This is a genomic window from Nostoc sp., from assembly GCF_036917275.1.
Taxonomy (GTDB): Bacteria; Cyanobacteriota; Cyanobacteriia; order Cyanobacteriales; family Nostocaceae; genus Nostoc.
On record NZ_JBALDF010000074.1, the window covers coordinates 1 to 41,419 of the forward strand.

29 protein-coding genes and 1 tRNA gene are annotated in these 41,419 nt (G+C 41.8%); 16 read left to right on the forward strand and 14 right to left on the reverse strand.

All coding sequences use genetic code 11. The features are described from left to right. From V7K35_RS28910 to V7K35_RS28920, 3 genes are all read left to right on the forward strand, one after another. On the forward strand, positions 1–185 hold a 185-nt coding region (locus V7K35_RS28910; protein ID WP_335083839.1), incomplete at its 5' end, for a hypothetical protein. A 281-nt stretch (positions 186–466) separates the two neighbouring features. Then, the gene (locus V7K35_RS28915; RefSeq protein WP_335083841.1) at positions 467–2,194 is read left to right on the forward strand and encodes a S8 family serine peptidase; all 1,728 of its coding nucleotides are present in this window, start codon (positions 467–469) and stop codon (positions 2,192–2,194) included. Between the two features lie 114 nt (positions 2,195–2,308). Further along, positions 2,309–2,608, forward strand: coding sequence for a hypothetical protein (locus V7K35_RS28920; protein WP_335083843.1), 300 nt, complete (start codon positions 2,309–2,311; stop codon positions 2,606–2,608). Positions 2,609–2,654: 46 nt separating this feature from the next. Here V7K35_RS28920 and V7K35_RS28925 read toward each other — a convergent pair whose 3' ends face one another. Beyond that, positions 2,655–3,023, reverse strand: a complete 369-nt coding sequence (locus V7K35_RS28925) for a CU044_2847 family protein (protein ID WP_335083845.1) — start codon at positions 3,021–3,023, stop codon at positions 2,655–2,657. Positions 3,024–3,168: 145 nt separating this feature from the next. Here V7K35_RS28925 and V7K35_RS28930 point away from each other — a divergent pair, with 145 nt between their 5' ends. The 5 genes from V7K35_RS28930 (at position 3,169) to V7K35_RS28950 (ending at position 10,765) form a co-directional block, all read left to right on the forward strand. Next, the gene (locus V7K35_RS28930) at positions 3,169–6,618 is read left to right on the forward strand and encodes an nSTAND1 domain-containing NTPase (protein WP_335083847.1); all 3,450 of its coding nucleotides are present in this window, start codon (positions 3,169–3,171) and stop codon (positions 6,616–6,618) included. Between the two features lie 361 nt (positions 6,619–6,979). Beyond that, on the forward strand, positions 6,980–7,156 hold the full coding sequence (locus tag V7K35_RS28935) for a hypothetical protein (protein WP_335083849.1): 177 nt from the start codon (positions 6,980–6,982) through the stop codon (positions 7,154–7,156). Between the two features lie 488 nt (positions 7,157–7,644). Next, positions 7,645–8,934 (forward strand): glucose-1-phosphate adenylyltransferase, encoded by a 1,290-nt coding sequence (locus V7K35_RS28940; RefSeq protein WP_335083851.1) that lies wholly within the window; start codon positions 7,645–7,647, stop codon positions 8,932–8,934. A 169-nt stretch (positions 8,935–9,103) separates the two neighbouring features. Continuing rightward, complete coding sequence (locus tag V7K35_RS28945; protein WP_335083853.1) at positions 9,104–9,577, forward strand: AAA family ATPase; 474 nt, start codon at positions 9,104–9,106, stop codon at positions 9,575–9,577. Between the two features lie 177 nt (positions 9,578–9,754). Further along, positions 9,755–10,765 carry a DnaJ C-terminal domain-containing protein gene (locus tag V7K35_RS28950; RefSeq protein WP_335083855.1) on the forward strand — a complete coding sequence of 337 codons (1,011 nt, stop codon included), beginning with the start codon at positions 9,755–9,757 and terminating at the stop codon, positions 10,763–10,765. 76 nt (positions 10,766–10,841) lie between these two features. On the opposite strand, the gene V7K35_RS28955 is transcribed toward V7K35_RS28950, so the two are convergent. From V7K35_RS28955 to V7K35_RS28965, 3 genes are all read right to left on the reverse strand, one after another. Continuing rightward, the gene (locus V7K35_RS28955; RefSeq protein WP_335083857.1) at positions 10,842–11,495 is read right to left on the reverse strand and encodes a glutathione S-transferase family protein; all 654 of its coding nucleotides are present in this window, start codon (positions 11,493–11,495) and stop codon (positions 10,842–10,844) included. A 57-nt stretch (positions 11,496–11,552) separates the two neighbouring features. After that, on the reverse strand, positions 11,553–12,089 hold the full coding sequence (locus V7K35_RS28960) for a peroxiredoxin family protein (RefSeq protein ID WP_335083858.1): 537 nt from the start codon (positions 12,087–12,089) through the stop codon (positions 11,553–11,555). A 158-nt stretch (positions 12,090–12,247) separates the two neighbouring features. Beyond that, positions 12,248–12,859: a peroxiredoxin gene (locus V7K35_RS28965; protein ID WP_335083860.1), complete on the reverse strand. Its 612-nt coding sequence runs from the start codon at positions 12,857–12,859 to the stop codon at positions 12,248–12,250. A 131-nt stretch (positions 12,860–12,990) separates the two neighbouring features. Between V7K35_RS28965 and V7K35_RS28970 the strand changes: the two genes are divergently transcribed. Further along, entirely contained in the window at positions 12,991–15,288 is a 2,298-nt protein-coding gene (locus V7K35_RS28970) for an amylo-alpha-1,6-glucosidase (protein ID WP_335083862.1), read from the forward strand. A 98-nt stretch (positions 15,289–15,386) separates the two neighbouring features. Beyond that, entirely contained in the window at positions 15,387–16,364 is a 978-nt protein-coding gene (locus tag V7K35_RS28975; RefSeq protein ID WP_335083864.1) for a DUF4351 domain-containing protein, read from the forward strand. Between the two features lie 76 nt (positions 16,365–16,440). Here the strand turns inward: V7K35_RS28975 and V7K35_RS28980 are convergent. From V7K35_RS28980 to V7K35_RS29005, 6 genes are all read right to left on the reverse strand, one after another. Continuing rightward, positions 16,441–16,514 (reverse strand) — tRNA-Met (locus tag V7K35_RS28980). A gap of 166 nt (positions 16,515–16,680) precedes the next feature. Beyond that, positions 16,681–18,966 (reverse strand): peptidoglycan DD-metalloendopeptidase family protein, encoded by a 2,286-nt coding sequence (locus V7K35_RS28985; RefSeq protein WP_335083866.1) that lies wholly within the window; start codon positions 18,964–18,966, stop codon positions 16,681–16,683. A 794-nt stretch (positions 18,967–19,760) separates the two neighbouring features. Further along, complete coding sequence (locus V7K35_RS28990) at positions 19,761–20,222, reverse strand: tRNA (cytidine(34)-2'-O)-methyltransferase (protein ID WP_335083868.1); 462 nt, start codon at positions 20,220–20,222, stop codon at positions 19,761–19,763. A gap of 335 nt (positions 20,223–20,557) precedes the next feature. After that, on the reverse strand, positions 20,558–21,697 hold the full coding sequence (gene gshA, locus V7K35_RS28995) for a glutamate--cysteine ligase (protein ID WP_335083870.1): 1,140 nt from the start codon (positions 21,695–21,697) through the stop codon (positions 20,558–20,560). Positions 21,698–22,258: 561 nt separating this feature from the next. Then, positions 22,259–24,091: a hypothetical protein gene (locus tag V7K35_RS29000; protein ID WP_335083872.1), complete on the reverse strand. Its 1,833-nt coding sequence runs from the start codon at positions 24,089–24,091 to the stop codon at positions 22,259–22,261. A gap of 131 nt (positions 24,092–24,222) precedes the next feature. Next, a complete protein-coding gene (locus V7K35_RS29005; protein WP_335083874.1) occupies positions 24,223–24,882 on the reverse strand; it encodes an HAD hydrolase-like protein in 660 nt (219 codons plus the stop codon). Between the two features lie 338 nt (positions 24,883–25,220). Here V7K35_RS29005 and V7K35_RS29010 point away from each other — a divergent pair, with 338 nt between their 5' ends. After that, on the forward strand, positions 25,221–25,418 hold the full coding sequence (locus V7K35_RS29010; RefSeq protein WP_335083876.1) for a hypothetical protein: 198 nt from the start codon (positions 25,221–25,223) through the stop codon (positions 25,416–25,418). Here the strand turns inward: V7K35_RS29010 and V7K35_RS29015 are convergent. Together V7K35_RS29015 and V7K35_RS29020 are read right to left on the reverse strand one after the other, a co-directional pair. Then, positions 25,362–29,861, reverse strand: a complete 4,500-nt coding sequence (locus tag V7K35_RS29015; protein WP_335083878.1) for a translation initiation factor IF-2 N-terminal domain-containing protein — start codon at positions 29,859–29,861, stop codon at positions 25,362–25,364. The genes V7K35_RS29010 and V7K35_RS29015 overlap by 57 nt on opposite strands. Positions 29,862–29,982: 121 nt before the next feature. Next, positions 29,983–30,900, reverse strand: a complete 918-nt coding sequence (locus V7K35_RS29020) for a histone deacetylase family protein (RefSeq protein WP_335083879.1) — start codon at positions 30,898–30,900, stop codon at positions 29,983–29,985. Positions 30,901–31,011: 111 nt separating this feature from the next. Here V7K35_RS29020 and V7K35_RS29025 point away from each other — a divergent pair, with 111 nt between their 5' ends. After that, complete coding sequence (locus V7K35_RS29025; RefSeq protein ID WP_335083881.1) at positions 31,012–32,037, forward strand: mechanosensitive ion channel family protein; 1,026 nt, start codon at positions 31,012–31,014, stop codon at positions 32,035–32,037. Positions 32,038–32,174: 137 nt separating this feature from the next. Here the strand turns inward: V7K35_RS29025 and V7K35_RS29030 are convergent, their stop codons facing one another. Next, positions 32,175–32,954: an MBL fold metallo-hydrolase gene (locus V7K35_RS29030; protein ID WP_335083883.1), complete on the reverse strand. Its 780-nt coding sequence runs from the start codon at positions 32,952–32,954 to the stop codon at positions 32,175–32,177. Positions 32,955–33,107: 153 nt separating this feature from the next. Here V7K35_RS29030 and V7K35_RS29035 point away from each other — a divergent pair, with 153 nt between their 5' ends. Beyond that, the gene (locus tag V7K35_RS29035) at positions 33,108–34,001 is read left to right on the forward strand and encodes an alpha/beta fold hydrolase (protein ID WP_335083885.1); all 894 of its coding nucleotides are present in this window, start codon (positions 33,108–33,110) and stop codon (positions 33,999–34,001) included. A gap of 200 nt (positions 34,002–34,201) precedes the next feature. Then, positions 34,202–35,260 (forward strand): serine/threonine protein kinase, encoded by a 1,059-nt coding sequence (locus tag V7K35_RS29040; protein WP_335083887.1) that lies wholly within the window; start codon positions 34,202–34,204, stop codon positions 35,258–35,260. 91 nt (positions 35,261–35,351) lie between these two features. Here the strand turns inward: V7K35_RS29040 and V7K35_RS29045 are convergent, their stop codons facing one another. Next, the gene (locus V7K35_RS29045) at positions 35,352–35,687 is read right to left on the reverse strand and encodes a hypothetical protein (protein WP_335083889.1); all 336 of its coding nucleotides are present in this window, start codon (positions 35,685–35,687) and stop codon (positions 35,352–35,354) included. Between the two features lie 108 nt (positions 35,688–35,795). Between V7K35_RS29045 and V7K35_RS29050 the strand changes: the two genes are divergently transcribed. Together V7K35_RS29050 and V7K35_RS29055 are read left to right on the forward strand one after the other, a co-directional pair. Next, entirely contained in the window at positions 35,796–37,436 is a 1,641-nt protein-coding gene (locus V7K35_RS29050; RefSeq protein ID WP_335083891.1) for an AAA-like domain-containing protein, read from the forward strand. Between the two features lie 873 nt (positions 37,437–38,309). After that, positions 38,310–41,419 (forward strand): AAA-like domain-containing protein (locus tag V7K35_RS29055; protein WP_335083892.1); only part of this gene is annotated, 3,110 nt, incomplete at its 3' end.

The following is a 41,419-nucleotide window of genomic DNA, read 5'->3' on the forward strand; positions in this document are numbered from 1 at the left end:
AGAGGTTGTTTGAAAAGTGGTTAGCTGTGATTAAAATCACCCCCCTTAATCCCACGCCACTTGCTACAACGGAGGGAACCTCCCTTCGGGTTCAGCAGTTCCTCATGGGGGAAACCCCCAAGACTGGACTGCCTCACCGCAACGCAGTGGCTCCCCGATGTATTGGGGGGAGACCGGAAATCTAGTTCCCTCACGCCACATGCTTCAAGTCGGGCATTGCCCGCCCAACGCAGTGGCTCCCCAATCTTCGGGGAGGGTTAGGGTGGGGTAAAAAATATTTGATACATCAATCATGACTTTTCAAACATCCTCTAAGCTTATTTGATGTTATCTATGAAAAAAATAGATAACTATAGTCGCATCAAATAATCAAGACTAAAAAACTACATAATCTGCATTAATGCTAGAGCGACTTATCAGGGTAGACTACTTTACTTTCACCCAATAAATTAAATTGGAGGTAAAAATGAGACACGAAAAACTTTCTCCAGGACTACTTTTGGCATTTCAAGATTATCAAAATGAAGGAGATAAAGCTTTAGTTACACACAAGCGATCACTTGGGATAACTGCCCATAAAAGCCCGGTCAAGCCAACTAAGAGTGTCGTTTTTATTTACTGCGACCCTAATGCAGACTTGAGTTATTTATCACAATATAATATTGAAGTCAATCAAAACTCTGGGAGTGTGCGGACAGCTTTCTTACCAATAGAGAGTTTAGATGTCTTATCTGAAGAAGATGTCATTCAGCGGATTAAGCCATCACGCAAACTTCATTTGAGGATGGACACTGCACTAGTAAAAGTCAAACTACCGGAGTTTAAAAACCATACCGGACTGACTGGTAAAGGAGTAATCATCGGCATTATAGACAGTGGCATTGATCCGAAACACCCCGCCTTTGCTGGGCGAATTTTACAAATTTGGGATCAAACATTACCAGGCCCAGGAGTCACAGAGGGCGGCTATGGGGCTGAATTGACGGGAGCGCAACTGACAATTTCTCAGGATACTGGCGGTCATGGAACTCACGTTGCTGGAATTGCCGCTGGTGCCGATACTACCTATGGCGGTGTAGCACCAGAGACGGAATTAGTTGTCGTCAGATCAGATTTACAAGATGCCCACATTGCTGATGGCGTCCGTTACATTTTCCGAGTTGCTAGAGAGTTGGGACGCCCAGCAGTGGTGAATCTCAGCTTGGGTGGACACGCTGATCCCCATGATGGTAGCGACTCCTTATCCAAAGTCATTGACGCCGAAACTGGCCCTGGAAGAATTGTTTGCTGTGCTGCGGGTAACGAAGGGGACGCCAATATTCATGGACAAGCGACAATACCCAGTGGGCGCACTCGTGGTATGCGCTTTAATGTTCCTTTGAATCAAATAGGCATAGTTTGGTTAAACGCTTGGTATTCCAAAGATAGCGAATTGGAAGTGTCAGTGCGGAGTCCTAACGGTTTTGTCACCCCCTTCCAAAAAATAATTATTGACGGCAATCCTGCACAAGATTACCAATTACCAGATGCACGGGTGCAATTAGCGACACCAGGGCCAGATCAAGCCAACGGCGATCATAATTTCTTTGTGCAAATACGTGGTAATGGCCCCTCGCCAGTAATGGGAGGTGTTTGGCAGCTGCGAGTCCGCAACACTTCTTCAACTGACACACATTTAAATGTGTGGACATTAGATGACACTTCGTCAGTGTTTTTCACAGGTAAAAGTGTGAAGGATGCGATGAAAATTGGTTCGCCAGGAGCCGCTAGCAGTGCAGTTACAGTTGCTGCCTATACTACTAAAGCCACGTACACAGATATTGATAACCAAGTGCGAGAAATGGGGTTAGAATTGAACACTATTTCGGAATTCAGTAGTGAAGGACCTCTACGGAATGATGGACACAAGCCCGATGTAGCAGCACCAGGAGCAATGATTGTTTCCACACTTTCCGCCGATGCAAATTTTGACCGCTCATCGATGATTAATTCCAAGTTTGTGGTTCAGGCTGGTACGAGTATGGCGACACCGTTGGTTAGTGGATTAGTGGCACTGCTGTTGCAGCGAGATCCTAAACTTGATCCGGCTGCTGTGAAAGACTTACTACGCAAAAATAGTGCCATTCCCGGAAAACCCGCAGGCACATTTGATCACAAATGGGGTTATGGAGTGATTAATGCTTTAAATCTGTAATTAGACTGAAAAAGGTGGATATTATTTCTGTACAAGGGTAGGCGATAAAAACCTATAACTTTGATAAGTTAAGGTAGGGAATTATTGCCTACCCTTTTTACCAAGGAATTGTTGATGAATTATCAGAAACTAGATGCCGCTCTTGCTACAGGGCTGAATGATGTTCAAGACCCAGAAGAAACTAGTTTGGAGGTTTTCATCCATACTGAACCAATTTTAGACTCTGCTGCAACTGCTGTTTTAGAAAGTTTAGGCGTCAGTGGTATTACCAGTGGCAAAGATATTTTTACGGCAACACTGTCACAAAATGCCATTTCCCAATTGTCAGAGCAACCTTGGGTGAGGTATTTGAAGCGATCGCAGCAATTACGTTTGGTTAATAGGAGAATAAATATAGGGAAGTTGGGTGTTTAATGGGCATTGCCTAACCCTAGACTGCACGGATAATTTTTTACAGTTACTATGAATCAGGTTTTTGTTTTTCTGGAAACTTACACTTCACCTCAATTTGCAGATTACTTTCAGCTGAACCTTCGGTAATGTAAGGAATGCCGGCTTTGCCACCCAACTTAATGCCAAATGTAAGTTTTACCTCCTCAATTTCAGCAGTATTAAAGTCTTTAAAAGCACTCAGAGCATAGATAGTATAAGAGCGAATCATTTGGCGAGCTTGTTGCATCCGAGCGATCGCATCAGTTCGCACATCCTTGTATTCTATGCCATCCTCGTCCTCCTCAATTTCCTGAGTTATTTCGGTGGCTGTGACGTTAATCTCAATCTGCTCAATCTCTCCATCTGCTTGAAAAAATAGTTGCTGTACTTCTGACATAAGCTACCTTGATTAAGTTTTGTAACGTATCTGAATAAATTTCAGCTTGCTTGCAGAAAACTAACAGATGGTATTGTTTCTAATAACACAGCCATTATTGTGTCTGTCAAGATTATTCCGCATTTACCAACCCAAGGTGTGTTAAATGGCACGATATGCGCTTGTTATTGGCATCGCCGAGTATGTCAGCCCTTCATTAGCGCGTTTGTCGAAGACTACAAATGATGCTGAAGCGATCGCGCAACTCCTAGAGCAATATGGTGATTTCCAGTCTGTACAAAGACTACCACAGCGCTGGAATAAAGATAAAAACGGCTATGAAATGGGAGCGCAAAAAGTTACTGGCGCTCAACTTGGGCAAGATTTGAGAACATTCCTCCTAGAGCAAGCAGCTAATAATGAAGCGCTGATTTATTTTAGCGGACACGGTTTTACTATTTCCGACAATTTAGGACAACAAAAGGGATATTTAGCAAGTTCCGATTGTCAGATTGAATTTAAAGAAAACGAAAATGCTGAACAAAAATATGGCATTCCCCTCGATAGTCTTAACGACTTAATTCGAGATTCGCAATTGAGTAGTTTAGTGATGCTCCTCGATTGCTGTCATAGCGGCTATTTCTTAGAAAGACAATTAATAGAAAGAACTCTTAACGCTTTCAGTACACAAAAAGATTATTACTTAATTACAGCTTGTCGTGGCTTTGAACGCGCCGGAGTTATTAAAAGTGAAGAATATAGCATTTTCACAGGTGCAGTTGTTAAGGGATTGGCGGCAGAAAATGCAAGTAGTAGTAGGCGAATAAGTGGTGATCGCTTGTTTGATTTTGTCAGTAATGAACTTAAAGGTTCAGTACAGGAGCCGATTCGCATGGGTTGGGGACGTTCGATTACTTTAGTGACTTATCCCCAATTAGATATTCCTACAGGCGAAAAAATTGCTTTCAATCAGGAAAATCCTTATCGGGGACTTTATGCTTTTGAATCAGAACAAGCGCAATATTTTTGTGGAAGAGAAGAAGCAGTTCGCACCCTAATTTCGCGTCTAGTAGAGAGTCGATTTTTGGCTGTAATTGGCTATTCAGGTAGTGGTAAATCTTCCTTAGTAAAAGCAGGTTTGTTACCGCAACTGAAAGGCGATCGCCTCCCTGGAAGCAGTGAATGGGCGATCGCATCTTTTACACCAAGAGAGCATCCTTTAGGTAAACTCGTTGATATTTTAGCTCGACAACAGCAGCAAAATAAACCGCATCTATTATTTATCGATCAGTTTGAAGAAATATTTACCCTGTGTCAAGACGATGAGGAACGCAAAACTTTTATCCGGTTAATAGCACAGGAAGTAAAAAAGGCTGAGGTAGAAACGCGGATAATTTTGACAATTCGCGGTGATTTCTTAAATCGTTGTGCTGATTATCGAGAAATTATAACTCTCATTAATAATATTCCTCCTACATCATTCATCATTACACCGATGTCTTTTGCTGAGTTAGAAGAAGCAATAGAAAAACCAGCCAAATTACATGGGGTAACATTTGAGCGTGGTTTAGTTTCACAAATTTCCGCCGATGTAGTCAACCGTCCTGGTGTATTACCCATACTGCAATATGCGCTTAAGGAATTGTGGCGAGTTTGCATTGAAGAACCGGAATCGCCAGAACCGCTTTTAACTCGTAAAGGCTATGAGGAAATTGGCGGGGTTAAAGGAGCTTTAGATAAACGAGCCACAATTTTGTATGAAAGTTTAACAACTATAGATCAAGCCTTTGCGCGTCGCTTGTTTATGGAATTGGTGCAGTTAGGTGAAGCTGGAGAAGTGACGCGGCGGCGTGCTAGCTGGGAGAGATTAGAAGCAATTTCAGATTCTCCACAACAATTGCAAAGGGTTGTAGGATTGCTGGCGGGTTCTCAACAACGTTTAATTATCACTGATGAAAATACGATTGAAGTTGCTCATGAAGCACTTTTATCTGAGTGGAAATTATTAAATACTTGGATTGCTGAAAATCTGGAGAATATTCGTCTAAGTCGCTCTTTAGAGGAAGATTGCCAGGAATGGGTACAAAGATTTAATAAATCGGATGATGCACTGTTAACAGGTGCAAACTTGGCTGTAATTTCTGAGTGGGTGAATAAGACTCAGCCAAGACTTACGCTATTAGAATCAGAATTTTTGCATAAGAGTTTGGAGAGACGCGATCGCCAAAATCAGGCAGAATTAGAGCAAGCAAAAAAACTCCAACGAGAAGCAGAAGCCAAAGCCAAAGCTGAATCACAAAGAACTAGATTTGCGATCGCTTCTGCAATACTTGTAGCTGTATGTGGGGGATTAGGAGCGTTTACATGGCAACTTAACACAAAGAGTAGCCTGAAGGATAAGATCGCTTCTGGAGCATTAATTGCATCGCCTGAGCTACTTTTGCAAACAGGGAATCAGCTTGATGCGATGATAGCAAGTGTACAAACACTCAAGCAATTTCAAGATTTAGATATAGACGATACTGATGCACTCAAGCGACTTAAATTAGTAATTGACGGGGTGCAGGAACACAATCGTTTAGAGGGACATACAAATTCTGTTACTAGTGTAAGTGTCAGTCAGAAAGATCCACTTATTGTTTCTGGAAGTAAAGATAAAACTGTGAGACTTTGGAAACTAGACGGTACTCCAGTTAAAATCCCTGCACCCATGAAACATGAGGGTGATGTTTATAGTGTTAATTTCAGTCCTAATGGTCAGTACATCGCCTCTGCTAGTGCTGATAGTACAGTGAAGATTTGGAAGAAAGACGGCACTTGGATTCAAACTCTCCCAGGAGATGGAAAGCGTGTAGTTTTCGTAAGTTTCAGCCCTGATAATAAAACAATTATCTCTACTTGTGAACGTGGAGATGTAAGGCTATGGGAAATAGATGATACTTCATCAAAAATTTTTATCAAAGCGCCCCATATTCTGATCAAAGGAAATGGTAAATACACAATCTGGAGTGCAGAATTCAGCCCTGATGGTAAGATGATTGCTACTGCCTCTGATGATGGGAAAATTCAAATATGGAAAAAAGACTATACTCTTATTACTACTTTTGAAGGACATACTGCATCAGTAAGATATGCCGCTTTTGGTATTGATAATAAAACTATTATTTCTGCTAGTGAGGATAATACTATCAGAATTTGGAAATGGACAAACGATCCTAAAGACCATCACACTATTTTTATTACAAAGAATGCTAACACTCCTTACAGAGTTAAATTTAGTCCAAACAATCAAATAATTGCTGCTACTAGTATTGATGGAACAATCCAACTATGGAAAGTTGATAAAGGGACTCAATTACCTTCTCTAGGAAGACACAGGGATAAAATAACTGATTTGAGCTTTAGTCTTGATAGTAAAAAGATTGTCACTGCCAGCCGTGACAAAACTATTAGGATATGGAGTTTAGATTCTCACTATGAAACTAACTCAGAGACAAATACTACTGGTTTGTTGAGCAAAGGATGTAAATGTTTATCGGATTATTTAAGTAGTAATGATAATGCTGGCAATAAATATCACGATATTCGTGAAAAATGCCAAAATTTAAAAAATTAACGATAGTTAATCAGGACAAAATAATAATAACTGCTAATCCTGTCGGAAATGCACTAGATATAGCAATCCAGAATCATTCGTGAGAAAATACTGAAAAGAATACAAGTATTATTTGCGACTATAAAGCAATACGGTTCACTTAAGGCTAAAAGTCTGTTACCAAAGTCAATTTTTTAACGAACCGCTAAGGCGCAGAGTACGCAGAGAGAAGAAAGAGATGCTTAACTGAACTGTATTGCTTTATGAATATGGTGTTTTCTCACGAATGACTTAGGATTGCTATAGCTGAGAGTTGAATATTCAGGAATCTAGTGAATATAAAGTGTAGAATTTTATAGAATATGAATTAAAAGCACAGTTTGTGACAAAGAAAAACTTAAAAACTAACAACAACAAACAAACCTCTGAAAAGAGTCAATCTAGCAAGAATCCATCTCCAAGCGATGCTCCTGATAATGGAAATCCTGATAATGGTGATCCTGCTTGCAATAACTGTGGTCTTATTGACGACAGAAAGAATAGTGAACCACAGAAATGAGCCTTAGAGGATGTTTGAAAAGTATTATTGGTAACATGAAATCCTCCCAAACCTAACCCTCCTAACCCCCCTAACCCTCCAACACTAACGATGGAATGGGGGTTTTCAAGCCTTTATCTCTGTGGTGGAGAGGAATGGAAGAGGAGTTTTTAGTATACTTTGTGATTTTCCAAACAACCTCTAAAATATGAAAGTGAAATCAATGCAAATTTTGAGTACAGCAAGTTCAATGAATCTATGGCTTTTGTGTCATTGAACTCTATCTCAAGTCAAGACTTGATAATTTTTTGAAGCAGCGTAGCTTCTGCTCCCCCATTTCTCATAACAATTAATACAAATGTTCTATTTATCTCCTTATCAGCCGCACTATCCATCACCAACAGCATTCTGTAAAATTCATCCCTGAGAATATTTGCTCCCCCCTTACCTGTGGTGGCAGACAGTCCTAAACTTAAGATGAGAGTTGAAAGGCAGTCAGGAGAAATTTGGTGAAGAAAGTATTATCAATCATTCTTGGTGGTGGCGCGGGTACTCGGCTTTACCCGCTAACCAAACTCCGCGCTAAACCAGCAGTACCAGTGGCGGGGAAGTACCGCTTAATCGATATCCCTGTAAGTAACTGCATAAATTCCGAAATATTCAAAATCTACGTCCTGACACAATTCAACTCAGCTTCCCTGAATCGTCACATCGCCCGTACCTATAACTTTACTGGCTTCAACGAAGGGTTTGTAGAAGTGCTAGCCGCACAACAAACACCAGAAAACCCAAACTGGTTCCAAGGTACAGCCGATGCTGTACGTCAGTATCTGTGGTTAATGGAAGAATGGGATGTAGAAGAATATCTAATTCTCTCAGGCGATCACCTCTACCGCATGGATTATCGCCAGTTTATCGAGCGTCATAGAGAAACGGGGGCTGATATCACTCTCTCAGTCATCCCCATCGATGAGCGTCGCGCCTCAGATTTTGGCTTGATGAAAATTGACGATTCTGGTAGGGTAATTGATTTTAGCGAAAAACCCAAAGGTGAAGCGTTACGCCAAATGCAAGTTGATACAAGTGTACTGGGATTATCAAAAGAGCAAGCCCAGCAACAGCCCTACATCGCTTCAATGGGGATTTATGTCTTTAAAAAAGAGGTATTGTTTAAGTTGTTGAGAGAAGGTATAGAAAGGACTGATTTCGGTAAAGAAATTATTCCTGATGCCTCTAAAGATTACAATGTTCAAGCTTACCTTTTTGATGATTACTGGGAAGATATTGGAACAATCGAAGCATTTTACCATGCCAATTTAGCCCTAACTCAGCAGCCTCAGCCACCTTTTAGTTTCTACGATGAAAAGGCACCAATTTATACCCGTGCCCGCTACTTACCTCCAAGTAAACTTTTAGATTGCCAGGTAACAGAATCAATTATCGGCGAAGGTTGTATTTTGAAAAATTGCCGCATTCAACATTCAGTGTTGGGAGTGCGATCGCGAATTGAATCTGGCTGCCTCATCGAAGAATCTTTGCTCATGGGTGCAGATTTTTACCAAGCTTCTGTAGAACGCAAATCCAACGTAGAACAAGGTGACATTCCTGTAGGTATTGGTGCTGACTCGATTATTCGCGGCGCCATCATCGATAAAAACGCCAGTATCGGTCATGATGTGAAAATTATCAATAAAGATAAGGTGCAAGAAGCTGACCGCGAAAGTCAAGGTTTCTACATCCGCAGTGGCATCGTCGTGGTGCTGAAAAATGCTGTAATTCCTGATGGAACAATCATTTAATAGTTAGGAGTTAGGAGAGATGCGATTAATCGCGTCTTTACAAGAGTTAGGAGTTAATGACTAAAAATTCTGATTACTCCTCACTCCTCACTTTTACACTTATTTTCAGGTAAATAGACCATGCAGTAGGGGCGCAAGGCCTTGCGCCCCAGAAATGTGATTCAAATACATGAAAACTGCTGTAACTTCTCACTGCTCACTTTTATTACTGATTGGTCTTCCAGGTAGCGGTAAGTCAACTTTGGCAAAAACATTACTGGCAGAATGCCCCCAGATGTCGCTGATTTCTACGGATGCCATCCGGGGGCAACTGTTCGGTTCGCAAGCCATTCAGGGGTCGTGGCTGCTGATTTGGCAAGAAGTAGAACGGCAATTTCAGCAAGCTATTTCTACAGAAAATACAGCAATTTTCGACGCTACCAACGCCCAGCGCCGCCATCGACGTGAAGTCATTGCTTTAGCCCGTGACTTGGGGTTTACCCACATTACGGGAATTTGGGTGGATACGCCAGTTTGGCTGTGTTTGGCACGTAATAAAAGGCGATCGCGCCAGGTTCCAGAAGAAATTATTTTGCGGATGCACCGTCAACTCAGGGATGCTCCCCCAAGCCTGAAAGAAGGGTTAGACAGGCTGATCCGCTGATCAGAAAAATTGGAGTACGGAAATTGCGATCACACGGTGAGCAAGAACCACACTTGATTTTCTATATTGTTTGCTAATTTAAAATTAGATTCTTTATTGCTTGGCATTATACTCAGCAATTAAACATCTGTGATCTTAAAAAAAAACATAACAGGAATTTCTATAGGAGACTAGTAGATGGCTGCAACCGACTTCAAAGACTATTACGCAATTTTGGGAGTTAGTAAGACTGCCACTCAAGAGGAGATTAAACAAGCCTTTCGTAAACTAGCCCGCAAATATCACCCCGATGTCAACCCAAATAACAAACAGGCAGAAGCACGCTTCAAAGAAGTTAGCGAAGCCTACGAAGTCGTGTCAGATACAGATAAACGCAAAAAATACGACCAATTTGGTCAATATTGGAAACAAGCTGGTGAAGGTTTCCCATCCGGCGGTGTTGGTGCTGATATGGGTGGCTTTGACTTCAGTCAATACGGCAATTTTGATGAGTTCATCAATGAGTTGCTAGGACGCTTTGGCGGTGCTAGCCCTCGTGGTGGACGACAACAAAGTTACTCACAAAATTACTCTTACCGGACTTCCACAGGTTCGTCAACTGGTTTTAGTAGCTTTAACGATTATGGGTTTGGTGATGCAAGCACGGGTACTTCCCAGGACACAGAAGCTGTAATCAGCCTAACTTTTGCTGAAGCATTTAATGGTGTGCAAAAGCGCTTCAGTTTAGGTAACGAAACAATTGATGTTCGTATTCCATCTGGGGCTAAACCTGGTACTCGCCTGCGCGTGCGGGGTAAAGGTCAAATCAACCCGATGACTCAACAACGAGGGGATTTGTACTTAAAAGTCGAACTTCAGCCGCACTCCTTCTTCCAAATGGAAGGCGATAACTTGGTGTGCGAAGTGGCAATCACACCAGATGAAGCTACTTTAGGAGCGTCTATTGATGTACCCACTCCCGATGGTTCAGTTAATGTCAAACTACCAGCGGGAGTCCGTTCTGGTCAATCGCTGCGTTTACGTGGCAAAGGTTGGCCTCTCGCCAAGGGTGGACGCGGTGATCAGTTGGTGAGAGTGGCGATCGCTCCACCAAAAGACCTCAGCCAACAAGAGCGGGAATATTATGAAAAAATTAGGGCTATACGTACTTATAATCCCCGCAGTCATTTGCAGCAAGTCAAGCTGTAAATATTTTGGATTGTAGAGACACGAAAATTGCGGCACGAAGTCCAGCTTCGCGTCTCTAAATTAATTAGGTATGAATTTACTGGGACATTCTCGCCAGCACAATGGATTTAAACGCTTCCATTTCCTCCGGTGTAGCCTCGGTAGCTTGCCATGATGGGCGTGCTACTAAGCGATCATTCCAAGCGCTCAGTTTTGGATAGTCACTTAAGGAAATGCCTAGACTTGGCAGCACAGTTACTACAGTTCCAGCTACAACTTCGGCAAGAGTGAGGTTTTCACTACCAAAGTAAGGGCGCTCGTTTAACAAATTTTCAAAAAACTTCAGTACTGTGGCAATTTTTTGCTGTGCCTTCTCGATTTTTTCTGGATCTCCTCCAGGCAAGCCAAGAAACTGAGGTAGAAAGGTGGTAGCTGCTGGCAAAAGCTCATTCACAGTTACCAGTTGTACCATGCGGGCGATCGCTAAATCTTTAGCATCTTTAGGCAACATCGCATGCGTGGGGTATTTTGCCTCTAAATAGTCCAAGATTACTAAGGATTCCACTATATTAAACCCATCATCTACCAACACTGGAATGTGGTGGAAAGGGTTAATTGCCAAAAACTCTGGTTTAAACTGCTCCCCATCCAGTTTTATCTCTACCAATTCAAACTCAAGTCCTTTTTCCAGAAGAGTAATCCAGACGCGGCGAGAGTTGGGAGAAATAGGCGAATGATAAAGGGTTAACATGAGATAACCTCACAGCTTTACAAGTAGGGCGGACATTGCCAATCTTACACCTTATACTCAATTGAATTGTTCTAACAATGTCTCAACACTGGCGTTGTGATCCAGGAAAGAAAATAAATGCCAGTAGCGGAGTTTTCCCTCATTATCTAATACAAACTGGGCTGGTAAAGGCGCTCCCAGTGCTTGTCCTACTTGATAGGTACGAAATATGCGACAACTTGGATCACTCAGCAACGGCATTTGTAAGCCTAAATCTCTGACAACTATTTGACTCTGCCGTTCATCGGTACTAGTAATCATCAAAACTTCTATACCACGCTTTTTAAATTGCTCATAATTATCCTTCAAAGCTTTGATATGAGGAAAACAAAAAGGACAATATTGTTTTTCGGTAAATATCCGAGTAAAGGCAACTAATACTGGTTGCTTGCCTTTGTAATCAGACAATTTTACTAAAGTTCCGTTGGTAATATCTGGCAGTTGAAAATCTGGTGTTCCTACTCCCAACCTGAGTTGATGTGTTGCTGGAACTGGTAAAAAATTGCGGAAGAAGCGTTCATTCAATAAACCACTAAAATCAGTTGAAGTAAGCATAATTTTAACCTTGATTATTTAAATACTATTGTATGAAAAAACCACAGATAAATATGGAGGTTGACACTGTTTAATGTGTATCTCTATTTATCTGTGGTTTTCATTGATTTTACTCTCAACTCCAATAGGATGGATTAGAGTTTGGTAGCTAGCAAAATTTAGACAGCAGAGAAGTATACTTTGGACTTCACTGGGTCAGGAACCATTGTCTGGTCACCAGGTTGCCAACCAGCTGGGCAAACTTCGTCGGGGTGAGACTGAACATGCTGAATTGCTTGCAATGTCCGCAAGGTTTCATCAACGCTGCGACCAAAAGCTAGGTTGTTGATGGTGGCGTGCTGTATGATACCATCTTTATCGATGAGGAACAGACCACGCAAGGCAATGCCTGCTGCTGGGTCAAGCACGTTATAAGCGGCGCTAATCTCTTTCTTAATGTCGGAGACTAGAGGATAATTCAGGTCGCCGACACCACCAGACTTACGATCTGTTTGAATCCAAGCGAGGTGGGAGAATTCACTGTCAACGGAAACCCCTAGTACTTCTGTATTAATTTTATTGAATGCTTCGTAGCGATCGCTAAATGCTGTGATCTCAGTGGGACAAACAAAGGTAAAGTCTAGTGGGTAGAAAAACAATACGACATATTTACCGCGATAATCGGAAAGTTTGATTGTCTTAAATTCCTGATCTACCACAGCCGTTGCTGTGAAATCGGGAGCTTGTTGACCAACGCGGAGGCTTCCTTCGATTCCGTAAGTGAGGGACATTAACCTAATTCTCCTTTATCCGTTTAGTAGCGTTAAAATTCGGGTTAGCTAAAACTCACCCATCTACGCTCTCACAGTTTAATTACAATCTGTTACGACTATATCATACTCATAACGATTTTGAGTAGCAAATGCCTGATTTAGATACAAGAGAATGGTTGCTTACCAATGGCTTGGGAAGTTTTGCCAGCGGTACGGTTTCTGATGTCCGCACACGCACTTATCACGGTTGGCTTTTTACCGCTACAAACCCGCCTTCTGGGCGGACTCTGCTGTTTTCGCACCTAGAAGCTAGCTTAGAAGTATTCGGGGGCGTTGTGGCACTGGGGACAAATGTTTGGGGTAACAGTCAGATTGAACTGACAGGCTACGAACTGCTACGCTGTTTTGATATTAACCCAGTCCCAAAATGGATTTGGGGTCAAGATAACTGGCAGTTGATTAGACAATTGGTGATGCCCTATGGGTTAGTGGGGACTGGGGACTGGGGACAAAGGGAGATAAGCAATGCCGATGCCCAATTTGGTCATAAAATTTTGATCCAATATCGCTATGAAGGAAGTGACACAGCGATTTTACGGCTGCGACTGCTGATAGCAGAACGTGATTTTCACCACCAGCAAACTGCTAATCAAGGATTACAGTTCTCAGAATTGCTTGGGCAACAGCAAGTTTCTCTGCAAGCAAAAAATTATGGGCATTTTGGTATACCTTGGCACTTGCGTTGGACACAAGGAAATTATCAATCAGATGCAGTTTGGTATTGGAATTATGGATTGCCTGAGGAGACAAAACGGGGATTAGGCAACAAGGAAGACCTCTACAGTCCTGGTTACTTGATAGTCACACTGCAACCAGGAGATGCGGTGACTCTAGAAGCACGAGTCGGTTTTCCCGACTCAATGGCAGGTGTTCTCACGTCCGAAACCTTTGCAGAAGCCGTGGAAGCAGAGCAAGACCGGCTCTGCCAGATTTTTGGCTGGAGCGAGCTCTCTACTCTGCCCTCCCCTTTGCCCCCCATCCCTAAACCTCTGCCTCTTGTACCCTATGACGCCAGTCGCCTTAAGTCGGGAAACCCTTTCGGCAGTTCCTCTTGGGGGAAAACCCCAGACGCTCTCTACGACACACGCAAGGGACGCGGACTCGCTAACGCTGCGCTATGCGCGGCATCGTCTCCCCTTGAGAGAAAACCGGACTGCCTCACCACAGCGCTGGCTCCCCAATGCCCATTACCCCTTATCCCCAGAGGGGGCACCGAGTTCCCCAATCCCCAATCTACAATCTGGCAGCAACTACTCAAAGCAAGCGATCAGTTTATCGTCTATAGAGCCTCAATTGCAGGCCCCACAATCATTGCTGGTTATCACTGGTTTAATGACCGAGGACGCGACATATTAATCGCCTTACCTGGGTTAGCACTAGTTCCACAGCGCTTTGACCTGGCAAAAAGAGTATTGGGGACTTTTGGGTATTACTGTCGCCACGGTTTGATTCCTAATGCATTTCCTGATGCCGATGGCGAACCACTTTATAACAGTATCGATGCGGCACTGTGGTGGATTGAAACTTTAGGACTTTATTTAGAAGCTACCCAAGACTGGGAATTTTTGGCAGAGCAATTCCCCGTAGTCCAACAAATTCACAAAGCCTTTGTTGGTGGTACACGCTACAATATCCAGGTTGATGCTACTGATGGGCTAATTAGTTGGGATGCTCGTGGTGTAGCCCTCACCTGGATGGATGTGGTAATTGAGGCACACCCTCTCACTCCCCGTCATGGTAAGCCAGTGGAAATTAATGCGCTGTGGTATTCAGCTTTATGTTGGCTGAGTCAGTGGGCAGAACGCTTAAGTGAGCTTAAGTTTGGCGATCCAGTGCGTCTCACTAAACAAGCACAACGTTATACTCAGCAAGCACAACAGGTGAAAACCTCTCTGCAAAAGTTTTGGAATCCTCAGCTAGGTTATTTATACGACACTATTGAGCCAGACGATCGCCGGAATTTTCAAATTCGTCCTAATGCCGTTTTGGCACTGTCACTGCACCATTGTGGGTTTTTTGCACAGCAAGGGTGTCAAGTATTAGATTTGGCAACTGCCAGCTTGCTTACCCCCTATGGTCTTCGCAGCCTCGATCCGGGAGATCCCGAATACAAAGGGAGATATGAGGGTAACCAAGAGCAACGCGATCGCGCTTATCACCAAGGCACTGTTTGGGCTTGGCTAATTGGCCCATTTATTCGTGCTTGGCAACGTTTTTATCCGCAACAATCGCTGCCTTTTGATTGGCAACCTCTGCTAGATCACTTCCTATTTGACGCTTGTCTTGGTTCTATTTCTGAGATTTTTGATGGCGATGCACCTCATACACCCAGAGGAGCGATCGCACAAGCTTGGTCAGTTGCCGAAGTCATTCGCCACATTAAATAGTGCTGAATATAATTTTCTTAACCAAGGAACTTCTAACCTGCTGAAAATATCGGCTGCTCACATCTTATTATCAAGAACATGAATCTACCAATCAACTCATGAGCGAGGAACGAGAAAGAGCCGATAATGATTCCCCGTGGAAAGAAATCCTAGAAGGTTACTTCCCACAAGCAATGCAATTTTTCTTTCCGCAAACAGCAGCACTAATTAATTGGGAACGTCCCCACGAGTTTCTTGATAAGGAATTTCAACAAATAGCCCGCGAAGCAGAACTTGGTAGAAGATATGCAGATAAATTGGTCAAAGTCTGGCAAATTCAAGGAGAAGAAATTTGGCTGTTGATTCATGTCGAAATTCAGGCAAAATCGGAAGATAATTTTGCTCAAAGGATGTTTTCCTACAACCTGCGAATTTTTGACAAATTTGCTAAACCAGCCATTAGCCTAGCAATTTTGTGCGATGCCGACTCGACTTGGAGACCAAATCAATACAGTTATAATTATCCCGATTGTGGTCTGCATTTTAGATTTGGAACCGTCAAACTGCTCGATTATCAAAATCGATGGACAGAGTTAGAAAATAGCGATAATCCCTTTGCGACTGTGGTAATGGCACATTTGAAAACCCAACAAACTACTAAACAGTTGGGAGAAAGGAAAACGTGGAAATTTAGTTTAATTCGGCGATTGTATGAACAAGGGCTGCAAGAAAGGGATATTCGTAACCTCTATCGTTTTATCGATTGGGTTATGATTTTACCAAAGGGATTAGAAGCAGAATTTTGGCAGGAGTTTAAACAATTCGAGCAGGAGCGTATCATGAGTTACATTACCACAGGCGAACGCATTGGCTACGAGCGAGGGAAGGAGGAAGGACAACAGGAACAAGCACAAACACTTGTATTACGACAGCTACAAAAACGGGTAGGTGAGTTACCACAACAGCTTCGAGAACAGATTCAGGGTCTTTCTCTAGAACAATTGGAAGCACTGGGTGAGGCTTTGTTAGATTTTAGTGCGATCGCTGATTTGCTCAACTGGCTACAAACTCATCAAACAGTTAGTGCTGAGTCCTGAGTATTAAAACAAAGATTCAGCTTCCATGACCACCAATGTACAGAAGCTGAAACTCTTATATAGATTAATTTTAAAGTGGCTCAGGTCGGAGTTGAACCAACGACCCCAGGCTTATGAGTCCCGTGCTCTAACCAACTGAGCTACTGAGCCATATTTATCCAAATCATTAACTAATATAGCATACAAATTTGCTCAAAACTAGCCTCTTTTGGAATCTTATTACAGTTTCCATCCCTGTTGAGGTAATAGAAAGCAAAAAAGGGAGTTTACCTCCCTCAACTAACAAGGCAATGATTTAGTTAGATACAGTCAAGAATTACACGCGATTTGGTGGTAAGAAGGCTATTGGATTAACAGCACCCTTACCTGGTGGATGGATTTCAAAGTGGCTGTGTGGCCCAGTGCTGTGACCAGTGCTGCCCATGCAAGCAATTGTTTGTCCTTGATGCACCTGCTGACCTGGTTGCACCAGAATCTTACTGTTATGAGCGTACCGAGTCAGACTGCCGTCAGGATGGCGGATATCGACAACATTACCATAGCCTCCCTTGTTCCAGCCGGCTTTTTCCACTACACCATCAGCTGAGGCAGCAATCGGTGTACCAGTGGAGTTAGCAATATCAATTCCCTTGTGCGGTCTTCCCCAACGCATACCAAAGCCAGAAGTGAGAGTGCCTTTGGCAGGCCAGTTGTAAGCTAAGGTTGAAGTAGATGGAGGAGGTATCAGTTCGTCAATGGGTCTAGGCAAATATTGATCCACTGCTGCCAAAGGTGGCATCGCCTGTGGAGAAACTGTCCTTCCCCGCATCATTCCTAAGGAGTCAGAGGCATTTACTCTTCTAAGAGGCGTTGCAACTCTTGTGCCCGATGAGGTGCTAGAGGGAGTCCACTGGCTAGCAGACCCTAGATTAGGCAAGAACTCTGAGTTTACTGGTTCGGTTGGGCGTACAGCAGTACTGAATTGGGGCTTAATTGGCTGAACGCTATAGCTAGACCTAATAGGTGTAGGAACTGGAATGGGTATTGCTACACTATTCGCTCTAACTGCGGGGTTAGGTACTGTAAAATTATTGGGAGTAGAAATAGGAGTGAGCATTGCAGCATTATTCATTTCGGTAGCTACTACTGGCACAACTAAGTTACCAGACTGTTGAGCGCGATATTTCTGCTGTAACCTCTGAATTTCCCCTTGCAAGCCCCGCAAACGGTCGTTATTGTTTCCCCTTGCTACCCTATTTGTTGATGTTTTCGGCTGTTGCATTTCAGCAAAAGCTGTTGGCACTGGACCTTCACCCCCGACGCCGTAAGAATTAGCCGTGGGGGGGGCTGTCTCTAAGTCGGTCGCACTATTTGCTTGAATCTGAACAGTTACCGGTGTAGGGACGGTAATGCTACTGTTGTCGGCAATAGTTGGTGATTGTGAAGTAGGTAGATATGAGTTGGCACTACCAATGTTGACAGGGGAGGTGGCAACATGAGGAGTTTTGCTGGACTGTACAAAAGTGGGCTTGGTCGGTACAATTGCCTCAACTTGAACAGCAGGAATAATCAGTTTTTGACTAATTTGCAGTTCATTTGGATTATTGAGGTTATTTGCCTTAACAAGTTCTGGTACTGAAGTATTGTATCTACTGGCGATCGCTGCTAGTGTATCTCCAGGCTTAACTTCGTAGGCTGTTCGAGCCGATGACGCAATAACTGTTGGTGTAGCTGGTATTAGTGCAGTCGTCTGTGTCTTGTGTTTTAACCTCGATATCAACTTTGCTTTGCTCGCATCGCCAGAAATGTCCGACTGAGCTAATACAATTTTTTCAACTACAGTCGTCGGCTGCACCAAGCCCATATCAGCTTGTGATAAATTTTTGGTTTCCCCAGAGCGCAACTGTGCCAGACTGTTTCTTAAACGGTTCGATTTTTCTTGTAAGCGATTCAGTGCGAACTCTTGTTGCGCCTTAAGTTGTGCATTTATTTCACTATTAACTGCGCCAGATATTGCCACTGTTTGTGGCTGGGCAATTAGTGATGCATTTGTAATACCAACACCATTAGCACTAGAGTCAGACAGATTATTGACTGTTGGGAAACTAGTTTCGGCTAAGGTATTGTTCACTCCCTGTGCCACTTGGGGCTTCAGGTGGGTGGAATTTTTATCAGCCGCTGTTGCTTGGGAAAACGTTGCTAATGCAGGAACTTGCAAAGACATTCCATTTGCCGCGACTTGCCATTTAGCTTCAAGCCCAGGCACTTGTGATACTGCCGTTGGTTCCACGATCACAGGATTTTCCGGCACGCTCGCTGATGAGACTGCTTGGGACCCCAGCTTTGTGGAGGCGAATTTCACCTGAGTGTCAGAAACAGCAGGAATCGTTGACGTTGCCTTTTGGCTGCCTACTGGCACCGCTGCTTGGGCTTGATCGCTTTGTCGAGTCACCAAAAGGCTGGTTGCTCCCATAGAGATTGCCAAGCCAATCATGGCGGCTTTTGTCCGCACCCGGCGGTTAACTTTTGGATTCATCACATTTAGCAGTTCTACCGGGGCATCATCGCTGCTGGGGTTATTATTCAACACAGCTTTTACTCTCTTTTTCAATGCTCGTTTCAAAGACGACCTCCTATGATCACTAGCGCTTAACTGACCTCGATTTTTCAGTTGGATACTAGTCAATGATTTAGATCACAACGAACGATAGATCAAGATCACATTCACCAGAGATGCTTACGCAAGATTAACCTGCTTCTCTGATTTAGACAAGTTCACACTTGTTAGCAAAACTTAAAATTTGCTGTGTTTTCTTGTCCCAACCACTCCTCACACCCTCACACTACTTAGGACATTTTACTCTTTACCATTGTCCGCGCCTGTCTTGCGTCAATCGCGGGGACTGGACAAACTATTTGTCAAGTCCATAGTCGCTGCAGAGAATTGCTGCGACTTCTGGAAAAGTGATGCCCCCTGCTGTAGATATCTTCAAGATATTTCTACCCAATCAGTCTTCTTCAACACGAGACTTTACGTTGATTATTCCTTAAAAAACAACCGTATTAACTATCGGCTATTTTGGGGCTGCTTTATGGCGCTCTTCAATCAAAAATGGCTCAAACACCAGATATGACTGGGTTTTGGCGCTTTTGTTCCCCAGCTTAGATGTTTCAAATTGATCAAAATCTACCATTCAAATTTGGCATTATTCCAAGTTTTATATACAAATTTCTTATAACAACCTTCATGTCTTTGTAAGTATCTTCCACTACAATTTACGAAAAAAAGAGAATTTGAGTATACTTTGTTACGTTTTACTGCCGTACTCAGAAAATTTTTGCTGCCACAAATCATTCATCTAAGAGATATTCGGAGAGAGTATTAGTAAATATACTTATAGTCATGCAGGTAAACAGCTATTGTAGATAGCCTAACTGACGACGGGTTTCAAATAAGCCAATTGCCACACTTACTGACAGATTCAAGCTGCGAACTCCCGGTTGGCTCATGGGAATATACAGAGTAGCATCGCAATCTGACAGAATTGTTGGTGATAAGCCCGTAGTTTCACTACCAAATAGCAGCCAATCATCGGCTTGAAACTGAAAGCTGACATAATTAAAATTTCCACCGACAGTATAACCCAACCATCTGCCTCCACGCTCTTGATGTACGCTTTTAAAGGCTTCTAGGGATTCGTGATAGTGCAGTTTTACATAAGGCCAGTAATCTAACCCAGCTCTTTTGAGGTAGCGATCGCTAATTTCAAACCCCAAAGGACCTACCAAATGCAACTCCGTACCCGTAGCTGCACAAGTCCGAGCAATATTACCTGTATTAGGAGGGATTTGCGGGTTAACTAAAACTACCTGAGGCATTATCCGTATAATCTAAGTGTTGTATAAAATAATTTCTTGTGAATGTTAAATCTACCAAAGGGTAGAAGCTATTCATAGGTTTTATTAATAATAATCCAGCATCCTCCATCGATTAGATTTTTAAACCCAAGTATAAACCCTCCCAGAGCAATGGTCTGAGAGGATATTTGGCTAAAGTCAGGAAATATTAAGTTTTATGTAGAGAAGATAAGTGTTTCTGTCTTTTAGGGTGAGTGGTGTCTCCAAGGAAATATACCATTTGTATGAAGACAGGAGATGCGAGCATTGGCGATTAATTATTTTTCCCTCATCTCCCTCATCCTCTGCCTCCTCAATTAAGCTAATAGGGAAGAACACAATTTGTCTTCGAGTTCGATTTCGCGCTCTTGGGTGGCGACAATAGCCTGAGTGATGACGCGCTGGCTGTCAAAACCGACTGAGTGTAATTGCAACCACTGTTGAGCTTCATTGCCTTCGCGGAGGATTTTGTGTAAAGGGGAAAGGAAACAGCTAAAGCCTTGTTGTTTGGCGATCGCCCAAACATCTTGGTACATTTGGGTAATCCAATCTCTGGCTAGGATACTTCTGCCATCTTGCCAATGCCTCAGTTCAGCATCAAGACTACCAGTAGCAGCAGCAGCTTCGTTGTTAGTAGTCAGGGTGACGAGTTCTTCACCAGAGAAGGTACTTTGAGTTAGCGGATCGATGCTGGAATTTTCGATTACTTGCAACAAACGCGCTTCTAATAAGGCAGTAATAGCTAGCAAGGCAATGGGATCTGTGACTAAATCGCAAATTCGCAATTCCAGGCGATTCAAGTCATAAGGACGGCGATCGCCATTTGGTCGCACTGATGTCCATAAATGCCGCACGTTTTGCATGGTTCCTGCAACGAGTTGATTTTCCACCCACTGAATATGATCAGCGTGGCTGGCAAATAACGGCACATGGTTAGGCGTTTGCGGAAATAGGCCCCAACGGGTGGAATGATAGCCAGTAGTTTTGCCATCTAGGAAGGGAGATGAGGCGCTAAGGGCGAGAAATAGAGGTGCTTCCATCCGGATCACCCGACACGCCCGCATTAATACTTCTGGGTCGCTGATGCCTACGTTAATATGTACACTGGCGGTGACTACTTTCGTCCCGTAGGTGTTCTCAATGTAGTCATGATAGGGGTTTGCTGGATCGGAACGCAGAAAGCGATCGCCCCCACCCAAAGATAAAGTACTCCCAGGTATCAAGGTGTAATCGCCCAAGCGATTCAGGTAGTTTCGCAACTCCCGCCGGGGACGCAGCAAGGCACACAATAAATTATCGTAATTAGGGGATGGTTCGGTTATGTATTCGACGTTGCGGCTATCTGGCTCTCGCATAAATCCATCCAAAGCTGCAACAATTTTGTCGGAGAGACCTACGATTTCACCTTGAGGCGTGCCAGTGTAAATCTCAATCTCAAAGCCTTTTAATAAGACCACCTTGTTCTCCTCGGCTCTCTCTGCCTATTAATTGTATCGAAGAAGACCAATCTATGGATCTATCTTTAAGTCAATCAAAGGTTAAGAATCATTGAATTGCCAACTCATACCAAATCAGGACGACAGATTTATTACCTATCTTCCGCAAAATTATTATTGCTTAAGTATGAAAAATATCTTAATTATGATTTACGCACTGTATAAATAGACATCATGTATGTTATTGAAACTCGGTCGTTTTAGACAGTTAGCGTAGAGCAAAGACACTCCGTTCAATGTTAGCGTAGAGCAAAGACACTCCGTTCAATAGGTTTTTTATTAAAAATCGTCTGCTAATTTAGAAGAAAAATATATATCTAAAGATATATATCAGTTTTGCGTGCATACTACTGAGGTATTAATATTACATTAAAGTAGCAAATATAATACTAGCACCATGATGTTTTATCTTATGGGATTGTTATTCATACTTAGATAATAACAAGGTAGCATGAAGAGATAAATATACATAACTCGAAAGTAAAAGCTTTAAGTGTAATGCTGAGGATTTTTGCTATTGAGTTATGTATGCTGCAATATAAAATCATTGGGTGAATCCTTATCTTGAACAATATTGAGACGAATAAACTGTGCCCATACTTCATCACTAAGTAAGTTTAAAGCAGTTTTAGGATTGTTAGTAGCGATCGCGCCTACAACCTTAGGCCATCCCTGTTGTAATTGCAGGGTAAAAGCCTCTTCAATAGAAATCTGATTCAGCAACGAAAGTGCTGTTTTAAAAATTGCTGAATCAGCTTGTATATTATTCGACCTTAACCCTTGAAGTGCTACATTTAACCACATAGGTAGAAGTTCTAGCCAATTGTTTTGCTGTATCTCTTTGAGTGCAATATCCTCCATACCTAGCGCACCCCACACACATAAAGACTCTACAGCCAGTTTAGAATCACGGTTTTCTAGAGCATTTTCCCATAATTTTTGAGCGTGATTTTGGAAGCGATTAGCGAGAAATTCATAAGCTTCCTGAACTTGATGGGGAATTGTAACTTTATAAACTGACTCGCCTCGTGGTAGGTAATCGCCGCGATAAGATAGCCAGTTAGGAGATCCGCAAAGATGGATTTTTTTATCAACTATTACTTCTTTGACATGGGAATCTCCCAACCAAAAAACCTGTACCGATGGTAAACCATCAGGTGTTTTTATCGCTCGAAGTTTTTTCTCTACTTCTGGTGGTATTGGTTTATCTTCATCTTCTTGTCGCCGCGCAATTCCATGTCCAATTAAAATCCAAACTCTGCGATTAGCTAATTTCTGTAACAGAGTTAAAAATTTTTCATTTACAACGGTCTGATTCACCCAAGGAGAATAAATCAAAACCTGACTTTTAGCCGAATTTAAAACTTCTGAAAAAGCTTGGCTAATTTGTCCATCGCGTAACTGTATAGCTTCACCTCCCACTGTCGAATTATCTACTTTATTACTGGATTTTGCGGGATTTTCTAGCGCCTTTTGGCGAATATTTTCCAGCCTAGCTTCTATTTCAGTATTTTTCTGCTTGAGAATGGCTTCACGCTCAAAATTAATAGTTTCGGTTGACAATTCACATAATGCTTGCAAAGAGATTTTGCCTTCAGCGTGTAGCACTTCTAACCAATTTGATGCTGACTCTAAAATTTGCTTTCCATTTCTTATTTGGATACTCAACTTATCTTCAAGGGCATCAAAGATAACGAAAAGCGATATCTTTCTCCAAATTTTTTGAGTCGAAGCTACTACCTTACACGAAGTGACAACTTTTCCATATTCTGGCATATGAAGTGCTAAACCTGAAGCCTGAATACTTTTTTGTATTTCCTCAAGGGGTAACACGGAAATATCAGTAATTGTATTATCAATAGTTATAAAATCTGCCAAGTCAGGCAAATTTATCACTGTCTCGTTTAAGGATTCAGCTTGAAAGGTGATTTTGTCGCTTAAAGGGTCTGTAATAGCATTAAGCTGTACAGGATATGGGGGCTGTGGTACAGACCCTTTTTCATAGAATGAACGCCCTTCAGGAGTGACTGTAATTGGCGATGTTGCTGATAAAGTTTGTAATGAACGAAGAGTTGCAGTAGTAGTTTGGATAAATACAGAATCAAGCCCAAGTACAGAGGCTAATTCATTCTCTGTTGGCGGAGGTTGAAATTCAATAGCAGCGCGGATGATAAATTCTTCGAGTACGTTAAACTGGCGGGGTTCCTTGATATTTATTTCTACAGGAGTTTGACGCAAGCCATAGCGAAATTGACGCGCTGCTAAAACTGATAAACTAGGACTTTGCGCTTCAATTTCGTCTACCAAATTCTTGAGATTTTCATCAATAGGTTTAGCAGATGAGGCGAGAAACATCAATGAAAGCTCCATGTAGACGCACGATGTTTGAAATATTGGAGTACATACTCCCGACTTGTCCACCCTGCTGAGTAAATAGCGAATGACAACTCACCTTCAGCACTCACCTATTTAATTTTGGCGCATCTTCACACAGAATTGGTATAAGCGTCAATTTCGATTCCTTCCAAAAATCGCACTTGGGTGGGAGTAATTTGGCGTACTTCGTGCATTCCTGGCACAAACTGCCGCCGCCATATTTCGGCATCAAGATAATTTATCCCCAGGCTTGCTGCTGCTTTTTTATCTTCTTTACGGTCTCCAATCATCCAGCAATCATATTGAGGATCTACTTTAGATGATTCTAGAAAAGACTCAATATTAATCCGGGAATATTTTTCAATCGCTGCTCTAAGCATTCCATCCCCAGGCTTCCTAAAATTAATTTCTTTGAAGTTACCTACTAATTCATATCCCTCTTCAGGATCTAGAGAACATTTAATAGTCTTTTCTCTAGACACCATTACACATTTTCTACCCTCAAAATCTGGACAGAAGAATATTTCTTGAAGTTTAGGGAATAACTGTAAAGTAAACTGCATTTCTACAATTGTAGCTTCTAAGATTTTGTACCCGGCTGCAATTGCCACTTGATTAGATATTCCTATAATCTGCCAATTACGATCAGAAAAATGCTCTATCGCTTTATCTGCGCCAAGTATCGGTTTTTGTCCTTGGGGCCATTCAATATACTTTCCCGTTTTTCCACAGCGAATTGTTCCATTCAGGTCGAGTAATAAAATTTTCATTCTGTTTACTTTCCTGTAAAATAAAAAACTATTTTTTTCGCGCAATTAAGTAGTCCTTCAAAACAGTACTGGGAGGAAAACTATTGCGCTTTCAGGTTCAAAACAACGGACAAGAGATCATTGCAGGCTAAAGATTTTAGCCTTAGTGTTTTTACGGTATTGCAATGTTTAATACCAACTTTAGGGTAAACTGTCAAGTGCTGTTTAACAAATGAACGTTTAAAAAATTTACACTTTGAAAGAACTTGACAAACTAGCTACTATGACTTGTGCGTACTAGATAAGTCCTAGATGCAATCAATCGACCCGATACCCCATAATTTTCTCACTACCCCGTAGTGTCTCCTCTAGCTATGGGTGCGATCGCTCTTGAACAACATGCCAAGCTACGCCAAGCCACCAATTACAGCGATCGCACCAACAAAGGCAAAGACACTGATAAAATGTCTACAAAATTTTTGAGCTTGTCATCAATAGGTTTAGCTGAAAAGGCGAGAAGCATCAACAAAACCTCCATGAAGGCTTACAATATTTGAAACTTCAGAATACATACTTCCGACTTTACCTGATTGATGGGTAAACAAATTATGACAACCCACAATTATCAAAAGTTCTTGAGCGCGAGAAAATGCAACATTTACCCGTTCTGGTTTCTTAGCAAATCCCACATCTCCTTTATTATTGTTGCGAACCATACTGACAATTACAACAGGTCTTTCCATACCTTGAAATCTGTCTACTGTACCAGTCCGAATTTCTAGCGAAGGGAAAAGTTCCGCTTGCAGACGTTCATCAATTTTTCTTAATTGAGCGCCATAAAACGTAATTACAGCAATTTCTTTTTTCGGTTCACCATTAGCAACTTTAGAAGCCCAAGTACTCTCAAATTGCTGACACAGACGTTCAATTGCATCAATTTCTTGAGTATTAAAGTAAGAAGTTCCATTTCGTTGCTCTAAAAACTGATTCTCTATAGGCGTTTTTACCCAAATAAGATGCTGAAATTCTTGGATGATTTCGCCTGCTAGATGATGTGCGCGTTTTGTGTCCGGCTGCAAAATACCAGATTCTAATTTACCATCGTAAAACTGATTGATTGCTCCCATAATAAAGGGATGCATTCGATATTGTGTAGTTAGCATTTGTTTGATGCTTTCATCAGCAGATTCAAACTGACTTTTGAACAGTGATTCTTCTAAAAATTGTAGTTCGTCTCGTGTATTGCCAATTATTTGAGCAACTTCTTCTAAAGTGCTAGTATCAAGCATGGGTGGTAATTGCCGATGATCGCCTACCATGACTAATTTTTTACCTTTCAAAGCTGGGATTAGTAACTCTGGTGGAGTACACTTACTAACCTCGTCAATGATGACGACATCAAAAGATTTGAATTCTTCAGAAAAACCTCTATTTGCAGCTTGAACACAGGTGATACCAACGACGTTGGCATTATCTAGATAGATGCGCCTTAAATCGTCGCGGTCGCTTTCAGTTGGCTCCCTTAATTTTCCGATCCAATCTTGTACAAAATTTTGATATTTATTGAGATAATTCTCTTCCTTTTGAAGTTGCTCTTGCCAAAATTCAAATTTAATATTAATGCTGCGTAATAACTCTATATTAAACAAGTCAGCAGCAGAATTTTCTGGCTTAAATTTATCCGGTATTCTTTGCCATTCTTTCAACCACCAATTTCTTTCTAATATTAAATTTTTTGATGGCTGTGGTTGTAATTTTTGTTCTATTTCACGGAGGCTAATTTGCAATTTTTGAAGCTGCTGTAGAGAAGTTTCAATTTCTACTTTTAGTTTTGATAAATGCTCATGTAGAGAATTTTTAATTATCTCCAGCACAGCGAAAGGTTCTGATGATGAAATTAAGGTTTCAAGTTGACTGATGCAAGTTACCCAGTAATTCACTTGATTTGACAATTCTTGCGGTTGCTCCCAAATATTTGATTGTGTTGCAAGATATTGTTCAGTTAGAATGCGTAATTTAGCAGGTATATTTTGTTGATTAAGTTCTTGCAAAATATTAATAACTTGTCCAAGTTGCAAATTAGCATCTTGCTGCGCTTTTTCTACCTCAGCTTGAGTAACGGATATTTGCTGTTGGCTAATTTCATTTTTCTGAAGTTCTGTTAATTGTCGTTGCAGATGCTGAAGCTGTTGTTCCGTTTCCGTTTTTACTTTTAAAACGCATTGACGTGCATTTATAAGAATAGTATCTAGTAATTCTTGTGTAATTCTGGTGAGAGTAGAGTCAATATTATTCCATTCCCATGATGCACCATAGGTTTTTTGCATTCTAATTAAGAAAGCTTGGGTATTCTCAACCAGCAATTTTCGCTGTTTGGGGTTGAGTAGTTGGTAATTACTAAACTGTTGATAGGTTTCTTGCCATTGAGTGCGTAGGCAAAGCCCGCCGGAGGCATCGCTCTTTGATAGCACTATTGGAATCTGACTAAAATTTTGTTGTAAAAAATAGCTAAAGTTATGTTGTTTACCCTGTCTGTCAGTGAAACCTCCGTCTATCTCATAAGCGATCGCTTTTGCTAATAGTTCCCAGTCTGGTAAGTTAATATTGTAATTTTTGGGTAATATTGGTAATTTTAGTGTATTAGCAAACATCAACAAACCTAGCGGCAAATCTACTAAATTCTCTGTTAATGGTAAACCTGATTGATGACAATTTTTCAAAGTTTGATACAGATGAGAAGGTGCTGTAGATTTCCATTCTTTAACTGCTGAAATAATATAATCTATTTCCCGTTTGCGGTTTTCCCATATTTTAATTGTTTGCTGGATGTTTTGCAGTTTGCTAAGATATTGCTGATAATCTGGTTGTAGTTGGTTTAACGAGGCAAAATTTTGTTTAACAATCTGCACCGATGCTGCCACTTCCAACATGGCTTTAGTTGCATCTTCAGCATAAGTAAAAGCAGTTTTAAATTCAGAAATTTCTCTTGCTACAGTTTCACGCAACCAAACTGCTAAACCAAAAGCACCAATCGCCGGGCGCACGAAACCAAGTTCATCAGTATATTTTATGGCTTGACGAACATTTGCTAAAAATTCTTCTACTAAACTGTTACCTTCTGTGTAGGGCTTAAGAAGTGGCAAAAAATCTGTAATTCCTGGAGCTTCCCAGTTGATATTTTGTGCAGTATTTAGGATGTTTTCTAGTCCTGAAATTAGAGATTCGACCCCGTTATGTTGTTCTACAGTTTCGTTGTAAGATTTTTCTTGATTTTTAAAGTTTGCCTCTAATTTTAACTTATTTTTATTGAATTTAGTTTGTTGCTGATTGAATTCTTCCTCGGCTTGGAAGTAGGCTGTAAATCTTTGTGATGATACTAGTAATTGACTGAAAGTTTGGATATTTTCAAGCCGTTGAGTAAGATTGTTTTCGCAGTCATTTGCTGTATTTTCTAGCCATCTACCAATCACTTGGTCTTCTAAAAATGGCTGCCCTTCCTCCCCAACTTTTTCGGCTCTCCCCTTGCGTACAGCCCGAATCACTGGGTTATGAACTAATCTACTCAGAGCGTTATCTACTGCTAAATTAGCTTGAGATGCGATTAAGGTACGTCCACCACGAAGGGCAATTTGATAGCAAATCTCGGCAATTACAGTAGTTTTACCAGTACCTGGTGGTCCTTGAATGAGAACAAGATCCTTAGCGGCTAGTACCTTTTCTACTGCTGCTTTCTGACCAGGATTAGCAGAAGATAATAACAAATATTGTGGCTGAAGTTCGATAGTTGTTTTGATTTGTCTAGCCTGGGAAGCATCGAATAAAAAGTTGCCCAAGTAGGGATTTTGGGTGTAACCATTATTCAAATCATCTAAAGCTTTTTTCTTGCGTTGAATCTGCTGAATATCACCAACTGCTTCAAAACACAAAAATCCTGTATCTGGCAACTTATAGCGCTCTGTTGCCATGAATTCAGCTAAGTCACGTTCTAGCCTGAGACTAATAATACAACGGTTGAGGTCAACTTCCTCAACAGTCCCTAATTGACGACCGCTAATCCAATTTTTGCCGACAGGAGCAGTTTCAAAAAGTTTTAAATCTTCGTTTTTTGTGCGTCTTGCTCGTTCCCAAAAGTTTTCTACATCGAGGGAATTTTGATAAAAGCCGTCAAGTGTGGCTGAGGCTACATCAATTTCAAAACTGATTCGTTTTTTGAAGTTATAATTGTGACTTACATAACGCACACAAAATTGACGTGCTTTCGCAATTTTTTCCTCAATCTGCAAAAATGCTTTCCAAGTTTTCAGTTGATCTTCTGTAGGCACATTTTCGCCACAAACTGGTGCGGCTGCTATGCGTTTCAATGTTGCGGGTGGAATGTCGAGATGATGCTGATGATTAGCTAACAAACGTAAGCAACAAGGTACAGCATAGCTATCAGCCTGTCCCCGTGAGTGTTGTAACAACTGAGCCGATAGTATTTTTATCCCGTCGCGTCCATCTTTTTGTACAGCCGCTCTGAATCCTAAAGTTTTTCTGAGCTTCTCAAGTCTTGCGGGTAATGGAAAATCATTGGAGTCTGTTGCTATTGTTAAATCCCAAATTTCTTCTCTTGCTTCTTTCCCCGCACCTTTGCGACGCACATAAAATAGACAAGGCTTTTTACCGACACATTCCAACATTAACTCATTGGCGCGATCGCGTCGCTCTCTAAATTCAGGATATGATTTCAGGACGCTTTCACCTTCAAGATGGCGGATAAAGCTATCAATTGCTGAAGCTATAAACGTATAGCCCCAATCCTCAGAGTGTGTTTTAGTTTTTGAGGATTTTGCTGTTAGTTTATTTACTGCTACACGAATGCGTTCTGTCTCGGATTCTGAGATGGTGCTGGTATGGCCTTTGACTGCAATGTTGAGTTTGTCGCAAATCGCTAATAGCTTCTTGTTATCTAAATTTAATTCTTTTGCTAGTTCGTAGATTCTGAGTTTGCCGTTGTTCATCCACTGCTGCCTTTGCTGACAAAGTTTTTCTATTTAGGAAAATAAAACCACAGATAAACACAGATAATTCATCTATCGTTCCAAATAATAAATTAGGATTTTTGCAAGAAGTAATGTTACATCAAAGTTTGTACTGCTGATAAACTTCACTAGCAGCCCGATGCAGCAGCGAATGCCGCCAGACTAAAGATTTCATATCATCAGCATAACCGCCGCCAATGACGCAGGCGACAGGATAACCGCTACTCATACAGGTACTTAAAACCTGCATTTCTCGGCGAAAAATCCCAGCATCTGTTAAAGCTAATTTGCCTAAGCGATCGCCTATATGAGGATCAACACCTGCATCATAAAATACTAAATCGGGCTTGACTTTAGACAACAAATCTGCTAGATAATTCGCCAAAGTTTGTAAATAAGCGTCATCTTCCATTCCCACCGGCAAAGGAACATCCAAATCGCTGTTTTGTTTAGTACCGGGGAAATTGACTTCGCAGTGCATGGAAAAAGTAAAAACGCTGTCGTCCTCTTGGAAGATAAAAGCGGTGCCGTCTCCTTGATGGACATCCAAATCTACAATTAGGATTTTGTGGACAAGTCCGAGTTTTTGTAAAACGCGGCAGGCGATCGCTAAATCGTTGAAAATACAAAAACCAGATCCATAACTAGGAAAGGCGTGATGAGTTCCACCAGCCGTATTACAAGCTAAACCCTGACTTAATGCCAGTTTAGCAGTGAGTATCGTACCACCTACCGCTACACAGGTGCGATTCGCTAATGCTGGACTCCAAGGCAAACCAATGCGACGCTGTGCTTTGGCATCTAGGGTTCCCTCACAGTAAGCTTGAACATAGCTTGGAGTGTGGACTAACTCTATCAATTCTAGCGGCGGACGTTCGGGGGTGTGAAATTGTTCTTGATTAGCTACACCATCAGCTAACAGTAATTCGTAGAGTTGTCGGAACTTAGACATCGGGAAGCGATGTCCTTCAGGTAATGGAGCAATGTAATCTGGGTGGTAAATAATTGGCAAGTCCATAATCCAGAAACTCTCAAGCAGCTAATCCGACAACTAACAAGGTAAAATTTAGCCATAATTGCAGCAACAATGCTGTTCTCATAAATGTAAAACTCCAAATTTAAAATTTATATGATGGAATGGATTACGCCGATATGGTTTATTCTAGCTGGCTTTGTGGCTGGAATAATTGGTGAAAAAGTTATCTTTAAAAAACTGGAAACGTTGGTTACTAATAGACGAATTGCCGGGAGTAAAATTATATTTCGCTCTTTGCACCGGATGACTTTTATTTGGTTTGTCATCGCCGGTTTTTTTTGGGCAATTCTGAGTTCTCCTCTCAAGCCAGATATTGCCATCGTCCTGCAAAAAATTCTGACGATCGCATTACTGTTTTCAATAACTCTAGTGTTAGCCAGATTGAGTGCTGGTTTTGTTAATTTATTTATTCGTAGAACAGAAGGGGTTCCTACATCACTAATTTCTAACCTTGCTAAGGCTAGTGTTTTCGTTTTGGGAACATTAATTATATTGCAAACAGTGGGTGTTCAAATTACACCAATAATTACAACTTTAGGTATTGGTGGTATAGCAGTTGGTTTGGCACTTCAAGACACACTTGCAAATTTGTTTTCTGGGTTTTACTTAATTATTTCTAAGCAGGTGAGAACTGGAGACTATGTAAAATTAGATGCTGGACATGAGGGATATGTCATAGATATTTCTTGGCGAAATACGACAATTAAAGAAATGTCAAATAATGTAGTCATTGTTCCTAATTCTAAGTTGTCTACTGCAATTTTCACCAACTATCATTTACCTGCAAAGGAAATTACTTTAACAATGGATGTGGGTGTCAGTTATGATAGCGATTTGGAACAAGTTGAAAAAGTGACTGTACAAGTTGCCAAAGAAGTCATGCAAGAAATTGCACCGGAATTAAAAGAAAGTGAACCATATATCAGATTTCATACTTTTAATGATTTTAGTATAGATTTTACGCTTTATATGCGGGTAAGTGAATACTTTGATCAGCGCATTGGTAAACATCTATTTGTCAAAAAATTACACAAACGCTATCAGCAAGCAGGAATTCAAATTCCTTTTCCGATTAGAAAAGTGTATATGCAAGATAATTCAGCTAGAGAACGCAATTAGCCCTGGCGACTAGAAGTCTCAGCTAGACGAGACTTTAGCTGCCTTTGCAGGTTAGCAAACCTTTAATTTCCGTTAATCTGCGTAAATGGACTACGTTTGTATAGCCGCGATTTCTAATCGCCAGGGCTAGGTGTAACTTAAATTGCTAATGCTCGCTTTTCTAAGCGTAGTTCAAAGCGATCGCCTGGTTTCGGCTCAAGTACCTGCGTCGAAAGATTGTTTTTCTCTACTAACGAACGAAATTCCTCAGCACTTCCTTTAGTCTGAATGAATTTCATCAGCAATCCCGCAAACGCCACATCTCCTCCGGCTGCTGTAGATAATATTACTTGAGGTTTTAACGACTTTACTACTTCTAAGGCACTATTTTGTCCTTTAATAATCGGCCCAAGCAAAGGCAACGTCATGTCAATAAACGGTGTAATCACTACATCGATCGGTGCAGCCTGCTGAAGTTGCAGTGAATGATACCCGTGAGGCTCGTAGTATACAGTTAAACCACTCTCCAATTCTTTGAGGAGATAACTATTTTCTAGCAGAGTCGGGCCAATTGGAGAGCCGGGGAAAGCTTTGATTTCAACTTGATTATTTAAAGTGAAAGTTTCACCATGAGCCAATACTGTTACCTGGGTATAACCTAACTGCTGTACTACCTTGGCTGCATTGGGAGAAGCTACAACCTTGATGCTGTGATCCAGCAGCTTGAGCGTTGGTGGGTGAGTATGGTCTTCTAAACCCTGAGACAGCAGAATCAGATCAATATTATCTGGTATCGGGCGCTCTTGCGATCGCGAACCTTTGAATAACCAATCCAAATTGCTAAAAATTAAAGAACCAACCAGCCAAGGGTCAATCAGTATCCGTTTCCCGCCGATTTCTAGCAGCCAGGAGTTGCTGTCTAACCAAGTTAAGAACATAAAATTTGTGAAGATAACGCCTATCTTCATTATCAACTGGTCACGGGGAGGAGGAACGCCGCTTTGGGAATGGGTTCAAAAATAACATTATGTTCAGTCTTCTTTAAGGTCAGGGAACATTAATATTAAAGAAATACTTTATGAATCTTATTAATGACTGTAACTACACAGCAGTTTGCAAGCCAAGACGCCTTTGAAAAACTCATTTGGACTTGGCAGGGCTACAAAATTCAGTACACTGTTATGGGTACAGGACGCCCTTTGGTACTGGTTCACGGCTTCGGTGCTTCCATTGGACACTGGCGCAAAAATATCCCAGTTTTAGCGAATGCTGGCTACCAGGTGTTTGCTTTGGATCTTTTAGGTTTTGGTGGTTCCGATAAAGCGCCCCTTGATTACACCGTGGAAGTTTGGGTGGAACTGCTGAAAGATTTCTGCACAGCACACATACACGAACCTGCTGTATTTATTGGCAACTCTATCGGCGCACTTTTGAGCTTGATTGTACTGGTAGAACATCCAGAAATTGCTGCTGGTGGTATTTTAATTAACTCTGCGGGTGGGTTGAGTCATCGTCCCCACGAATTGAACCCGCCACTACAGATGGTGATGGCAGCTTTTAATCGGTTTGTGCGATCGCCAATTACAGGTAAATTTGTCTATAATCGCATCCGTCAAAAAGCCCAAATTCGCCGCACCCTCTACCAAGTTTACCGAAACCGTGAAGCCGTCACCGATGAATTAGTCGATTTACTTTATACTCCCTCTTGTGACCCAGGAGCGCAACAAGTCTTCGCCTCCATTCTCACAGCCCCTCCTGGCCCAAGTCCAGAGGAACTATTGCCCAAAGTCGAACGTCCATTATTAGTGATTTGGGGTGCTGATGATCCTTGGACACCAATTACCGGGGCAAAGATTTACGAAAAGGCGCAAGAAAATGGCAAAGAAATCAAAATTGTTCCCATTCCTAATGCCGGTCATTGTCCCCACGATGAAGTTCCAGATGTTGTTAATGCCCAGATTATCGATTGGTTAGCGCAAAGGTGATAATTTTGCGCCAAGATGCAAAGACAAAAGTAGACTGACCTTTGAGGACACTTGTGTGTGACATTGAGCCAAGTGTCCGTCACCAAGAATAAACTTTGTGCCTATGTATCTTGGTGCGTGCAAGAATACGGCTAACAATCTGGGTGAGTTCCTCTTCTTTTTTATTGCACCTTGACAAAATGAAACCCATGTGATTGCCAATGGAGCTTGATATGCACAATGGATATAAAGGGATGATTCCCTTAAATCACCATCCAGATTTTTCCGAACTTGGCTATCAAGTTATCACCGAACTAGGACGCAATAGAGAAGGGGGACGCATTACTTATCTAGCTAATGTCCTCAACTCTAATCAACAAGTGGTGATTAAAGAGTTTTGTTTTGCTAGTGCAAATGCTGATTTGTCAGGAGTGAAAGCATATCAGCGCGAAATTGAAATCTTGCAACAACTGAATCATTCCCGCATCCCTCACTATATAGATTGCTTTGAAATGCCAGGGGTTTTTTATCTGGTGCAAGAATACAAAAATGCCCCATCCTTGGGATTAAGACGCAGTTTTCATCCTGAAGAAATTAAGCAAATTGCTCTGTCAATCTTAGAAATTTTGGTTTATTTGCAAAAGCAAGTTCCGTCAATTATCCATCGGGATATTAAGCCAGAGAATATTTTGGTTGATGAACAACTAAATGCTTACCTGGTTGATTTTGGTTTAGCTAGGATACAAGGTGCAAAAGTAGCTCTTAGTAGCTTTGTAGCAGGAACCCCAGGTTTTATGCCACCAGAGGAACAGTTTGGTCATTCCCTGACTGAGGCATCAGATTTATATAGTTTAGGAGCAACACTAATTTGCTTACTTACTAATACCCGTTCTGTTGAGATTGGGAAATTAATTGATGATAACTATCGCTTCAATTTCCAGAAATTAGTTCCTCAAATCAGTCCGCGTTTTCAGTCATGGTTGATGAAAATGGTGGAACCAAACCAGAAACGTCGCTATGCTAATGCGGCTGTTGCTTTAAAAATACTCAAGCCCATTAAAGTTGTTGGTACTGCCACTGCGATAGAGACTTTAGTCAGTATAATCAAACCTAGAAAACGAGCTACAGTGCTGGGACTAGCCACTGTTGTTACACTGGCTGCACTGGAGGCAACTTTGATGAGTTGTCAGTTTAGTGATCCGGTTAAAGAATTAGTGGAAGCTAGGGAATGTCAAAGTTTTTATTTAAACGCAAGTTGCCAAGAAAATAATGGACATTAAGATTAGTTAGGTTGCATCTGGCTAAGGATTACAGTAGTTTTCAATTGAATAGACTACACGTTTAGGGGCACAATATATTGTGCCCCTACAATTATGTGTATTCCACGCTTGTGAAAATTGCTGTCATTTTCATGAGTATCAAAGACTCGTTAACGGAGCTAAAAGACTCATTAATGAGTATCAAAGACTCATTAACGGAGCTAAAAGACTCATTAATGAGTATCAAAGACTCATTAACGGAGCTAAAAGACTCATTAATGAGTATCAAAGACTCGTTAATGAGTATCAAAGACTCATTAATGAGTATCAAAGACTCATTAATGAGTATCAAAGACTCATTAATGGAGCTAAAAGACTCGTTAATGAGTATCAAAGACTCGTTCACGAGTATCAAAGACTCGTTGACGGAGTTCAAAGACTCATTCACGAGGATAAAAGAGTCGTTAACGGTAATGCGCTATCAGTAATTGTCTAGTTATCTGCTGTAGTAAACTACATCTAAGCCAGAAGCCTGCATTCAATAGTTGATAGTGCTGTGAAAAAAATCCTGATTGTGTCAGCTAATCCCACAACGACAGATAAACTCCGCTTGGACGAGGAAGTAAGGGAAATTCAGGAAGGGTTGCAACGCTCTCGCAGCCGAGATAAGTTTGAACTTATTACTAAATGGGCTGTGCGTCCTGACGATTTGCGGCGGGCGCTTTTAGATAACGATCCTCATATTATCCATTTTTCCGGGCATGGTGCTGGAAATCAAGGTTTAGTCTTGGAAAATAATACAGGACAAATGCAGCTAGTGAGTACGGAGTCACTGGCAAGGTTATTTAAGTTATTTAAAGACAAAGTTGAGTGTATATTATTAAATGCCTGTTATAGCGAGGTGCAAGCTGAGGCTATTTACCAACACATTAACTGTGTAGTTGGGATGAATCAGGCAATTGGCGATCGCGCCGCAATTAACTTTGCGGTAGGCTTTTATGATGCACTAGGCGCTGATAGGTCTTATGAGGATGCTTACGAGTTTGGCTGTAGCGCCATTGACTTAGAAAGTATTCCAGAGTCTTCCACTCCAGTGCTGAAAAGTCGGAACAATTCTAAAGGTGCTATTTCTGCTAAGGAAACGATTCCAGATATCGAGATAAAAACAGCAATCTCCTTAGAAAATCCAGAAGGGCAGGTATCTCTAAACTCTTTCTTCTATGTCGAGCGATCGCCTATTGAGGTAGACTGTTATGAAGCAATTCTTCAACCAGGGGCCTTAATTCGCATCAAAGCCCCCCGGCAGATGGGTAAAACTTCCCTCATGTCGCGGGTTCTCCATCATGCTAGTCAACATAGCTATCAGACCGCACCCGTGAATTTCCAGTCAGCCGATGCAGAATTTTTCGGCAATTTAGATCAGTTTTTGCAGTGGTTTTGTGGCAGCATTACTGAGCAATTGAATCTACCCGATAAGTTAGATGAATATTGGAAGGGTGTTTTAGGTAGCAAAAATAAATGTACAAATTACTTTCAACGGTATTTATTACCCACGATTAATAGCCCTATAGCTTTGGGTTTGGATGAAGTCGATGAAGTCTTCAAGCATCCCAAAATTGCTGCTGATTTTTTTGGATTGCTACGAGCTTGGCACGAGCGGTCAAAGAATGAGACAGTTTGGAAAAATCTCCGGTTGGTGATTGTGCATTCTAAGGAAGTTTATATCCCACTCAATATAAATCAGTCGCCTTTTAATGTGGGTTTACCCATTGAGTTGCCAGACTTAAATCAAATACAAGTACAAAACTTGGTACAGCGTCACAGCCTCAATTGGCCTGACTCACAAATTGAAGAATTAATGACACTGGTGGGTGGTCATCCTTATTTAGTGCGGGTAGCGCTTTATGAAATTGCCCGTGGGAGGATAACGCTGGAAAATCTGCAAAAAATAGTTGCAACCGAGGAAGGGCCTTACAGTGACCATTTACGCCGCCATTGGCTGAATTTGCAAGAGGATGCAGAATTGCTAGCTGCGGTTAAACAAGTGATGATGGCAAATCGCCCCGTGGATGTTGGCACAACTGAAGCGTTTAAACTCCGCAGTATGGGGTTAGTTAAGTTTCAAGGCAATGAAGTAGCGCCACTGTGTAAATTGTATCGTCAATATTTTTGCGATCGTTTGGGGTCGAAAAATTGAAAAAGTACATTAGGGAATGGCACTAAGATAAGTCCAAAGTCTTGTTTTGTCTCGTTCCCAGCCTCCAGGCTGGGAAACTATTTCGGGAGGCTCCGCCTCCTCTTTCTTGACCAGAAGCCTCTTGAAACTCGTTCCCAGTCTTCAGACTGGGAACGAGGTTACACAAGCCTTTCGGCTTTTCTTAGTGCCATTCGTACATTAGGAGTGCAATAGAACTTTTATCTCCAATTAGCATTTAATACCAATTTGAAAAAAGAATGCGACACATAGACAAAACCCTCCGCTTATCCAGATATCACCCCCCCTACCGTGTACATACAAGTCAAATTACCCCCCTTAATCCCCCCGATGTATTGGCTACCGTGTACATACAAGTCAAATTACCCCCCTTAATCCCCCCTTATAAAGGGGGGAAATAAGAAATCTTGTTCCCTCCCCTTTATAAGGGGAGGGTTAGGGTGGGGTAATCTATCGCAAATATTTTTTGAATCGCTATAACTAAAAGGATTAACAATGGTTCAAGTTATTCAAGGAAGAGATATCACCCTAGCCCAACTTATTGATGAATTTGGTCTATAACTTGCAGACGACGAACAATTTTTTTTAGAGATTTATTAAGTTGACGAAACAGGGCACACCAAAATATGAATTATCTTATACACTGTCGCTCAATCGTAGAGATGACCTACATACTGTTGTAAAAGTGTTAAAACATCTAGCTGGTTTAATTCGTAATTTTTAATTTGTAATTATGACCTCTCCCTGGTTTTACTACGCAAAACCGTCCCTCTCCGATTCGGAGAGGGACAGACTTGAACTTTAGTTCAAGGCAGGGAGAGGTTTGTCTAACTCGCGCTGAATTATTAATTGTTTATGACCCAGTATCAATATCAAGTCGGTGGTAGTCTTCCTCAAAATGCACCAACTTATGTTAGACGGCAAGCTGACGATGACCTCTATGAAAGCTTGAAGGCTGGGGATTTTTGTTATGTACTCAATTCCCGGCAGATGGGGAAATCTAGCTTGCGGGTGCAGGTGATGCAGCAGTTGGAAACTGAGGGATTTGCTTGTGCTGCTGTTGATATTACAGCTATTGGGACGGCAGATATTACGCCAGAACAGTGGTATGCCGGGGTGATTGATACTCTGGTGGGAAGTTTTAATATTTATCCAACTTTTAATTTAGATACTTGGTGGACTGATAACGGGTTGCTTTCACCAGTGCAGCGTTTGAGCAAGTTTATTGAAACAATATTACTAGAAACAATTACTAAAAAGATTGTTATTTTTATTGATGAAATTGACAGCATTTTAAGTCTTTCATTTAACTTGGATGACTTTTTTGCAGTTATCCGCGATTGCTACAACCGACGGGCAGACCATCCTGAATATAATCGCCTCACCTTTGCTTTAATTGGCGTATCTACGCCTTCAGATTTGATTCAAGATAAACGGCGCACACCTTTTAATATTGGACAGGCAATTGATTTAACTGGGTTTAAACTCGCGGAGGCGGAAGCATTGGCGCGGGGATTAGCAGAAGTAGGTGATTCTCAAAAGTTGATGCAGGTGGTGCTGGAGTGGACGGGCGGACAGCCATTTTTGACGCAAAAAGTTTGTAAGTTGCTGGCAGAGGAGCAGAGGGGCATACTTGGACTGCGCTCAGTAACCAGAGGAGCAGAGGAGTGGGTTGAGAATTTGGTAAGAAGGGGGATTATTGAAAATTGGGAGACGCAGGATGAGCCGGAGCATTTGAAGACAATTCGAGACAGAATTTTGCGGAGTGGGGAACAGAAGACTGGGCGATTGTTGGGGTTGTATCAGCAGATTTTGCAGCAGGGAGAGATAGCAACTGATGATAGTCCTGAACAAACGGAACTGCGGCTGACGGGTTTGATGGTGAAGCGCGATGGGAAACTACGAATTTATAACCGTATATATAAGGAGGTATTTAAACAGGAATGGTGCGACAAGATTTTAGCAAACTTGCGCCCTTACTCCGATACATTGAATGCCTGGGTTGAGTCTGACCGTCAAGATGAGTCGCGCTTGTTCCGGGGAAAGACTTTGCAAGATGCCCAAGAATGGGCAGTCGGAAAAAGTTTAAGTGATTTGGATTATCAGTTTTTAGCTGCTAGTCAAGAGTTGGAAAAGCGCGATGTGCAGAAAAGGCTGAAGGCAGAGGAACAGGCAAAGCAGGTATTAGCAGAGGCGAACCACAAAGCTAATCAACGGATTCGTATTGGTTATTTAGTCTTAGGACTGACTGTGCTGGGGGCATTTGCATCATTAATATTTGCTGAATATCAATTGGGGCAAGCAGGAACAGCAAGAGTAGAAACAGATAATGCCCAAACAGAATTAAATCAGGCGAAGAGAGAAACTGAAGCAACCAAGCAAAAGAATCAGCAGATATCGGCAGACAATAAAAGAATATCACGCGACAATGAAAAGATATCGGAACAGGCAGCACAGGTAAAACGGAAGCTTAGTAATGAAACTTCAAAACTGAATACAGCAAATGTCGAAGTGAATCATGCACAGCAAAACCTGAAACTAGCCCAAAACAAAGTGGCAGCAGCTAACGCAAAGGTTAGTCAAGCTAAAGTACAGGCAAACCAAGCAAATCAACAACGGCAAGAGGCAGTCAATGCCCGTAAAACTTCTGTGGAGGAACTCAAAAAGGCAAAAGCAGCCAGAGAAGTTGCTTTAACGGCTACGGGATTGGAACAAGGCGTAACAAATACGTTGCAGCTGTTTCAGGCTTCCAGAGAATTTGATGCTCTGCTATTAGCAATGGAGACGGCAGGAAGATTAAAAAGTCTGGTCAAGGATAAACAATATTTAGCAGACTATCCAGCATACAGCCCTTTGTTTAGTTTACAGAGAATTCTATCTAGTAGTAATATTCATGAACAAAATCGTCTCGAAGGGCATAGCAATCATGTCTTCAGTGTCGTCTTCAGCCCGGATGGCAAAACTTTAGCTTCCGCCAGTGCTGACAACACAATCAAATTGTGGAATCTCGACACGCGCAAAGAAATTACCACTCTGAGTGGGCATAGCGATTATGTCTACAGCGTCGTCTTCAGCCCGGATGGCAAAACTTTAGCTTCCGCCAGTGCTGACAACACAATCAAATTGTGGAATCTGGATACGCGCAAAGAAATTACCACTCTGAGTGGGCATAGTAATACGGTCTTCAGCCTCGTCTTCAGCCCGGATGGCAAAACTTTAGCTTCCGCCAGTCGTGACAAGACAATCAAATTGTGGAATCTCGACACGGGCAAAGAAATTACCACTCTGAGTGGGCATAGCGATTATGTCAACAGCGTCGTCTTCAGCCCGGATGGCAAAACTTTAGCTTCCGCCAGTGGTGACAAGACAATCAAATTGTGGAATCTCGACACGCGCAAAGAAATTACCACTCTGAGTGGGCATAGCGATTGGGTCTACAGTGTCGTCTTCAGCCCGGATGGCAAAACTTTAGCTTCCGCCAGTGCTGACAAGACAATCAAATTGTGGAATCTCGACACGCGCAAAGAAATTACCACTCTGAGTGGGCATAGCGATTGGGTCTACAGTGTCGTCTTCAGCCCGGATGGCAAAACTTTAGCTTCCGCCAGTGGTGACAACACAATCAAATTGTGGAATCTCGACACGCGCAAAGAAATTACCACTTTGAGTGGGCATAGCAATTATGTCTTCAGCGTCGTCTTCAGCCCGGATGGCAAAACTTTAGCTTCCGCCAGTGCTGACAACACAATCAAATTGTGGAATCTGGATACGCGCAAAGAAATTACCACTTTGAGTGGGCATAGCAATTATGTCTTCAGCGTCGTCTTTAGCCCGGATGGCAAAACTTTAGCTTCCGCCAGTGGTGACAAGACAATCAAATTGTGGAATCTCGACACGCGCAAAGAAATTACCACTTTGAGTGGGCATAGCAATTATGTCTTCAGCGTCGTCTTCAGCCCGGATGG

Coding starts and splice junctions, on each gene's coding strand:
- V7K35_RS28970 (WP_335083862.1), top strand. CDS start 12,991: ATGCCTGATTTAGATACAAGAGAATGGTTGCTTACCAATGGCTTGGGA.
- V7K35_RS29020 (WP_335083879.1), bottom strand. CDS start 30,900: ATGGACTTGCCAATTATTTACCACCCAGATTACATTGCTCCATTACCT.
- V7K35_RS29015 (WP_335083878.1), bottom strand. CDS start 29,861: ATGAACAACGGCAAACTCAGAATCTACGAACTAGCAAAAGAATTAAAT.
- V7K35_RS29040 (WP_335083887.1), top strand. CDS start 34,202: ATGGAGCTTGATATGCACAATGGATATAAAGGGATGATTCCCTTAAAT.
- V7K35_RS28965 (WP_335083860.1), bottom strand. CDS start 12,859: ATGTCCCTCACTTACGGAATCGAAGGAAGCCTCCGCGTTGGTCAACAA.
- V7K35_RS28915 (WP_335083841.1), top strand. CDS start 467: ATGAGACACGAAAAACTTTCTCCAGGACTACTTTTGGCATTTCAAGAT.
- V7K35_RS29025 (WP_335083881.1), top strand. CDS start 31,012: ATGATGGAATGGATTACGCCGATATGGTTTATTCTAGCTGGCTTTGTG.
- V7K35_RS28950 (WP_335083855.1), top strand. CDS start 9,755: ATGGCTGCAACCGACTTCAAAGACTATTACGCAATTTTGGGAGTTAGT.
- V7K35_RS28955 (WP_335083857.1), bottom strand. CDS start 11,495: ATGTTAACCCTTTATCATTCGCCTATTTCTCCCAACTCTCGCCGCGTC.
- V7K35_RS28920 (WP_335083843.1), top strand. CDS start 2,309: ATGAATTATCAGAAACTAGATGCCGCTCTTGCTACAGGGCTGAATGAT.
- V7K35_RS28930 (WP_335083847.1), top strand. CDS start 3,169: ATGGCACGATATGCGCTTGTTATTGGCATCGCCGAGTATGTCAGCCCT.
- V7K35_RS28945 (WP_335083853.1), top strand. CDS start 9,104: ATGAAAACTGCTGTAACTTCTCACTGCTCACTTTTATTACTGATTGGT.
- V7K35_RS29000 (WP_335083872.1), bottom strand. CDS start 24,091: ATGTTTCTCGCCTCATCTGCTAAACCTATTGATGAAAATCTCAAGAAT.
- V7K35_RS29005 (WP_335083874.1), bottom strand. CDS start 24,882: ATGAAAATTTTATTACTCGACCTGAATGGAACAATTCGCTGTGGAAAA.
- V7K35_RS29030 (WP_335083883.1), bottom strand. CDS start 32,954: ATGTTCTTAACTTGGTTAGACAGCAACTCCTGGCTGCTAGAAATCGGC.
- V7K35_RS28990 (WP_335083868.1), bottom strand. CDS start 20,222: ATGCCTCAGGTAGTTTTAGTTAACCCGCAAATCCCTCCTAATACAGGT.
- V7K35_RS28975 (WP_335083864.1), top strand. CDS start 15,387: ATGAGCGAGGAACGAGAAAGAGCCGATAATGATTCCCCGTGGAAAGAA.
- V7K35_RS29035 (WP_335083885.1), top strand. CDS start 33,108: ATGACTGTAACTACACAGCAGTTTGCAAGCCAAGACGCCTTTGAAAAA.
- V7K35_RS28960 (WP_335083858.1), bottom strand. CDS start 12,089: ATGCTTACTTCAACTGATTTTAGTGGTTTATTGAATGAACGCTTCTTC.
- V7K35_RS28925 (WP_335083845.1), bottom strand. CDS start 3,023: ATGTCAGAAGTACAGCAACTATTTTTTCAAGCAGATGGAGAGATTGAG.